General features: G+C 60.2%; 41 protein-coding genes and 1 pseudogene (2 of these 42 only partly in view). 10 read left to right on the top strand and 32 right to left on the bottom strand.

The annotated features are described in order from the left end of the window. Nucleotides 1–45 carry the 3' portion of a serine/threonine protein kinase gene (locus METAL_RS02270; protein WP_040578271.1) on the top strand. The gene continues 858 nt to the left of window position 1, outside the view, so only the last 45 of its 903 coding nucleotides appear in the window; the start codon falls outside the window, past its left edge; its stop codon occupies nt 43–45. 265 nt (nt 46–310) lie between these two features. Here METAL_RS02270 and METAL_RS02265 read toward each other — a convergent pair whose 3' ends face one another. The 3 genes from METAL_RS02265 to METAL_RS02255 all read right to left on the bottom strand — a co-directional run bounded on the left by METAL_RS02265 (nt 311) and on the right by METAL_RS02255 (nt 3,371). Next, nucleotides 311–1,783 carry a RimK family protein gene (locus tag METAL_RS02265; RefSeq protein WP_005369233.1) on the bottom strand — a complete coding sequence of 491 codons (1,473 nt, stop codon included), beginning with the start codon at nt 1,781–1,783 and terminating at the stop codon, nt 311–313. 274 nt (nt 1,784–2,057) lie between these two features. Further along, the gene (locus METAL_RS02260) at nt 2,058–2,606 is read right to left on the bottom strand and encodes a methylated-DNA--[protein]-cysteine S-methyltransferase (protein WP_051040266.1); all 549 of its coding nucleotides are present in this window, start codon (nt 2,604–2,606) and stop codon (nt 2,058–2,060) included. A gap of 201 nt (nt 2,607–2,807) precedes the next feature. After that, a complete protein-coding gene (locus tag METAL_RS02255; RefSeq protein WP_005369219.1) occupies nt 2,808–3,371 on the bottom strand; it encodes a hypothetical protein in 564 nt (187 codons plus the stop codon). Between the two features lie 216 nt (nt 3,372–3,587). Here METAL_RS02255 and purM point away from each other — a divergent pair, with 216 nt between their 5' ends. Continuing rightward, a complete protein-coding gene (purM, locus tag METAL_RS02250; RefSeq protein ID WP_005369215.1) occupies nt 3,588–4,625 on the top strand; it encodes a phosphoribosylformylglycinamidine cyclo-ligase in 1,038 nt (345 codons plus the stop codon). A gap of 66 nt (nt 4,626–4,691) precedes the next feature. On the opposite strand, the gene METAL_RS02245 is transcribed toward purM, so the two are convergent. Further along, nucleotides 4,692–5,747, bottom strand: a complete 1,056-nt coding sequence (locus METAL_RS02245; RefSeq protein WP_005369213.1) for an AI-2E family transporter — start codon at nt 5,745–5,747, stop codon at nt 4,692–4,694. Between the two features lie 411 nt (nt 5,748–6,158). Here METAL_RS02245 and METAL_RS02240 point away from each other — a divergent pair, with 411 nt between their 5' ends. Both METAL_RS02240 and METAL_RS02235 read left to right on the top strand, forming a co-directional pair. Then, entirely contained in the window at nt 6,159–7,820 is a 1,662-nt protein-coding gene (locus METAL_RS02240; RefSeq protein WP_005369212.1) for an ATP-binding protein, read from the top strand. A gap of 239 nt (nt 7,821–8,059) precedes the next feature. After that, nucleotides 8,060–8,539, top strand: coding sequence for an FKBP-type peptidyl-prolyl cis-trans isomerase (locus METAL_RS02235; protein WP_005369211.1), 480 nt, complete (start codon nt 8,060–8,062; stop codon nt 8,537–8,539). A 337-nt stretch (nt 8,540–8,876) separates the two neighbouring features. Here METAL_RS02235 and METAL_RS02225 read toward each other — a convergent pair whose 3' ends face one another. The 9 genes from METAL_RS02225 to gyrA form a co-directional block, all read right to left on the bottom strand. Further along, the gene (locus METAL_RS02225) at nt 8,877–9,182 is read right to left on the bottom strand and encodes an integration host factor subunit beta (protein ID WP_005369210.1); all 306 of its coding nucleotides are present in this window, start codon (nt 9,180–9,182) and stop codon (nt 8,877–8,879) included. Nucleotides 9,183–9,251: 69 nt separating this feature from the next. After that, nucleotides 9,252–10,910: a 30S ribosomal protein S1 gene (rpsA, locus tag METAL_RS02220; protein ID WP_005369209.1), complete on the bottom strand. Its 1,659-nt coding sequence runs from the start codon at nt 10,908–10,910 to the stop codon at nt 9,252–9,254. Between the two features lie 89 nt (nt 10,911–10,999). Continuing rightward, nucleotides 11,000–11,662 (bottom strand): (d)CMP kinase, encoded by a 663-nt coding sequence (gene cmk / locus METAL_RS02215; protein ID WP_005369208.1) that lies wholly within the window; start codon nt 11,660–11,662, stop codon nt 11,000–11,002. Further along, nucleotides 11,662–12,984 (bottom strand): 3-phosphoshikimate 1-carboxyvinyltransferase, encoded by a 1,323-nt coding sequence (gene aroA, locus METAL_RS02210; RefSeq protein WP_005369202.1) that lies wholly within the window; start codon nt 12,982–12,984, stop codon nt 11,662–11,664. Before aroA ends, cmk begins: the two co-directional genes overlap by 1 nt. A gap of 1 nt (nt 12,985) precedes the next feature. After that, complete coding sequence (locus tag METAL_RS02205) at nt 12,986–13,861, bottom strand: prephenate dehydrogenase (RefSeq protein WP_040578424.1); 876 nt, start codon at nt 13,859–13,861, stop codon at nt 12,986–12,988. After that, the gene (gene hisC / locus METAL_RS02200; RefSeq protein WP_005369199.1) at nt 13,854–14,966 is read right to left on the bottom strand and encodes a histidinol-phosphate transaminase; all 1,113 of its coding nucleotides are present in this window, start codon (nt 14,964–14,966) and stop codon (nt 13,854–13,856) included. The genes METAL_RS02205 and hisC overlap by 8 nt, the downstream gene beginning before the upstream one ends. A 104-nt stretch (nt 14,967–15,070) precedes the next feature. Beyond that, nucleotides 15,071–16,156, bottom strand: coding sequence for a prephenate dehydratase (gene pheA, locus METAL_RS02195; RefSeq protein ID WP_213069494.1), 1,086 nt, complete (start codon nt 16,154–16,156; stop codon nt 15,071–15,073). A 34-nt stretch (nt 16,157–16,190) separates the two neighbouring features. Then, the gene (gene serC / locus METAL_RS02190) at nt 16,191–17,270 is read right to left on the bottom strand and encodes a 3-phosphoserine/phosphohydroxythreonine transaminase (RefSeq protein ID WP_005369190.1); all 1,080 of its coding nucleotides are present in this window, start codon (nt 17,268–17,270) and stop codon (nt 16,191–16,193) included. A 2-nt stretch (nt 17,271–17,272) separates the two neighbouring features. Next, nucleotides 17,273–19,879: a DNA gyrase subunit A gene (gene gyrA, locus METAL_RS02185; protein ID WP_005369189.1), complete on the bottom strand. Its 2,607-nt coding sequence runs from the start codon at nt 19,877–19,879 to the stop codon at nt 17,273–17,275. Nucleotides 19,880–20,451: 572 nt separating this feature from the next. Between gyrA and METAL_RS02180 the strand changes: the two genes are divergently transcribed. The 4 genes from METAL_RS02180 (at nt 20,452) to METAL_RS02165 (ending at nt 25,624) form a co-directional block, all read left to right on the top strand. After that, entirely contained in the window at nt 20,452–21,258 is an 807-nt protein-coding gene (locus METAL_RS02180) for a YfiR family protein (RefSeq protein WP_031430591.1), read from the top strand. Nucleotides 21,259–21,263: 5 nt separating this feature from the next. Beyond that, nucleotides 21,264–23,387 carry a sensor histidine kinase, YfiR-like protein-associated gene (locus tag METAL_RS19735; protein WP_005369187.1) on the top strand — a complete coding sequence of 708 codons (2,124 nt, stop codon included), beginning with the start codon at nt 21,264–21,266 and terminating at the stop codon, nt 23,385–23,387. A 257-nt stretch (nt 23,388–23,644) separates the two neighbouring features. After that, nucleotides 23,645–24,424 (top strand): methyltransferase, encoded by a 780-nt coding sequence (locus tag METAL_RS02170; protein ID WP_005369186.1) that lies wholly within the window; start codon nt 23,645–23,647, stop codon nt 24,422–24,424. A gap of 336 nt (nt 24,425–24,760) precedes the next feature. Beyond that, nucleotides 24,761–25,624, top strand: coding sequence for a hypothetical protein (locus tag METAL_RS02165; RefSeq protein ID WP_005369185.1), 864 nt, complete (start codon nt 24,761–24,763; stop codon nt 25,622–25,624). Nucleotides 25,625–25,692: 68 nt separating this feature from the next. Here METAL_RS02165 and METAL_RS02160 read toward each other — a convergent pair. The 13 genes and pseudogenes from METAL_RS02160 to METAL_RS02100 all read right to left on the bottom strand — a co-directional run. Beyond that, nucleotides 25,693–25,851, bottom strand: a pseudogene (locus METAL_RS02160) (transposase); the annotation flags it as partial. 348 nt (nt 25,852–26,199) lie between these two features. Further along, complete coding sequence (locus METAL_RS02155) at nt 26,200–27,282, bottom strand: sigma-54 interaction domain-containing protein (RefSeq protein WP_005369183.1); 1,083 nt, start codon at nt 27,280–27,282, stop codon at nt 26,200–26,202. A gap of 237 nt (nt 27,283–27,519) precedes the next feature. Further along, nucleotides 27,520–27,831 (bottom strand): Sec-independent protein translocase protein TatB, encoded by a 312-nt coding sequence (gene tatB / locus METAL_RS02150; RefSeq protein ID WP_005369182.1) that lies wholly within the window; start codon nt 27,829–27,831, stop codon nt 27,520–27,522. A gap of 7 nt (nt 27,832–27,838) precedes the next feature. Further along, nucleotides 27,839–28,054 carry a Sec-independent protein translocase subunit TatA gene (locus METAL_RS02145; protein ID WP_005369181.1) on the bottom strand — a complete coding sequence of 72 codons (216 nt, stop codon included), beginning with the start codon at nt 28,052–28,054 and terminating at the stop codon, nt 27,839–27,841. An 87-nt stretch (nt 28,055–28,141) separates the two neighbouring features. Then, complete coding sequence (locus METAL_RS02140; RefSeq protein WP_005369180.1) at nt 28,142–29,764, bottom strand: PepSY domain-containing protein; 1,623 nt, start codon at nt 29,762–29,764, stop codon at nt 28,142–28,144. 30 nt (nt 29,765–29,794) lie between these two features. Further along, on the bottom strand, nt 29,795–30,460 hold the full coding sequence (locus METAL_RS02135; RefSeq protein WP_005369179.1) for a c-type cytochrome: 666 nt from the start codon (nt 30,458–30,460) through the stop codon (nt 29,795–29,797). A 3-nt stretch (nt 30,461–30,463) separates the two neighbouring features. Further along, a complete protein-coding gene (locus tag METAL_RS02130; protein ID WP_005369178.1) occupies nt 30,464–31,051 on the bottom strand; it encodes a peroxiredoxin in 588 nt (195 codons plus the stop codon). A 13-nt stretch (nt 31,052–31,064) separates the two neighbouring features. Next, nucleotides 31,065–31,421, bottom strand: coding sequence for a hypothetical protein (locus METAL_RS02125; protein ID WP_245549443.1), 357 nt, complete (start codon nt 31,419–31,421; stop codon nt 31,065–31,067). Between the two features lie 155 nt (nt 31,422–31,576). Then, nucleotides 31,577–33,049 carry a DUF1501 domain-containing protein gene (locus tag METAL_RS02120; protein ID WP_005369175.1) on the bottom strand — a complete coding sequence of 491 codons (1,473 nt, stop codon included), beginning with the start codon at nt 33,047–33,049 and terminating at the stop codon, nt 31,577–31,579. A gap of 26 nt (nt 33,050–33,075) precedes the next feature. Beyond that, nucleotides 33,076–35,415, bottom strand: coding sequence for a DUF1549 and DUF1553 domain-containing protein (locus METAL_RS02115; RefSeq protein ID WP_005369174.1), 2,340 nt, complete (start codon nt 35,413–35,415; stop codon nt 33,076–33,078). A 111-nt stretch (nt 35,416–35,526) separates the two neighbouring features. Further along, entirely contained in the window at nt 35,527–35,985 is a 459-nt protein-coding gene (locus tag METAL_RS02110) for a rhodanese-like domain-containing protein (protein ID WP_005369173.1), read from the bottom strand. Between the two features lie 981 nt (nt 35,986–36,966). Next, a complete protein-coding gene (locus METAL_RS02105; RefSeq protein WP_005369171.1) occupies nt 36,967–37,920 on the bottom strand; it encodes an SMP-30/gluconolactonase/LRE family protein in 954 nt (317 codons plus the stop codon). 262 nt (nt 37,921–38,182) lie between these two features. Beyond that, nucleotides 38,183–40,921 (bottom strand): TonB-dependent receptor, encoded by a 2,739-nt coding sequence (locus METAL_RS02100; RefSeq protein WP_005369170.1) that lies wholly within the window; start codon nt 40,919–40,921, stop codon nt 38,183–38,185. A 625-nt stretch (nt 40,922–41,546) separates the two neighbouring features. Between METAL_RS02100 and METAL_RS02095 the strand changes: the two genes are divergently transcribed. Then, on the top strand, nt 41,547–42,980 hold the full coding sequence (locus tag METAL_RS02095; RefSeq protein ID WP_005369169.1) for an arylsulfotransferase family protein: 1,434 nt from the start codon (nt 41,547–41,549) through the stop codon (nt 42,978–42,980). 30 nt (nt 42,981–43,010) lie between these two features. Next, complete coding sequence (locus tag METAL_RS02090) at nt 43,011–43,478, top strand: cupin domain-containing protein (RefSeq protein ID WP_005369168.1); 468 nt, start codon at nt 43,011–43,013, stop codon at nt 43,476–43,478. 539 nt (nt 43,479–44,017) lie between these two features. Here METAL_RS02090 and METAL_RS02085 read toward each other — a convergent pair. From METAL_RS02085 to METAL_RS02060, 6 genes are all read right to left on the bottom strand, one after another. Further along, nucleotides 44,018–44,758, bottom strand: coding sequence for a hypothetical protein (locus tag METAL_RS02085; RefSeq protein ID WP_005369167.1), 741 nt, complete (start codon nt 44,756–44,758; stop codon nt 44,018–44,020). Nucleotides 44,759–44,772: 14 nt separating this feature from the next. Then, the gene (locus METAL_RS02080; protein ID WP_005369165.1) at nt 44,773–46,602 is read right to left on the bottom strand and encodes a putative porin; all 1,830 of its coding nucleotides are present in this window, start codon (nt 46,600–46,602) and stop codon (nt 44,773–44,775) included. Nucleotides 46,603–46,747: 145 nt separating this feature from the next. Next, on the bottom strand, nt 46,748–47,419 hold the full coding sequence (locus tag METAL_RS02075) for an energy transducer TonB family protein (RefSeq protein ID WP_005369163.1): 672 nt from the start codon (nt 47,417–47,419) through the stop codon (nt 46,748–46,750). Between the two features lie 5 nt (nt 47,420–47,424). Then, nucleotides 47,425–47,829 carry an ExbD/TolR family protein gene (locus METAL_RS02070; protein WP_005369162.1) on the bottom strand — a complete coding sequence of 135 codons (405 nt, stop codon included), beginning with the start codon at nt 47,827–47,829 and terminating at the stop codon, nt 47,425–47,427. 2 nt (nt 47,830–47,831) lie between these two features. Continuing rightward, the gene (locus METAL_RS02065; RefSeq protein WP_005369161.1) at nt 47,832–49,652 is read right to left on the bottom strand and encodes a DUF2341 domain-containing protein; all 1,821 of its coding nucleotides are present in this window, start codon (nt 49,650–49,652) and stop codon (nt 47,832–47,834) included. A 251-nt stretch (nt 49,653–49,903) separates the two neighbouring features. Continuing rightward, a protein-coding gene (locus tag METAL_RS02060; protein WP_005369160.1) for a filamentous haemagglutinin family protein crosses the window boundary here: on the bottom strand, nt 49,904–57,671 show its 3' portion. It continues 2,600 nt past the right edge of the window; only the last 7,768 of its 10,368 coding nucleotides appear in the window; its start codon lies off the right edge, out of view; the stop codon is at nt 49,904–49,906.

Genomic DNA, 57,671 nt, shown 5'->3' with positions numbered 1-57,671 from the left:
CAATCGGCCGCCGAACTCCGCGCGGCGCTCAACGCCGAAGCGTAGCCGTTAGCTATTCACGATGGGTTTCGGCTGACGCCTCTCGGCAACTGCTCCATGCATTGCCCTACCTCCTGCATCCGTACCCATCCTACGGACTTTGACGCAATTGGTAGGGTACGCTGTGCGTACCGTTTCACCCCGCCAATGGTACGCACAGCGTACCCTACAGCGGTTTGTATTCTTTGAGGTGTAGTCCAAGCCGGCAAAAGGGTATCACGATAAACGCCCGGCGGGGAACGACAGGGGAAAGTGATAATCGACCCAATCCTTAGATTCCCTTGCTGCGATTTTCCATTCGCCGCAGCAATTCCTTCATGATCAGCCGGTAGAGTTCGTCGCCCAGAAATCTGTCTTCGATGCCGCTGTCGATATTCGGGTTGTCGTTCACTTCGATCACGTAGCCCCTGCCGTTTTTTTCCTTCACGTCAACGCCGTAAAAACCGTTCCCGATCGGCTGCGTGGCTTTCAGAGCCGCGTCGATCACGACTCGGGGCACTTCGAAAGTCGGCAGGGTTTCGAAATGGCCGGAATCTGTGCGGCTGCCGCCGTGCCGGTAGATTTGCCAATGATTCTTCACCATATAATAGCGGCAGGCGTAAAGCGGCTGGTTGTTGAATACGCCGATGCGCCAGTCGAAGTCGGTATAAAGAAATTCCTGGGCCAGCAGCAGCGCGGATTTTTGAAACAGCTCCGGCAGCTTTTGCTCAAGTTCCTGACGGTTGTTCACCTTCACGATACCGCGCGAAAACGAGCCGTCCGGGATCTTGATGACGACCGGATAGCCGGCTTCGGCCTCCAGCCGGTCCAGGTGCATCGAATTACCCTTGTGCAGCAGCCAGGCGTTCGGCGAAGGCACCTTATGGGTACGAAACAGGTCGGCCAGGTAAACCTTGTTCGTACAGCGCAGCATCGAAGTCGGATCGTCGATCACGACCAGCCCTTCCGCCTCGGCCTTTTTGGCGAAGCGGTAAGTATGATGATCGATCGCGGTCGTTTCGCGAATGAACAAAGCGTCGAACTCCGGCAAGCGGACATAATGCTGCTGGGTAATCAGCTCGACGTCGATTCCGAACTGCCGGCCGGCCGCAATGAATTTTTTCAGCGCGCCGGCGTTGCTCGGCGGCAGCTTTTCTTCCGGGTTGACCAGAATCGCGAGATCGTAGCGCATCGCCTTGCGGGCACGTCCCTTGCGCCAGACCTTCTTGCTGAACCGGTCGAGCGCCTCGGCAAACAGCGTCTGCTGCGCATCGTCGAGACTCCGGTGGGAAACTGCGCGCAACGCGGTAATTTCCCACCGGTCCCGGTAGCTCAGGGTAACTTCCAGCACGGGGCACGAAAAGCGTTCGAAGAGCAGCCGCGCCAGATCCTGAAAATCCGGGTCCAGCGTGGTGCCGAAATAGCTGAGCAGCTTGATTTCTTCGTGTTTGTTTTTGGTCTTGAAGGCCTTGTCCAGCGCCTGCGACAAATCCTCGATCTGCAGCCGGTACAGGGCTTTCCTGCCCAGATCGTTCAACGCCTTGACCGAGGGGATCACATGATGGCCGCGCGCTTCGGCCAGCAGCGAACAGTAATAGCCGTCTGACAGGTACTTGTAACTGCCGCACAGATTGATTACCCGTACGCGTTCGTCCGCGCCGCTCTGCTCGGTGGCCAGATAGGTTTCAAAGGTGATCACATGCTCGCTGGGATAATACGGATTCCAGTCGGCCAGATCGTCAACAACCAGTACGGTACGCGCCATAGAAAATTGATTCCCTCAAATGCGGATTAATGTATGGATTTTGAAGAACAGGATCATTTTAGCCGCGATCGGCGGGATTACCGTACTCTGCCGGATATTAACGGGGCATGAATGCCGGAGCCTGCGGGTGCCTGAAAGTAAGGCGGCAATCCCTTAATAAAAAACGAGGACTCGATGCGCTTCGGCAGGAAAACAGCGCGTTTGCGTCGACAAGCGCATATCCATTTCTTTGCTTTTGCGGCAAATTCGGGGCCTGGGCTGCAGGCCGGGCGGCTTATCGGTTGGACCCGCCGACCCCGCTTTCCCGGCGGAGCAGCTCGGCCTTGCGTTCGACGCCCCAGCGGTAGCCCGACAAGCTGCCGTCGGCCCTGATCACGCGATGACAGGGAACCGCCACTGCCAGCGTATTGGCGGCGATGGCGGCGGCGACTGCGCGCACCGACTTCTTCGGAGCCCCGATCCGTTCCGCGATGTCCGTATAGCTGACTTTCGTACCGGCCGGAATTTGTCTTAACGCTTGCCAGACTTTTTGCTGAAACGCGGTGCCCCGGATATCCAGCGGCAGATCCAAACCCGATGCCGGCATTTCGACAAAACGGATCACTTTGACAAGCCAAGCTTCGGCTTCCTTGCCGCTCGCTGGCTCGGCCTCCGGAAAACGCCGTTGAAAGTCGCGCGCCAGTTCATCGGGATCGTCTCCCAGGGCGATTTCGCAAAGGCCGCGCTCGCTCATCGCGGCCAGCACCGCGCCCAAGGCAGATTGGCCGAGCGCATAGCGGATACGGCCGCGTACAGGGCCTTGGCGATTGTCGGACGCGCTCATGGAAGCTTGGGGGTTAGAGGAATGAAACACATGCCGGGAAGCTATCGAAAATATTTTTCCGGATTAGAACGCCCGGCATCGAAAGAGTTCTTGCCGATTTTGCGTAAAAACAGTTTTTGTTACGGAGCGCCGATCTTCCGTTTGCGGAAGATCGGCAGTTGCGCCGGGCAAATTCGAAGAATCCGGCGCAGCGAAAAAGCATTACTGCGGTGCGGATGCCCCGGGTTGGGTGGATTCGGCCGCTCCCGCAGGCGCCGGATTCGCCGGTGCGGAAGGCGTGGCAGGGGCTTCGGTTTGTGGCGCCGGCTCGGCATTTTCAGGCTTGGCCTCCTCCGCAGGCGTTGCCGGCGCCGGGGCGGCTGGGGCGCTTTCGGCCACTTTGACCAGCCAACCCTCCTTCTCTTCGCAGCCCAACACCGCTTTGACCGCGGCATTGATCCGGACGAATTTGCCGTTCAGGCTGGCAGGCAGCTTGGCTTTGACCCGGTGAAAGCTGCTGTTGCTTTCGACCGTAAAAGGAATTTTTTCGCCTTTGCCGGTCAGGCGGATCGTGCTCGGGTTCGACCAGGCCGAAACTTTGAATTCGAACGCGGTTTCCGGGGAAACTTCAGCCCTTTCCGGTTCGATGTATTCTTTCAACGTGAAGTCGGTGAATTTGGGTTTCTTGCAGGTTTCTTCCACCTTTTCGTCTTTGTAGGCGAACGCGGATTGCGCCGTCAGAAGGATCGCGATGACGGATATAACTTTTATTATTCTTGTTTTCATAGACATACCTACCAGTGACTTTTGAAAAAATCCATCCCTGCCGAGGAACCAATCCGACGCACTTTAATGAGTTTTAGATGTAAATTCAACCGTAAAGTTTTTACTGATTAGAAACCTATCGGCCGTTTCGCCCTAAAAAGCCCTTCGACAGGTTCGCCCAAAATGCGGGTTGTCTTGTACAATAAGCCGATTGCATTTTATTGAGAGAGCACTGCCTTGAGCGAGCAACAGAGCCTGAATTACAAAAGCGCCGGCGTCGATATCGAAGCCGGCAACAGCCTGGTCGAACGGATCAAGCCGATTGCGGCAAGAACGCGGATTCCCGGCGTGATGGCGGGATTGGGCGGTTTCGGTTCGATGTTCGAGCTGCCTTTGGACCGCTTCCGCGAGCCGGTTCTGGTTTCCGGCACCGACGGCGTCGGCACCAAGCTGAAGCTGGCGAATGAGATGAATGTGCACGATACGATCGGCATCGATCTGGTTGCGATGTGCGTGAACGACATTATCGTGCAAGGGGCCGAGCCGCTGTTTTTTCTCGACTATTTCGCGACCGGAAAGCTCGACGTCGACACCGCCTCGGCGGTGATCGAAGGCATCGGCAAGGGCTGCGAGCAAGCCGGCGCGGCGCTGGTCGGCGGAGAAACGGCGGAAATGCCGGGCATGTATCCGGACGGCGAATACGACCTGGCAGGCTTTTGCGTCGGCATCGTCGAGAAAAGCAGGGCGCTGGACGGCAGCAAGGTCAAGGTCGGCGACAAGCTGCTCGGGATTGCCTCTTCGGGTCCGCATTCGAACGGTTATTCGCTGATCCGCAAGATTCTTGCGGTCAGCGGCGCCGCCCTGGACGCCCCGTTCGAAGGCAAAACGCTCGGCAAAACCCTGCTTACGCCGACGCGGATCTATGTGAAGCCGCTGCTGGCGCTGCTCGAAAAAATCGACGTGCATGCGCTGGCGCACATTACCGGCGGCGGCATCACCGAGAACCTGCCCCGCGTCCTGCTGGACGGCACCCATGCGGAGATCGATCTTTCGGCCTGGCAAATGCCGCCGGTTTTCGAGTGGCTGCAGGCGCAGGGCCGTATCGCCGAGGCCGATATGCTGACGACTTTCAATTGCGGAATCGGCATGATCGTCTGCGTGGCGCCGGAAGACGAACAGGCGGCATCGGACATTCTGGCCGCTTTGGGCGAAACGGTGTATCCGGTCGGCAAGCTGATCGGCGGCGAAGGCAACCCGAAGGTCGTTTACGTCTAACGTTCCGAACCCGACTCCCATCCGAAGACCTGCCAGGTTTTTAAAACCTGGCAGGTCTATGCGTTTTCAAGTCAGGCTGTAAAAATCGCTGTCCTTATACCAGTCGTGCGCATGCCTGAGCACGACCATGATCATCGAAGCGATAGGCAATGCCAGCAGGATCCCGATAAACCCGAACAGTTGCCCGCCGGCCAGCACCGCGAAAATCACCGCGACCGGATGCAGCCCGATCTTGTCGCCGACCAGCAAAGGGGTCAGCACCGAACCTTCCAACACCTGGCCGACGCCGAATACGGCCAGAACCCAGAGCAGGTGCACCGTATCCTGGAACTGCAGCAATGCCGCCAACGATGCGCTGAAGATCCCGATCGCCGTGCCGAGATACGGCACGAAGCTGAGCAGGCCGGACGTCATGCCGATCAGCAAGGCCAGATCGATTCCGACCAGCGCGAGCCCGACGCTGTAAATCGTGCCCAAAGCCAGCATCACGTAGAATTGCCCGCGCAGGAACGCCGACAGGACCGTATCGAATTCGCCGGTCAGCTCGGCGACGTTCGGCGCGATACGCCGGGGCAAAAGATTGTACAGTTTGGCCATCAGGCTGTCCCAGTCGCGCAGCAGATAAAACGTCACGACCGGGACCAGCAGCAGGTTCATCAGCCAACCCAGGAGCATTCCGCCGGAATGCGACAGCGAACGCAGCAGTGACTGCGCAACGCCGCCCGCGCTCTGCCAATGGCTTTTGATCAGCTCGACCAGGGCCTGAGTGTCGAACGGCCGGACATCGAAATTGAAACGCCGGTTCAGCCACGGAATCGCGCTTTCGTTCAGGAATTGCGCATAGGCCGGCAGGCTGTCGATAAAGTGTCCGATCTGCCGTTCAAGCTGGGGAACCAGCCAGAGCAGAATCAGGACGAAGATCAGGGTCATCGCAAGAAAGACCAAGGTAACCGCCAGCGTTCGGGACAGCCGATACCGCTCCAGCCGGTCGGTCAGCGGATCGCCCAGATAAGCCAGCGTCATCGATACCACAAAGGGCGTCAGTATCGGCGCGAGCAGATAAGTCAGCCAGGCCGCGAGACCGGTGATCGAAAACAGCAGCCATTTTTGCGAGTCGGTCATGCAGCGCGTTCCTGGAAAAGATTATCTTGGAAATGAGTATGCCTAGAATTGCAGAACGCGGCAACCGCCGTCTATTCATAATGGCGGCAACATCGCTTGTATGCTTCCGCAGTAGGGTACGCTGTGCGTACCTTTTCAAGCCCAAGGGTACGCGCAGCGTACCCTACAATATTCATTTCGGCCGGGTACCGGTAACTTTCTCAAGCCGCCGGCACAGCTATCCTTGCCGCCGTCTTCGCAACGGGTAAAGTCCTGCGTGCCCTTGTCCAAACCAATCCGCACCTTGTCCCCCGCCTTACCGCTCCGCTTCGGCCCGCTCTCCGTACAGGAGAGATCGAAGCCCGTTTCCTTCAACTCTGGCCGAACTGATCTAATCTTAATGGCAATGCTTCATTTTAGATAGGTTCAAGAATGTCCGAACAACAAGCCCCCATTCATATCGGCTATTTATCCGAAGTCCGCGGCGACGGGATGGAAGCCCGGATCGCCGACGAACACGCCAGCGAACTGCCGATCATCAAGGTCGGCAATGAAGAGATTCTGGCCGGCCATATCGGCTCTTATGTAGTGATCCGCCAGGCGAACATCGGGGTTCTGGCGCTGGTGTTCAAGATCTGGGAAAGGGATCGCTATGACGGTAACGGCGCCCGCAAATCGGATCGCTTCATCTCGCTGATCCCGGTCGGCGAGATTCAGGAGGACGGCCTGTTCGTGCGCGGCGTGCGCCATTATCCGACGCCGGGCGCCAAGGTTTATGCGGTCGGGCTCGACGAGATCAACGCGATTTTTTCGAAATACCGGAGCTACCAGTTTTTCATCGGCCAGTTGTCGGCGCACAAGGATTACCATTTGAGCCTCGACCCGCGCGCGTTGTTCGGCCGGCATTTCGCGATTCTCGGCCAGTCCGGCTCCGGCAAATCCTGGACCGTAACCAGCCTGATCCAGAATACGATCCGGGCGATGCCCAGAACCCATCTGATCATGCTCGACCTGCACGGCGAGTATTGCTGGAAGGACGAAAACGGCGTCGTGCAGTCCGCCTTCGCGGAAAATCAGGTCAATTACATCGACGCGATGGAAATGGAAATGCCGTACTGGATGATGACCTATGCCGAACTGGTCGACCTGTTCATCGACCGCGACGACAAGGGCGCGACGATCCAGATGTCGTACATGCGCGAGATTCTGCAACAGCTCAAACGCAAGGAAGCCAAGCGGATCGGACTGCCGACCGTGTCGATCGATACGCCGATCTATTTCTCGCTCGCCGAGATGTATATGCAGTTCAAGGCCGCGAACGAGGAACGGAAGGATTTCGGCAAATCGCAAGGCGCACTGTTCGGCATGTTCGACGAGTTTCTGATCCGGATGCAAAGCCGCTTCAACGACGTACGCTACGACTTTTTGTTAAAGCCGAAACGCCGGAACAATTCCGAGAGCATGGCCGAACTGCTCGGCGAATTCGTGGGCCTGGGCCACAAAAAAGCCAATATCACGGTGGTCGATTTGAGCTCGGTGCCGACCGACGTCAGGCCGGCCGTCTCGGCGCAGGTCGGCCGGCTGGCCTACGAATTCAATTACTGGAATCCGCACCGGCGCGAATTTCCGATCACGCTGATCTGCGAGGAAGCGCATGCGTATATTCCGCGCGAGAAAGGCGGCCAGTTCGACGGCACCAAGCGGATGATGGAACGAATCGCGAAGGAAGGCCGGAAATACGGCGTCTCGATCGGCGTGGTCAGCCAGCGGCCGACCGAACTGTCCGAAACGATGCTGGCTCAATGCAGTTCGTTCATTTGCCTGCGCACCACCAATCCGGACGACCAGGCTTATATCAGAGGTCTCGTCCCCGAGGCGGAAGGCGACTTGACCGACATCCTGACCTCGCTCGGCCGTGGCGAGGCCCTGGTTGTCGGAGAAGCCGCGCCGCTGCCAACGCGCGTACAGATCTACCGGCCGAATCCGGAACCGAAAAGCAACGACGTCGATTATTTCACCGGCTGGCGCGAAGGCAGGGCCGATCTCGACGTAGCCGATATCGTCAATTTGTGGCGGACGCAGACGCGGAAATAAGGCTATCCCGGTTAAAAAAGGCGCATCGCTTCGAAATTCCCGTAGGGTACGCTGTGCGTACCTTTTCGAAATGTTACATTGCAGAAGCGTTGTTCAAGGTACGCATAGCGTACCCTACGGATTTCGTGCCGGAATATGGGCGCGATCTCCGGCTTTCTTGCTGATATTTCGCAATATTTTTCTGACAAAGCCGGATTAAACCGATATGATAGAGATTTATATCACTATGGGTTTACATCATGCAAGTAGCTAACAATATGGCGGTTTCGATTCACTATACGCTGACCAATGACGAAGGCGAAGTGATCGACAGCTCCATCGGTAGCGATGCGCTCGTTTATCTGCACGGCAAAGGCAACATCATTTCCGGCCTGGAGCAGGAATTGACAGGTAAAGAAATCGGCGATCAATTCACGGTACGCATTCCGGCCGAGGATGCCTACGGCGAATTCATGCCGGAGCGGGTACAGGTCATTCCGCGTTCGATGTTCGAAGGCATCGACCCTCTCGAAGTCGGTATGCAGTTTCATGCCGAAGTCAGCTCGGGACCCGGTATCGTCTCGATCGTCGACATCGACGGCGACAACATCACCATCGACGGCAATCATCCGCTGGCCGGGGTGCCGCTGACCTTCGACGTCGAAATCGTGAACGTCAGGCCGGCCACGCAGGAAGAACTCGATCACGGACATATTCACAGCTCAGGCTGCCATCATTAAGCGGCAATAAGCTAACCTTCAGGGTGCGCCGACCTCTTGCTGGAACAGGCGCCCCTGATTTTCTTTTAAAATACCCCCCGTTCTCACACGGATTTATTCCGATGCCACTTTGACTTCCGATGAAGGAAGGGATAGGGCTTGACGGAAATTACAAACCCGCGCAATACGCTTCCGCGCACCGTTTCGAAGCCTTCTGGACTGCTCCAATGAGGTACGCAAAGCGTACCCTACGAAAGTGTGTCCGCTCTGGTTTTTGTCAAGCCGTGTTCATTGCCCCGATGCTTTTACAAGGCAATTCAATGGAGATAAAGGAAGGGAGGTCGGCAAACCGTTTCGGTTAGCCGGTGATTTCATATTTATCGGCAGAGCTGTCCACGCGGTCCCGCAATTCCTTGCCGGGTTTGAAGTGCGGAACAAACTTTTTGGCCAGAGCGACCGATTCGCCGGTTTTCGGGTTCCGCCCTATGCGCGGCGGACGCATGTGTAAAGAAAAGCTGCCAAAGCCTCTGATTTCGATCCGATCGCCGGTAGACAAGGCGTGGTTCATTTTTTCGATGATGCATTTGACCGCCAGTTCGACATCCTTGATGGCGAGATGAGGCTGCTGCCGGGCCAATGCTTCGATCAGTTCGGATTTTGTCACATTCAATCCTGCGAAAAATTAAAAGCATGAATGGGATGCGCCGAACGGCGCATCCCGGATCGATGGTGTTTATTTTTCAATTTGCTTGAACAGATCGCCCAGCGTCGGCGTAGCCGATTGTTGCGTGTAGTCCTTGATTGCGCTGGTTTCTTCGTCCTGATCCTTCGCCTTGATCGACAATGAAATCGACTTGCTCTTCTTGTCGACGCCGATGAATTTGGCTTCGACGGTTTCGCCTTCCTTCAGCAGCGTGCGCGCATCTTCGACGCGGTCGCGCTGGATTTCGGAAGCGCGGATATAGCCTTCGACATAATCGGCCAAGGTGACGGTGGCGCCTTTCGCATCGACTTCCTTGATCACGCCCTTGACCAGGCTGCCTTTTTCATGGGTTGCCAGGAAGTTTTGGAACGGATCCTGTTCCAGCTGCTTGATGCCCAGCGAGATGCGTTCGCGCTCCGGATCGACCGCCAGGATGACCGTTTCGATCTCGTCGCCTTTCTTATAATCGCGTACCGCGGTTTCGCCGTCGTCCGCCCAGGAAATGTCGGACATGTGCACCAGACCGTCGATGCCGCCTTCCAGGCCGATGAAGATGCCGAAATCGGTAATCGATTTGATCTTGCCCGAAATCTTGTCGCCCTTGTTGTGGGTCGCCGCAAATTCATCCCACGGATTGATCTTGCACTGCTTCATGCCCAGCGAAATACGGCGGCGGTCTTCGTCGATTTCCAGGATCATCACTTCGACTTCGTCGCCCAACTGGACGATCTTGGACGGATTGACGTTCTTGTTGGTCCAGTCCATTTCGGAGACGTGCACCAAACCTTCGACGCCCTCTTCGATCTCGACGAAGCAGCCGTAATCGGTCAGGTTGTTGACCTTGCCGAATACGCGGTGGCCCGCAGGATAACGGCGGGCGATGTTTTGCCACGGGTCTTCGCCCATTTGCTTCATGCCCAGCGAGACGCGGTTCTTGTCTTTGTCGTATTTCAGTACCCTGACCTTCACTTCCTGGCCGATTTCGACGCACTCGGAAGGATGGCGAACGCGGCGCCATGCCATGTCGGTGATGTGCAGCAGGCCGTCGATGCCGCCGAGATCGATGAATGCGCCGTAGTCGGTCAGGTTCTTCACGATACCGGTCACGACCGCGCCCTCTTCGAGCGTCTTCAGCAGTTCTTCGCGCTCCTCGCTGTATTCCTTCTCGACGACGGCGCGGCGGGACAGAACCACGTTGTTGCGTTTCTGGTCGATCTTGATGACCTTGAATTCCAGATCGCGGTTTTCCAGGAACGCGGTGTCGCGAATCGGGCGCACGTCGACCAAGGAACCCGGCAGGAACGCGCGCAACGCGCCGACCGCCACGGTAAAGCCGCCGCGGACCTTGCCGTTGATCCGGCCGACCACGGTGGCGCTTTTTTCGAAGGCGTTTTCGAGTTCGGCCCAGGCCTTGTTCTTCTTCGCTTTGTCGCGCGACAGAAGAGTAGCTCCCAAGCCGTCTTCGAAGAGATCCAATGCGACTTCGACTTCGTCGCCGATCTTGACTTCCAATTCGCCATCGTTGTTCAGGAACTGCCACTTCGGAATCACGCCTTCCGACTTGGCATGGGTGCTGACAATGATCATGTCGTTTTCAATGTCGACAACGGTGCCGATCAGCATGTCGCCTGGCGACATTTTCGTCTTGTTTAAACTTTCTTCAAGTAACGCAGCAAAGCTTTCGCTCATTTTGTTCGTATCCCGCCCGCCGCAGAACGGCCGGCATAATTAATGTTAAAGTGGATGAAAACCGCATATCCGGAGATTGCGGCCGTTTATTAACCCTTGCGGACTAAGTTCAGGATTTCCTCGACGACTGAGTCTATCGTCATATCGGAAGAATCGAGAAAAAGCGCGTCGCTCGCCATCGCTAAAGGGGCCGTTGCCCGCTCCCTGTCGCGGCGATCGCGCTCTTCTATCTCATTCGTTATTTGCACTAGATTAGCATCAATTCCTTTTTCTTTCAACTGTTTATATCGCCTCACGGCCCTTTCCGAAGCGCTTGCGGTCAAAAACACCTTGAAAGGCGCTTCGGGAAACACCACCGTACCCATATCGCGGCCGTCCGCGACGAGCCCTGGCAACTGCTTGAAATCTCTTTGTTTTTTCAACAGGACGCGCCTGACTTCCGGGATGGCCGCGACGGTCGAAGCCCTATTTCCGGTACTTTCCAAAGGAATCTCTGCAGTAATGTCTTGACCGTTCAATCTAACGGTTAGTTCCTCGCCGCATTCGAATTCGAGCCGCATCGCCTCTGCCGCCTTGACAATCCCCGCCTCGTCGGCCAAATCGATCCCCTGCTTCGACACGGCCAGCGCCAGCGAACGGTAAATCGAACCGCTGTCCAGGTAGTGCCAGCCCAGCATCTTGGCGACCAAACGGCTGACCGTGCCTTTGCCGGCCCCGCTCGGCCCGTCGATCGTCAGCACCGGAACCGCCATCATGCCTCCGCAACACTGATGTCGAGGCCGAGCCGTTTGACCAGATCCTTGAACTCGGGAAAGGAAGTGTTCACGTTCAGGCAATCCAGAATCGTGATCGGCGCATGCGCCTTGAGGCCCGCGATCGAAAACGCCATCGCGATCCGGTGATCGCCGTGCGACTCGACCGTACCGCCGCCGATCGGCTTGCCGCCCTGGATCAGCATCCCGTCCGGCGTCGGCTCGGCATCGACGCCTAAAATCTTCAGGCCGTCGGCCATCACCTGAATCCGGTCGGATTCCTTCACGCGCAGTTCTTCCGCGCCGCTCAGGCGGGTTTGGCCTTCCGCGCAGGCGGCGGCGACGAACAGCACCGGAAACTCGTCGATCGCCAGAGGCACCAGTTCTTCCGGAATGTCGATGCCATTCAACCGGCTGTGAGTCACATGCAAATCGGCGACCGGCTCGCCGCCGACGATGCGCTCGTTCAGCACCTCGATACGGGCACCCATCAGCTTCAGAATGTCGATCACGCCGGTGCGGGTCGGGTTGATCCCGACATGCTTCAAGAGCAGGTCGGAACCGGGCGCTATCGAGGCGCCGACCAGGAAAAACGCGGCCGAAGAAATGTCGCTCGGCACGTCGATTTCACAGGCGGTCAGTTTGCCGTCCGCATTGATCGTGACCTTGTTGCCTTCCTTCTTGACCGGGTAATTAAAGCCGGCCAGCATCCGTTCGGTATGGTCGCGGGTCGGCGCGGGCTCGGTCACCGAAGTGTCTCCTTGCGCGTACATCCCGGCCAGAAGCAGGCAGGATTTGACCTGCGCGCTCGCCATCGGCATCGTGTAATCGATTCCGTTCAGTTGGCCGTCCTTGCCGGTGATACGCAAAGGCGCGGTGCCTTTTTCGGTGGTTTTGATTTCGGCGCCCATCGTTTTCAACGGCTCGGTAACCCGTTTCATCGGCCGGCCCGACAGCGATTTGTCGCCGGTCAACACGGCATCGAACGCCTGCCCCGCCAGAAGGCCGCTCAAAAGCCGCATCGAGGTGCCGGAATTGCCGAGATACAATTCCTTTTCCGGCGCCTTCAAGCCATGCTTGCCGACGCCGTGAATGGTCAGTTCGCCGTTGACCGGGCCTTCGATCTCGACGCCCATGTCGCGGAACGCCTGCAGGGTCGCCAGCGCATCCTCGGCTTCGAGAAAGCCTTTGACGCGGGTGACACCTTCCGCCAGCGAGCCCAGCATGATCGAACGGTGCGAAACCGATTTGTCGCCAGGCACCCGCGCCTCGCCTTTCAAACTGCCGCCCGGATTGACTTTGAAGGTAATGGATTTGCTCATATTAATTTTCTAACTGATCTAAAAAGCGTTGCCTCGCATTCCTGGCATACGAGAAGGTTTCAAAAAGGCGCCGGCCATCGTTATCCGCCAGCAATTGTTCGATCTTGTCCAGTTCGGTTTTGAGTTGATGCAGCAGCGGAATCAGCTGCTCTTTGTTCGCGGCGCAGATGTCCCTCCACATGGTCGGGTCGCTCGACGCGATCCGGGTAAAGTCGCGGAAACCGCCGGCCGCATACTTGAAGATCTCGCACTGCTCGTCCTGCCGTCCAAGCATATCGACCAGCGCGAACGCAAGCAAATGCGGCAGATGGCTGGTCGCCGCCAGCACCGCATCGTGATGGTCAGCACTCATCACCGAAACCTGTGCGCCCATGCGTTCCCAGAAAACTTGGATTTTATTCAGCGCGGAAGGCTCGGTTTGAGGCAGCGGCGTGACAATCAGGCGCCGGCGCTGGAAAAGGTCGGGCAGAGCCGCTTCGACGCCGCTGTTTTCGGCGCCCGCAATCGGATGCGCCGGCACCAGATTGGCCGGCACCGTGCCGAATACGCGCCCGGCGGCGACGATCACATTGCTCTTGGTGCTGCCAACGTCGCTGTAGATGCAGTTGTCGGACCAGTAAGGCTTCAACTGCTCAAAAACCGATTCGATCGCCCCGACAGGGACCGCGATCACGACCCCGTCGGCCTCCCGCAGCGCCGGCCCGATATCGAGAAAATACTCATCGATCACGCCCAGCCGCTTTGCGGTTTCGAGGTTCGGTTTTTCCTGCTCGCGGCCATAGCCGACGATGCATCTGGCCAGGCCCTGACTGCGTGCGGCGCGCGCGACCGACCCGCCGATCAGGCCGACGCCAATGATGCAGAGCCGGTCAAACATCATTCAGACATTCGGTCAGCGCCTGCAGGAACAGATTGTTTTCTTCCGGCGTGCCGATGCTGATGCGAAGATGGTTCGGCATTTCGTAATTCGCCACCGGCCGGACGATCACCCCTTTCCGCAGCAGGGCTTCGTAGACCGGATAGGCCGGCTCGCTGAGGTCGACCGAAACGAAATTGCCGGCCGACGTAATCCAGCCAAGCCCCAGATTTTTGAAGCCCTCGACCAATTGCTTCATACCGAGCGTATTGTTCTTGACCGTATGCTGCAAGTGCTCGACGTCGTCCAGCGCCGCCTCGGCGGCGGCCAGCGCCATCGAATTGTTATTGAACGGCTGTCTGACCCGGTTCAGGATATCGGCCATTTCCGGGCTCGAAAAACAATAGCCCACGCGCAGGCCGGCCAGCCCGTAGGCTTTTGAAAAGGTGCGCATAACCACCAGATTGGGGCATTGCCCAAGCCATTCGACCGCATCCTGTTCGCCCTTGCTGTGCACGAATTCGTAATAGGCCTCATCGAGCACGCAGACGCAGCTCGGCGGCAGCGATTTGACGAAATCTTCCAGATGCGGCTGCGACAGCAGCGTACCGGTCGGATTGTTCGGATTCGCGATGAACACCACGCGCGTCTGCGCGTTGACGCGCTCCCGGATCGCCTGCAGATCGTGCGAATAATGCACGGCCGGCGCGACGATCGACGCGGCCCCGGCGGCTTGGGTCACGATCGGATAGACCGCGAAGGCATGCTGGGAAAACACCGCATTCAGGCCGGGCGCCAGAAATGCCCGCGCGACCAGTTCCAGAATCTCGTTCGAACCGTTGCCGAGCGTGATTTGCGCGGGATCGACGAGGAATTTTTTCGCCAATGCCTTTTTCAGGTTGAAACCGCTGCCGTCGGGATACAGCGCCAACTCGGCCATCGCCTTTTGCATCGCCGCCAAGGCTTTCTTGCTGGGCCCCAGCGGATTTTCGTTCGACGCGAGCTTGACCACACGCTCGAGCCCCAACTCGCGCTGCAATTCCTCGATCGGTTTGCCGGGCACATAGGGCACCAGTTGCTGAACGCCGGCAACGGCATATTGGTAAAGCGATGATGGAGTGTTCATAGATATCTCGTCTTCTGGTCGCAGCAAGGAAATTCAAAAACTCAAGCGGCACGCAGGGCCGGCAGGCGGAGCGGACGCGCTTTGCTCATACCCTCGTCAAATCATCAAAGTACGGCCTTCGGATAGGAGCCGAGCAGTTTGAGCATGTTCACATTCGCTCTCAGCAGACCCAACGCTTCGGCGACTTTCGGGTCCGCGCCATGCCCGTCGATATCGATGAAAAACACATATTCCCACAGCCCCTGCCGCGACGGGCGGGATTCGATATTCACCATTCCGATACCGAATTTCGCGAACGATTCCAGGGCTTTATACAGCGCGCCCGGCTGGTTGCCGGTCGAAAACACCAGCGAGGTCTTGTCCTTGCCGGTCGGGGCGGAATCCTGTTTGCCGATCACGATGAAGCGGGTCGTATTGTTCGCCTGGTCTTCGATACTGGTTTCAAGTACCGGCAATTGGTAAACCTCGGCAGCCGCCACGCCCGCGATCGCAGCGGCATGCTTGTCCAGCGACGCCAGCCGCGCGGCTTCGGCATTGCTGCTGACCGCTGTCACCTTCACCTGCGGCAGGTGCCGGTCGAGCCAAAGCCGGCACTGCGCCAGCGATTGCTGATGAGAAAAAATCTCGCGAATCTCGGACAGGGAGGCGGCATGGCCCATCAAGTTTTGATGAACCCGGACCTCGACCTCACCGCAGATTCTGAGCGGCGACATCAAGAAGCGGTCCAGCGTGTGGTTGATCACGCCTTCGGTCGAGTTTTCGACCGGCACCACGCCGAAATGGCATTTGTCCAGTTCGACCGCATTGAATACGTCACTGATCGCCGCAACCGGCTGGGTATTTACGGAGGAGCCGAAATGCTTGAACACCGCCTGCTGGGAAAAAGTGCCCTCAGGTCCCAAAAAAGCGACTTCAAGCGGCTTTTCGAGCGCGAGACAGGCGGACATCAGCTCGCGAAAGAAGCGCATCGCGGTCGGGTCCGGGAGCGGCCCCCGATTCAAGTCCTTGATCCTTCTCAGCACCATCGCCTCGCGGTCCGGCCGGTAAAAGGTGCCCTGTTCGCCGTCGGCGATCTTGGCTTTCGCGACCTCTTCGGCGCACTGCGCGCGCCGGTTGATCAGGCGCAGGATCTCGGCATCGATCGCGTCGATTTCGGTTCTGATTTCCGCAAGCGGCCTGACGGACGGGATGGACGACATAAACACTTCGCCTCGCAGTGGCGGCTTAATGCGTTCTTTCGAATTCGGCCATGAATTCGCACAGCGCCTTCACGCCGGCTTCCGGCATCGCATTATAAATGCTCGCACGCATGCCGCCGACCGAACGGTGGCCTTTCAGTTCGAACAGGCCGTTCGCTTCCGCCGCGGCCAGGAACGGCTTGTCGAGCGCGTCGTCGACCAGAATGAACGGCACGTTCATCCGCGAACGGTAAGGCACTTCGACCGGATTCCGGTACAGCGACGATTTGTCGACCAGATCGTAAAGCAGCCGGCTCTTCGCGATATTGCGCTGTTCGATCGCGGCGACGCCGCCCTGCGCCTTCAGCCATTTCAAGACCAGGCCGACCAGATACCAGTTGTAGGTCGCCGGCGTATTCAGCATCGAGCCGTTCTTGGCCTGATCCGCATAATTGAAGACCTGCGGCACGGATTTCGGCGCATGTCCGATCAGATCGTCGCGCACGATCACCACGGTGACGCCGGCCGGTCCCATGTTTTTCTGGGTGCCCGCATAGATCAGACCGAATTTGCCGATGTCGACAGGCCGCGACAGGATGTTCGACGACATGTCGGACACCAGAGTCAACCCCTTGCTATCCGGGATCGACTGGAATTCGACGCCGTGGATCGTTTCGTTCGAGGTATAGTGCAGATAAGCCGCATCCGGGTCGACGCGCCAGCCGGCGACATCGGGGATCGTGGTGAATCGGGTATCTTCGGAACTCGCGCTGAGCACCGCCTCGCAGTAGTTGCCCGCGTCCTTGATGGCCTTTTCGGACCAGGCGCCGGTGTTCACGTAACAGGCCTTGGTCTTGCCGCGCAGCAGATTTTGCGGGATCATCGAAAACTGCGCGGTCGCGCCGCCCTGCAGGAAGAGTACCTTGTAGTTTTCCGGGACCGCCATCAGCTCGCGAAGATCCTGTTCCAGTTCATCGGCGATGATTGAGAAAAACTTGCCGCGATGGCTCATTTCCATCACCGACATGCCGCTGTCGCGCCATTCGAGCATTTCTTCCCGCGCCTGGTTCAGCACTTCTTCCGGCAGCGCCGAAGGGCCGGCGCTAAAATTGTAAACTCGTGACATAATCACTCTTCTCCTGATTCCGCTTCGTTGTCCGCACCGTTCTCCGGTGCGCCTTCTTGTTCGATGTCGTCTTCCTCTTCGCCGCCCAACCCCTCGATCCGGTCGACGCCGATCACTTTTTCCTTTTTGTCCAGACGGATGATCGTGACGCCCTGGGTATTCCGGCTGAGCACCGAAATGCCGTCCACCGGCGTGCGCACCAGCGTGCCGCCGTCGGTGATCAGCATGATTTCGTCGTGCGCGTTGACCAGCACCGCGCCTACGACCGCGCCGTTGCGCGCCGAAGTCTGGATCGCGATCACGCCTTGGCCGCCGCGGTTGTGGCAAGGGAACTCTTCGAGCCGGGTCCGCTTGCCATAGCCGTTTTCGGTGATGTTCAGGACCGTGCCCTCGGTGCCGATGATCAGCGAAATGACCTGTTGGCCTTCCGCCAGGCGCATTCCGCGCACACCGGCCGCATTCCTACCCATCGGCCTGACGTCGGTTTCGTTGAAGCAGACGGCTTTGCCGTCGCTGCTGAACAGCAGGACGTTCTGGCTACCGTCGGTGATCGCGCAGCCGACCAGCCTGTCGCCTTCCTGCAGATCGATCGCAATCTTGCCGCCGGTACGCTGGCGCTCGAACTCGATCAGCGGCGTCTTCTTGACCGTGCCCGCCGTGGTCGCCATGAAAATGTATTTGTTCTCGCTGAACTCCCGGACCGGCAGCATCGCGTTGATCTTTTCGCCCTGCTCCAGAGGCAACAGGTTCACGAACGGCTTGCCGCGCGAGGTGCGGCTGGCGATCGGCAGTTGATAGACTTTCAGCCAATAGGCCTTGCCGAGCGAGGAAAAACACAGGATCGTATCGTGGCTGTTGGCGACGATCAGCTTGTCGACAAAATCTTCCTCCTTGGTCGCGGTCGCCAGCTTGCCGCGGCCGCCGCGCCGCTGCGCCTTGTAATCGCTGAGCGGCTGGGCCTTCACGTAGCCTGCGTGCGACATCGTGACGACCATGTCTTCTTCGGTGATCAGATCCTCTTCGGACAGATCCAGGCGGTCGTGAATGATTTCGGTGCGGCGCTCGTCGCGGTAATTGTCCCGGATCTCGACCAGCTCCTCCCTAACGACCTCCATCAGGCGGATATCGCTACCCAGAATTTCCAGGTATTCGTCGATCCGCCGCAGGAGTTCCTTGTATTCATCGATGATCTTGTCCTGTTCGAGCCCGGTCAGGCGGTGCAGCCGCAAGTCGAGAATCGCCTGCGCCTGCGCCTCGGAAAGACGGTACCTGCCGCCCGCGATCCCGAAGCCGGGCGGCAGGTCTTCCGGACGCGACCGGTCGGCATCGGCGCGTTCGAGCAGCGAAGTCACCAAACCGCTGTTCCAGGTTCTGGCCAGCAAGCCTTCCCTCGCCACCGCAGGGCTCGCCGAGTTCTTGATCAGCTCGATCATCTCGTCGATGTTCGCCAGCGCGACCGCGAGACCTTCCAGGATATGCGCCCGCTCCCGCGCCTTGCGCAGGTTGTAGATCGTCCGGCGGGTGACGATTTCGCGGCGGTGGTCGATGAACGCGTTCAGAATCTCTTTCAGATTCAACAGGTGCGGACGGCCGTCGAGCAGCGCGACCATGTTGATTCCGAACACGCTCTGGAACTGGGTCTGTTTGTACAGATTGTTCAGCACGACCTCGGGCATTTCGCCGCGGCGCAGTTCGATGACCAGACGCATGCCGTCCTTGTCGGACTCGTCGCGGATCGCTGAAATGCCTTCGATCCTGCCTTCCTTGACCAGTTCGGCGATCTTCATCTGCAGGGTCGCCTTGTTGACCTGATAAGGCAGCTCGGTGGCGATAATCGCCTGCCGGTTGCTGTCGCCGATGTCCTCGAAATGGCAGCGCGCGCGCAGGTAGATCTTGCCGCGGCCGGTCGTGTAGGCGCTGTAGATGCCGGAGGCGCCGTTGATGATGCCGGCGGTCGGGAAATCGGGGCCCGGCAGGTGCTCCATCAGTTCGAGGATCGTGGCTTCGGGATGGTCGATCAGCGCCAGGCAGGCGCCGACCGTTTCGTTCAGATTGTGCGGCGGAATATTGGTCGCCATCCCGACCGCGATGCCGGACGACCCGTTGATCAGGAGCGCCGGAATCCGGGTCGGCAGCACTTTCGGCTCGGACTCGGATTCGTCGTAGTTCGGAATGAAATCGACCGTTTCCTTGTCGAGGTCGGCGAGCAGTTCGTGCGAGATTTTCGCCATCCGGACTTCGGTGTAACGCATCGCCGCCGGGGAATCGCCGTCAACCGAACCGAAGTTGCCCTGGCCGTCGATCAGCATGTAGCGCATCGAAAACGGCTGCGCCATCCGCACGATCGTGTCGTAAACCGCGGTGTCGCCGTGCGGGTGGTATTTACCGATCACGTCGCCGACCACACGCGCGGACTTTTTATAGGGCTTGTTCCAGTCGTTGCCGAGCTCGCTCATCGCATACAGCACGCGCCGATGCACCGGCTTCAGGCCGTCCCTGACATCCGGCAAGGCGCGCCCGACGATCACGCTCATCGCGTAATCGAGATAGGACTGGCGCATCTCGTCTTCGAGATTGACAGGAATGATTTCTTTCGCGTAGTTCGACATGGCTGTTTTATTCTAAGCAAAGCCGCTACGCTATCAGCGCTGACCGGCCATTGCTGGTTCCTACACTCCTTCCCAGGCACGCCGGCGATGTGCTGCGGAAAGATCAGGTTGAATCGGTGGTTAACTCAGGCATTGTAGCAAATTTCGCTTTCCGAGTCGAAGTTTATGAACGGTTCAGAGGAAGGCAAGCGGCAGGATACGGGAGGGAAAAACGTAATCCGGCAGGCCCCATTTTTCAGATAATTCCCCGCATCACCCGAACTAGACGAAACCGCCAACTTGTTGGAACGGGCGGATGTTTATTACAGAGGTAACCCGTGAATACGAAATAGAGCTGGGCGGATTCGCCGCCAGGCAATCCGCCTCGCTTTGAAGGCCATTGGCGTTTTGCTGTTGCGAAAACGCCCTACAGTTCTACAGCTCTGAGCCAATACCGTGAATACGAAATAGAAAACCAAAGGCGGGCTCTGGGATATAATGAACGCAACGGGATGCGCGGTCCTGGCAGGCGGCACGGTTACCGGCTTCAATCGCCTGATGCGGCGCGCGCATGCGCATTGGAACTCAACTGAATGCATACCGAGGCCATCGATATGGATTTCGAACGTCGCTTTCATTTCAGCAAATGCTTCCTGAATCCTCCCGAAACCGGGCCGCTGTTGGCCGTCCCCAACGTCAGTGGCAAGGATTACGCGGTTTTTAACCATTCGGCTCGGAACGCCGCGGCCGGAAAGTGGGGGTTGCATCACATGGAGTTGCGGCCCTGGATCGGAAGACGGGCAAAAACCGCTAGAGACAGCCTGCAGCCCCTACCCAAACCGGGGTGGATCCGGCGTTACGCAATGACCGGAGCCTTGCTCGCCGCCTTATGGCCTCCGCTCGCAGAAGCGGAAACGGAAACCGACCGCGCCGGGCGAATAAAAGCGTCATTCGTTCTGAACATCGCGCGTTTCGTTTCCTGGCCGAAGGAAGCCCCCGAACAGCAGGTAACCCCGCTGCTGCTGTGCCTGTATCGAAGCAATCCCTTCGGCGAAGCGATCCGGACCATCGAAGGAAAAATCGTAAACGGGCGTCCCTTACAGATCGGCCTGATCCGGTCGCTGGCACAAAGCGATTCCTGCCGCATCCTGCTGGTCGGGCCGGATGAAATGCGGCACTTCAGCGAAGAGTCCCGGCAAGCCCCGAACCGCCCCCTGCTGACGATCGCCGATCTGACGGACACCGATCTCCCTTCCCCGCATCGGCCCGCCCTGATAACGCTGGTGCGCAACGCGGCGAGGATCGGCTTCGAAATCAATCTGGCCAAGGCGCGCAGGACCGGCCTCCGGATGAGCTCCAATCTGCTCAAACTAGCCAAAATCGTCGGCGACGGAACCTGAAGCTTATGATTATCACAGGCAAAACCTCGCTGAGAAAAAAACTGATGCGCCTGCTGCTGCTGACCAGCAGCTGCGCCCTGCTGTTATCGGTCTTCGGCTTCGCCGTAAACGATCTCCTGTCGTTGCGCCATGCAATGTTCGACAGACTCCGCACCCAGGCCGATATCATCGGCTTCAATACCGTGGCGGCCTTGGCATTCGGCGATCCGGACGCGGCGCTCGATACGCTGTCGAGCCTGAAGAAAGAACCGGATATCGTCGGCGCGGCCCTGTTCTCGGCTCAAGGCCGGCTATTTGCGCATTACACGCGAGAAACCGGAAGCGTTCCGGCCATCGTGCCGGAACAGGATTCGGGAATCGTCAACGGCAATCTGTTCGCCGTTTCGCCGATCGTTTTCGACGGCGATCGCATCGGCAGCGTCATGCTGATCTCGGACCTCAGCGGATGGAAACACCGGCAGTTGCGGGAGCTGGCCATCGGCGCCGGCGTGTTTTCGCTGTCGCTCCTGATTGCCGTACTGTTTTCCAGCCGGCTCCAGCGGCTCGTATCCGAGCCGATCCTGAAACTCGCCCGGACGGCCCGGCGCGTGTCCGAGTCACAGGATTACAGCCTGCGTGCCGAAAAACTGTCCGCCGACGAGATCGGCGCGCTGGTCGACGACTTCAACGGCATGCTGAGCCAGATTCAACTGCGCGACATCGAACTGCAGAAGGCGCGCAACGAGCTGGAAGAAAAGGTGCGCGCGCGCACCCGGGAGCTGACCGAATTGACGCGGCAACTGGAGCACCAAGCCTACCATGATACGCTGACCGGCCTGTCCAACCGCGTCACCTTCGACGACCATCTTCGCCTGGCGGCCAGCCAGGCCAAGCGCGAAGGCCGGCGCATCGCGGTGATGTTCCTCGACCTGGACCGCTTCAAGATTATCAACGATACCTTGGGCCACGCCGTCGGAGACAAGCTTCTAATCCAGGTGGCGCAACGGCTGAAAGCCTGCTTGCGAAGCAGCGACACGCTGGCCCGCCTCGGCGGCGACGAATTTGCGGTGCTGTTGCCGCAGCCCCGCCAGGAAACCGATGCGTCCGAGGTGGCGATGAAAATCACCGCCGCGATCGCCGAGCCGATCCAGGTGGACGGCTACAGCCTGCATGTAACGGCCAGCATCGGAGTCAGCCTGTTCCCGGAGGACGGCAGCCGCGCCGAGACGATCGTCAAGAACGCCGACACCGCCATGTACCGTTCCAAGGACCGCGGCGGCAACCAGTACACTTTCTTTTCGGCCGACATGAACGCCCGCGCCGAACGCCGCCTGGCGCTGGAAACCAAATTAAAACAAGCCATCCGCGAAGGCGGATTGAGCATCCTCTATCAATCCCGGCGCGAGACGGTCAGTCTGGAGATTGTCGGCTTCGAAGCCCTGGTGCGCTGGGACGACCCCGAAGAAGGGCCCATTGCGCCCGCGGAATTCATCCCGCTGGCCGAGGAATGCGGCCTGATTGCCTCGATCGACGAGTGGGTTCTCGAAACCGCCTGCCGCGAAATGCGGCCCTGGTGCACTCAGGCCGACAAGGATATCCGCCTGGCCGTGAACCTGTCTCCCGCGCAGTTTATCCGGGAAGACCTGCACTTGGTGATTTCCGGCATCCTCCGGCGCACGGGCTTTCCGGGCGTCAAACTCGAACTGGAGATTACCGAAAGCCTGTTCGGGCCCGGCAACGCCAACGCCCGGAAAGTCCTGGAATGGGTCAGGGAGCTCGGCATCGAGGTCAGCATCGACGATTTCGGCACCGCCTACTCTTCGCTGAGCCGGCTGAAACAGTTGCCGCTGCACACCCTGAAAATCGACCAATCGTTCGTACGCGACCTGGGCCAGGACCCCGACGACGAAACGCTCGTGCGGACCATCATCGCCATGGCTCACAACCTGAATCTGAAAGTCGTGGCCGAAGGCGTCGAGACCCGGCTCCAGTACGATTACGTCAAGCGCTACGGCTGCGACGCCGTGCAGGGGTTCTTGTTCGGACAGCCGGTCCCCTGCGGGCGGATCGCGCAAATGCTGAACAATCGGGATATCGCGCAGCGGCTGCAATCGCCTCCTTTCGGTAAAGAAAGCTCCGAACCGGAGTGACAACGCGCGCTTTGTCGCTCTGCCGGCTTGCTCCCCTGCCCGAGGAACCTCTGTAGGGTACGCTGTGCGTACCTTGCCCCTCAGGTACGCACGGCGTACCTACAAATGAGGAGCGATCAGCGGCATGCCGGGAGATTATTTTTAGCCACATCCTCGATCAAAGCCGCCTGACAGGCGGGTGTGCACCGCGTGCGGATTTGATAAGCTAAAGGCCGCGCTTCGGCAGCCCCGCCGAAGACGGCAAACGGCGAGCGGCCATGAAACTCAAACAGGACAAAAATTTCGATAAACTGATCGAGCGATTCGAGAAGAAAATCTATGCGACCGCAAAGGGCGACTGGCGCCTCAAGCTGCTGAAAGAGGATCTCGATCCCTTCTACCGCTACCCCGAGCCGCTCACCGTTTGGGACGCCGGCTGCGGCTTCGCGCAAATCAGCGCGGAACTGGCCGAAAAAGGGCACCGGCTGACGCTGTGCGATCTGTCCGAAAAAATGCTGGCCCGCGCCGAACAACTTTTCCTGAGCCAGAGGCTGGAAGCCCAGTTCCACCACCGGGCGGCGCAGGCGCTGGCACCCGAACTGCCCCGCTTCGACTTGGTTCTGTGCCATGCGCTGCTGGAATGGCTGGCGGAGCCGATCCCGACGCTGCAGATCATCGCCGACCGGGTCGCAACGGGAGGCTACCTGTCGTTGCTGTTCTACAACCGGAACGCGATGGTTTACACCAATGCGCTGAAAGGCGGCTGGCGCCTTAGGCACCTGTTGGACGACAGCTATCTCGGCAAGGGCGACAAGCTGACCCCGCCCAATCCGCAATATCCGCACAAAATTCTCGAACAGCTCGAAACGTGGGGATTCAAGATCATGGCGCATACCGGCATTCGGGTATTCCACGACTATCTCGACAAAGAGGCCCTGAAAAACAGCGATCCGGCCGAACTGTTCGAGCTGGAATACCGTTATTGCCGGATGCCCACCTACCGGGACATGGGGCGCTACGTTCACCTGGTGGCGCAGCGCACGCACAATCCGGGATGACCTCTTGGATTACGGGCCGGCCCCCTCTTTGCCGACCTTTTTACCGTGAAAGCTCTTGTAGGGCGGATGCCGACAGGCGATCCGCCGTTACACTCAGCGATCCGTCATCCTGCGGCGGAACCCGGCAGAGCCGGTTCCGCCTTACGGATTACGGATTGGCGTTTTGCTATCGCGAAAACGCCCTACCGCTCTCTCTACGCAGTGATCAGGTTATTATCGATTTAGATATGGATTTCTAAAACTATCGTTTCCTTTCGCCCGCCGAATGCCCTAACCTATCGGTTATCGTTAATCATGGGTCATTTTCCCGCGCGTTTTATTTAGGGCTTGCATACCATGCCATTACAGCAGTTAGTCGAACACTTCAACGACCGATTGGGATTTCACGGCAATTCGCGGCCGTTCGTCTTCAATAACGGCGTCGTTCACGGTTTATTCGGCCCGATTCAGATCGGCAGCCGGCTGTCGCCGGTCCGGGCGACCGAAAATCCGTCGCGGATCGCCGGATACTGCGCTGGACAGGTGCTGACCAACAGTCCGGCGGAACCTTTATACGGAGACGACATCGAGCATTTGCTGAAGCACCCGTTGTCTCCCTCGATCGATACGCTGTCGATCCTGAATTTCGACAGGCTGTCGCGGACCGTCCACATGCTGAATTATCTCTTGCTGCCGGCGCAGTCGGAGACCGACGCCTTGTTTCTGGATGTCGATCCGCGGCATATTCTCGGCGTGAGGGAAAATCACGGCGTCTATTTCGAGGAAATCATCGTCCGCTGCGGACTGGAAACCCGCAACGTGGCGATTACGGTGCCGGTCAGTCCCGCCTATGCGCGTTTTCAGCAGCAGTTGAACCAAGGCCTGGAAAATTACCGGAGCCGCGGCTATCGAATCGCGCTGAAATTCGACTATGCCGCGCTCGGCCGGCAAGCCAACCAGCTCATTCAGGCATTGGAACCGAATTTCGTCAGCCTGTCGGCCAATTCGCTGGACCGGATACGCGAAGCCGGAATGATCGAGAAACTGAGCCAATGGAATGCGCTGGTCCGCTCGATCGGCGGGCAAAGCCTGCTGGCGAACGTGACCCAGATCAAAGGCAGTGCGCTGGCGCAGAACACGGGTTTCGAGCTGGTCGAAGGAGACTTTTACGGCACCCCGTATTTAGGCTGGGAAAAAACCGAGGCGCCGTTATACGCATGATGAAGCGTCCGGGATCGTTGTCGTCGGAAACTGAGCGGGACGGGATTTAGAAGCTGTCTTGCAAAACATCACAAGCATTTTGCAAGGATTAATGTGATCATGGCAATCCGTACCCCGCTTTCAGCGGTGGCGGCGAGGACTTCAAAATCCTTGGCGAAAAGCCGAAACTGTCCAAGCCAGGCAAAAGTCCGCTCCACCCCCCAACGTTCAGGCAACACGGCAAAGCCATCTTTGATGTTCACGGAAATATGCCGCGTCATCTGGAGGGTCATAGGATGTGGTGACGATAGGAACCGCATCAATCGCGAACGATGCCAATCGCAAACGATGCGGTTCGTTCCTCACCACATCCTACGGCCCTGTCTTCAAACGTTACGGACGGAATAAATATCCCGTCCGGCATGCGTTGTAGTTGTAGGGTACGCTGTGCGTACCTTTTCATCCCCAATGGTACGCACAGCGTACCCTACACTTGTGTTTAAAAAACGCCTCCGCCCCGTTGCCGCCCTACGAGAACGCGCGCCGCGGTGAAAACGATCGGGGCAGCATGCCGGAAAATGATTTTTAGCCACATCCTAAGCCAGCGCCACCGCGGCTATCCCGCCGTCGGCGGTTTTTTTCTGGCCGTTCGGCAACATGCCGTATACCGCCAGTTTATGCCGCAACACGTTACGGCTGATGTTCAACAGCTTGGCGGTCTGCACCTGGTTTTCCTCGCAGAACTCGAACGCGGTGCGGATCACCGTTTCCTCGATCAGATCGTATAACTGGGGCGGCGCTTGTTCGCAGAGGCGCAGCAGCGCATTCTCCAAAGAAGTGATCGATATCGCGGGTGTAGCATCGACGGCGCGGACGCCGGACAGCTTGAAATCTTCGGGCCGGAGGCGATTGCCGGGGCAGACCAACAGCGAGCGGTGAATCGCGTTTTCCAGCTCGCGGATGTTGCCCGGCCAGTCGTAGTTCAACAATAACTGCTCGGCGGCAGGCAACAGATTGATCTCGCCGTAGCTCAGACGGTCGCCGTAAATTTTCAGAAAGTGCCGGGCCAGCGGCAGAATATCGCCGGGCCGATCGCGCAGCGGCGACAGATGAATCGTGGCGACATTGAACCGGTAATACAAGTCGGCGCGGAAATGCGAGGCCGCCACCGCTTCCTCCAGATTCACGTTGGTGGCGGCGATGATCCTGACATCCACCGGCACGGCCTGGCGGGAACCGACCCTGACCACCTCGCGCTCCTGCAGAACCCTGAGCAGCTTGGCCTGCAGGCCCAGCGGCAAGTCGCCGACCTCGTCGAGGAACAGGGTACCTTTGTCGGCAATCTTGAACCAGCCGTCCTTGCCCGCCAACGCGCCGGTGAAAGCGCCTTTTTCGTGGCCGAACAATTCGCTTTCGATCAGGTTTTCGCTCAATGCCGCGCAGTTCAAGGCGCCGAAAGTGTTCCGGCTGCGCCGGCTGAGGGAGTGAATGTGGCGGGCGACCAGTTCCTTGCCGGTGCCGGTTTCGCCGATGATCAATACGGTGGCGTCGCTGGGCGCAATCCGTTCGATCTGTTCGAGCAGGCGGCGGGAAACGGGGTCTTCGAAAACCATTGCCGTCGCCCGGAGCGAAAGCGACTGCGAGCGCGACTGCAGTTCGTCAAAAGCCAGTAATGTCATCAGAGTCCCTCTTTAGCTGGAATCGGGGCATGCTCCCGAAAAATGCTTTCATCGATAAAATTTTCATAAAGGGCGAAACGAAACCTCCGGTCGTCCAGTCGTCGTTCAAACCCGTTTTGATTGTATGATAGGGTTTCTGTCGTCTGCTTAAAAACGATATTATTCGAATTACAAATGCATTTCCGGCATAAGGCCGTGCCCATGCTTCGCATTGAGCATGCCGCTATTCAAGAGCGCTCAGGATGACGGTGTAGGCGCATCACGTCCGGCCGCCGACTCCGCCAGAGCGTCCATCGCGGCATCGATTTCCATCGCCGCCGCCCTGCCGTCGTCCAGCGCACTTTGCAGCTCTCCGGCGGCCCACTGCCGCCGCAATTCCTCGGCCTGTAATTCGCGCTGCATTTCCGCCTTGACCGCCGCGATCGTCCGCCGGGACTTGCCCAGCCAGAAGCCCGCATGCCGCGCCACCGCGGGCAGTTTTTCCGGGCCGATCACGACCAGCGCGACCAGGCCGACCATCATTAATTCCGATAAGCCGATTTCGAACACGTTCGGATCAAACCTTGGATTTTTGCGGTTCGGCGATCTCGGCCTCCAAGGCTCCACCGCCTCGATGAATCAGGGTCTGAGAGTTCTCGCTTTCTCTGACCGCGTTCCGAAACCCTTTGATCGCCTCGCCCAGGTCGGAACCGGCATGCTTCAGGCGCCGGGTGCCGAAAACCAGAATCGCAATCGCCAATACCATCAACAGATGGGGAATGCTAAAGCCCATGTTTACTCTCCAAATCATTTATATAGTTTCAGTTTTAGACCTGCCGGGTTTTCAAAACCTGGCAGGTTTCACGATAAAGATATGCCGTCAAACCGCGTTCTCCGCCTTCAGCTTCGCGGCTTGCACCGCCCGCGGGACGGCCTGTTTTTTCGGCGCGAAAGACTTTTTCAGCCGCCGCCAGCCGATCACCAGCGAGCTGGCCCCGAGCACCAGACCGAACGAAATCCAGACCAGCATCCAGACGTCCCAGATCGGCCGGTAATACAGCCAGCCGAAATCCCAGTGGTGCAATGCCGAATACAGCCAGCGGAAAACGCGGCGGCTGCGGTCGAATTTGCCGATCAGGCGGCCGTCCTGCGGATCGAGATAGATCAACGTGCCGCTGTCGTCGGCGAGTTTCGCCAAATACACCGGCAAAGGCCTGTCCTTCAGGTCTTGATGATGCCGGGGGTAATAATAACTGTCGTAATCGAGCAACGTTTCGATACTCGTGACTTTCGTTTCGCCGGCCAGGCGCTGTACGGCCGCCTTGACAGCGGCCTCGCCGAAGCCGCCGCCGCTCCCTGTCAGCGGCAGGCGCCCGCCCTCGCGGGTTTCCGCCAGCAATATCGCTTCGCCGCCCAGGCGCCGCCAGTTCAGGCCGACGATTTCGGCGCCGCCCTCTGCCGACGCGAGCGAAGGTCCCGACCGCCAGTCGCGCATTGCCGCCGGCAATTCGCCGCCGCCCAGGAAACGGCTCAATTCCGCCTGACTGTAATTCGCCTCGGTAAACCATTTTCCCGGATTGGTATCGAGAAAACCGCTGAAAGCCCAGCACAGCGCGGCGGTGCCGCCGAGCAGCCCGCTCCAGAAATGCCATTTGGCCCAGAATTCGCGGTAAGGCTGCGTGCGGCCCTGCGAATAGGTCGGCTTGCCGCCGAACCCCGGCCGCCAGCGCAGCCAGCCGATGATCAGCCCGGTCAAGGAGGCGACCGTCGCGAACAGGCCCAGCCCCAACTGGATGGCGTGGCGGTATTCGCCGAGGCCGACCGCTTCCAGGGGCTTGAGAAGATGCAGCCAGTTGCCGCTCCAATAAAACGCCCGCTCCAGACGGGTCGAGGCGTGCAACACCTCGCCGGTGCGCGCGGAAATCAGCAGTTCCCTGCCGTCCTCGGCGGCGATATGATGAAACGGGCGTAAAGTATCCTGATTGCGCAGGATGATCGTTTTCTCGACCGACGCCAGGTAACGCAGCGCGGGCGGCGCCGCGTCCCCGGCTTTAAACCAGTCCCCGGCGATCTGCAAAGCCTGCTCGGCCGAAGTCTCGCGCAGCGAGCCGTCGTTGGCCGACAACGCAAAACGCATCCCTTGCGTATCCTCGACCAGCCAGACCGGCGCGCCGGCTATTCTGAGCAGGCGGGCATCGGCGATCGCCGGAGGCACGGCCGGTTGTTTGTCTGCCGCATCGGCGTCGCCGGGCGCTTCGACCCGACGTTCGGCCGCCGCCGCTCGACGCTGCGCGGCGCTGCGTTCCCAGGTCTCGCCCAGGCTCAGCCAGCCTGGCTGCGGCGCCAAGGCTTCGGCGTGGGCCAATTGCTGGATTCGGCTTTGCGTGGCCGGCGTCGAATACATGATCGCGATGCCGGTCAAAAACCACGCGAACATGAACACGGCCAACGCAATTCCAAGCCAACGGTGAACTTCGTAGAGCAGCCAGTTCAAAAATTTCATTGCTGTGATCCTAAACTTCATTCGTTAAAACTAGGGAGGCCGGAGCCCCGACAGATAATCGACCAACGCCTCGAATTCATCGTCGCTCAAAGACGCGGCGATCCGGTTCATCACGCCGTCGGGGCTGTTTTTGCGTTCGCCCAGCTTCCAGGCAGTCAACTGGGCGCGCAAATACACCTTGCGCTGGCCGCCGATCAGCGGATAAAGCGTGCCGTCCTCGCCCGCCCGGCCCTCCCCGTGCCGGCCGTGGCAGTCGGCGCAGGCCGGAATGCCGCGGCCGGCATCGCCGTGCAGAAACAGGCCGGGCGCGGCGCGCTTGCCGCTGCCGTCGCGGCCCTGCATCGGCTGTTGAGCGGCGAAATAGGCCGCAATGTCGGCCATGTCGGCCGCGTCCAGATCTTCCGCCATCACCGACATCACCGCATGCTGCCGCGCGCCGGTTTGAAAATCATGGAGTTGCTTGACCAGATAGCCGGCATATTGGCCGGCATGATTCGGAATCCTGGAGTCGCCGCTGTTGCCGTCATCGCCGTGGCATTCCAGGCAGCGGCCGGAGTCGGCCTTTTCCCTGCCCGCCACGGGATCGCCGTTACCGGCGCGCGAAGGCAAGCCTTCACCGCCAAGCCCGGCCGCGCTTGCGCCGATTGATGAAAACGCCAAGAGCAACCCCGCGGCCATCCATTGCGAAAACGCCATCCTTCAGATCGCCTTCCGCCCTGCTTTCAGTTGCTGCACGATTTCCAGGGCCTTGGCGACATTTTCTTTCGGTTTCAGGCCGCCGACCGTGGCGGCGATTTTGCCGTCGGGAGTAATGATGAAGGTCGCCCGCTCGGCGAAGCCGTGCGTAATTTCGTCCCCGCGCGTATCGGTCTTGCCGGGCGACGGATCCCGGACCGCCACGTCGAAGGCTTTCGCGATGCTGCCGTCGACATCCGCGACCACCGGAAACTTGCCGGCGCAATATTGAGGATCGGCGGAAAACGAATTCAGCCGTTCGATGCTGTCCAGCGAGACGCCGACGATAGCGGCTCCGGCGGCGGCGAATTTATCGTGATCCACCGCGAAACTGTGCGCCTGAATGTTGCATCCGCCGGTATAGGCCGAAGGGAAGAAATACACCACCACGGGGCCCTTCTGCAGCGCCTCCTGCAGTGAATAATCGAAGGCTTTGCCGGCCAGCGAGGCTTGTGCCTGCACAGCGGGGGCCGGATGGCCTTCGGGCAGGACCGCAAATGCCGGCAAGGCAAGCAGATGGGAAAGCAGGATTGTTAGAAATAAATGTTTCATCATCATTCCGTTTTTACAAAGGTTTATACTTGTCGTGGCAGGCGCCGCGGCATTGTTTGGAAAAATCGGCGGCGGTATCGGCCGCCTTGGCGGCATCGCCGGCGCTCAGCGCATCCTGAATCGCTTGCGCCTTTTTCTGGTAATCCTGCGCATTGGCGACCGCATCGGCCGCGTCGCCGCGGTCGGCGAAATAGCCTTCGACCAGCTTGAACGCCTGTTTCAGTTCCTCCGCTTCCTTGCCGGCAGTGGCGAAATCCTTCGCCGCTATGTTGTTCTGCACTTCCTGCGTCTTGGTTTCGACATCGTTCATCAATTCCTCGAAGTCGAAATCGCTTTCGGCCGACGCGTTGCCGGTCGCTGACGCGAACAAGATCGCGCCTAAAATCATTGCATTCCGCATCTTAAAAAACAGTCCTCATCCCGGTATCCCTGTAATCCTTGCCGCGCTTGCCGGCCGCAGGCTCAACCCGAAGGCCGAACCGGCCTTGATCGACCGGCAGCGCAAGCGCTTTCATGGCAGCATCCTCAGGCGATCAGTTCTTTGACCACCTTGCCGTAAACCACGGTCGGCCGTTCGGAACGGCCCTGGTACTTGTAGATCAGCTTCAGGTGATCGAGCCCCAACTGGTTCAAGACCGTTGCATGCAGGTCGTAGGTATCGACCTCGGTCCCCTTCAGCGCCTGCACGCCGAGTTCGTCGGTGCCGCCATGGGTGTAGCCCGCCTTGATGCCGCCGCCCGCGATCCATTGGGTGTAACCCCAGGGATTGTGGTCGCGGCCGTCGCCCGATTCGCTCCATGGCGTGCGGCCGAACTCGGAGGTCCATACGACCAGCGTCGAGTCCAGCAGGCCCTTCTCCTTCAAATCCTTCAGCAAGCCCGCGATCGGCTTGTCGACGATCTTGGTATGCTTGCCGTGATTGTCTTCGATGTTCTGGTGCGCGTCCCAGTCACGGCTGTCGCCCTTGATGTCGGTCGGGCCGGAAACCACCTGGATGAAGCGCACGCCGCGCTCGGCCAGACGCCGGGCGCGCAGCAGCAGTTCGCCGTACGGCTTGGTCAGCTCGTCGTTGAGTCCGTACAATTCTTTGGTTGCATCGGATTCCTTGCTGTAGTCGACCGCTTCCGGCGCGGTTTCCTGCATCCGGTAAGCCAGCTCGTAGGATTCGGTGCGGGCCTTCAGTTCGGTGTCCTCGGGATAGCGCGAACCGTGCTTTTCGTTCAACCGTTTCAGCAAGTCCAGCGCATGGCGTTTTTCGGCCGTGGCCAGATATTCCGGGTTGTTCAGGTGCAGAATCGGCGAGTTGCCTGGACGGAACGGGGTGCCCTGATAAACCGCCGGCAGAAAGCCCGACTCCCAGTTGGTGACGCCGCCTCTCGGCTCGCGCTTGTCGTTGTAGAGCACCACATAGGCCGGCAGGTTCGGGTTCGCCGAACCCAGCGCATACTGCACCCAAGCGCCCAGCGTCGGCCGGCCGGGGTTCAGGCCGCCGGAGTTCAGCTTCATGATCGAAATGTCATGGGTCGCGCCGATCGTGACGCTGGACTTGATGAAGGCCAGATCGTCCGCATGCTCGGCCAGATTCGGCAGCCAATCCGAGAACCAGGCGCCGCTCTGCCCGTACTGCTTCCAGGTGCGCTTGGTCGCGATCAGTTTGGTGATGCCGCCCTGGGTGCTAGTTTTAATTCCTTGCAGGAACGACGCCGGTATGCCGGTTCCGGCCCGTTTGACCAGCTCCGGTTTGTAGTCGTACAGGTCCAGCGTGCTCGGCGCGCCGGCCATGTGCAGCCAGATTACGGTCTTGGCCTTGGCCGGGAAATGCGGCGCTTTCGATGCCAGCGGATTGGCGCCGGCCAGCGCCTGCAGGCCGGCATCGTCGGCCAGCGCACTGGCGATCACCCCGCCCCCCGGAATCAGGCCGGTCACGGCCAGTCCACCCAAGCCCCCCAATCCGTAGCCGGTTTTAATCAAAAAATCTCGACGCGATTTGTTTTTCATAATGTAAGCCTCTGAATAATAATTTTTTAAAACCGGTAAATGAACTCGTTCGAATTGGCCACCGCGTGTACCAAATCCACGAACGCCGCCGCCCGGATCGGATCGTCCAGCTTCTTGTCCTTCAGGCCGGTCGGGATATTGATCTCGAACTTGCCGTCCGCGGCTTTTTCGCGGATCACGCCTTCCTGTTCCTTCAGGAATGTCAGCAGCGCTTGTTTTTCGGCATCGTCCGCATGGCGGGCGAACAGGATCTGATACAAGCGGTCGATACGCGCGGCTTCGTCCTTGCCGCCTTCGTTGATGACCCGGCCGGCCAGCGCCTTCGACCAGTCGAAAATCAGTTCGCTGTTGAACAAGGTCAACGCCTGCAACGGGGTGGTGGTCACCTCGCGCTTGCTGTGCGCTTCCTGCGGCGAGGCCATGTTGAACGAATCCAGGATCGGGTACGGGATGCTGCGGCGCGTAAACACGTACAGGCTGCGGCGGTTGTGGTCGTGAGCGTCCTTCGAAGTACGCCAGGCCGGATCGTTCGCGAAATTGCCGCCGTTGGTGTTGATCACTTTCGGCAACGGCGGGTACACGCTGGGGCCGCCGACCTTATCCTCCAGCTTGGCGGCCGCCACCAGCAAGGAATCCCGCACCTGCTCGGCTTCCAGGCGTTTGCGCGGGAACACCGCCAAGAATTTATTTTCGGCATCGGCTTTCTGGACATCCTCGCGGTAGTCGGAAGACTGCCGGTAGACGCTCGACAGCAGGATTTCGCGGTGCAGTTTCTTGACGCTCCAGCCGTCCTTCACGAACTTGCCGGCCAGATAGTCGAGCAGTTCCGGATGGGTCGGCTTTTCGCCGGCCTTGCCGAAATCGCTGACCGTTGCCACGATGCCTCTGCCGAAATATTGATCCCAGACCCGATTGACATAAACGCGCGCGGTCAGCGGGTTGGTCGGACTGGTCAGCCACTTGACCAGCGCGGCGCGGCGCCCGGACGAGAACGGCAGCGGCTTGATGTCCGGCTTCTCGTCGGTGATCGCGGCCGGAAACGCAGGCTGTACCTCTTCTTGCGGCTTTTCGTGGTCGCCGACCGCATAGACATAGCTCGGCGGCGCATCGGGATGGCCCAGCTCGGTCATCGCCGAAATCGTGTCGGAGCTGGTGGCCGGCTTCAAATCGTTGAATTTTCTGAGCTCTTTTTGTAATTTATCCAACTCCGCCCATTGTGCCGCGATCTTTTTGTCGTAGGTTTTCGGATCGGTACTCTCGCCTTTCTCCTGGAAGAAGGACTGCATGCTGCGCTCGTCGGTCACATTGGCCAGGCGATGGTTGATCCAGCGGTCCTGCGCGTTCCGTTTTTCTTTCGGCTTGAAGATCGCTTCCCGCGAGTCGGTCAGATAACGTTCCTTGTGATACTTCAGCGCCTCTTCGCGATGCGTGTCGATGATCGCTTTCTGCTTGGCGCGAATCTCTTTGGTGGCTTCTTCCCACTTGGCGTACTGTTTTTCGTAATCGCGCTCGACGTCGCCCTTCCTGGCCGGAATGTTGTCGACCGGCGCCACGTTCGCGAAAAACGCCTGCAGCGAGAAATAATCCTTCTGGCTAATCTTGTCGAATTTGTGGTTATGGCAGCGCGCGCACTCGACCGTCTGGCCCAGCACCACCTTGCCGACCGTATCGGTAATATCGGTGGTGATCTGGTATTTGCGCTGCACCAGGTCGCGCGAGTTCGCATTGTCCGGGAACTGCGCCATGAAGCCGGTCGCAATTAAAGCCTGCTCGTCTCCCGGCCATAACTCGTCGCCCGCCAACTGCTCCTGGATGAAACGGTCGTAAGATTTGTCCTGATTGAACGCATTGATCACGTAATCGCGGTAGCGCCACATGTTCAGCCGGTCGTTGTCGTTCTGGAAGCCGGTGCTGTCCGCGTAGCGGGCCAGATCCAGCCATTTACGCCCCTGGCGCTCGCCGTATTTCGGGGAAGCCAGCAGGCGGTCGACCAGCTTCTCGTACGCGTTGTCGGACTTGTCGTTCACGAACGCGTCGACTTCTTCCGGAGTCGGAATCACGCCCCAGACATCCAGCGTCGCGCGGCGGATAAACGCGGCGCGGTCGATGTCCTTGGACGGCTGCAGCCCCTTGGCTTCCAGTTGCGCCAGAATATAGTTGTCGATCGGCGTCCTGACCCAGCCCTGCTGCTTGACCGGCGGAAACACCGGCGCTTGCACCGGCTGATACGACCACAGTTTCGACTTGGACTTTACTGCCGGCGCATTTTCCTTGCCGGCCGCCGGGGTATCGTCCGCCGTTGGGGCATCGATGCTCAACGCCACCGAAATCCCCCAAAAAAGCACATAAGATAATTTTCTTTTCATTGACCTACTCCAAAACAAGCGGAGATGAAATTCTCTCGATTTCACCGTCCCGAACGGCGGCGCTGGCAGCAACCGTACTCAGTTATTCGTCACGCTGCGTTTATCGCGCGGCTACTTGGCTTTTTTCTGCACCGGCTCGATTCGCGTAACTTTTCCACCTTCCTCTTCATAATTCTGCGACCCTACCGCCCCGACCACCTTGAAGCCTTTATCGGCCAGGAAATCGCCTGCGGCACCCGCGCGGCCGGCGTGATTCGAAACGGTCACGATGGATCTTTCCTTGGGAATGAAAGGCAGCGCCGCGTCCAGCTGTTTGGCCTGAACGCTCAGATAAACCGGAAAGCCGCCGATCTTGCTGACTTCATCGGGACGGCGCACGTCGATAATCAGCAATTCTTCCGGCTTGGCCAACAGCACATCGAATTGAGCGCGATTAAGTTTCGGGGTTTTGTAAAGGTAAGGCTTGGCGGCCGGCGCGGGCTTGCCGCCATGTTCCGCCGCGTCGGCCAAACCGAGCGGAGCGACCAGCATCATCGCCAGCAGAAGGGTATTTGCGGTATTTTTGATCATGGTTTCTTCTCTTTATTTTCGTAAAACGCATCCGTCGATACGCGGGGCTCATATTGCACTCAGAGCACGAAGCAACATGTATGCCAGAACCGGTCGATTTTCCGACGCATCGGAAAAAACCGTCTTTACGAATGATTCATAAGGATTTTTTGCTTGATTTCCGGAACGTGAGCAATGCGGAAGAGAATCCGGAACTCTCTCCCATTTTCTCGCTGATGAAATACCAACAGCCGTACAACACCGGCTGCTGCTCGGCTAGCAAGACCTTAGCGCAGACCGGCTCACCGAAAATTGCAGAACCGTAGGGTGTTTTCGCGATAGCAAAACACCATTTGCCATCCTGATGGCGGATTGCCTTCGGCGAATCCGCTCACAAGGGTCGTGGGATGGGTACGACTTGCAAGAATGCAGAATGGGTAGGGCGGAACGCGCCAGCGGTTCCGCCATAAGGGGTCTAGCGGTTCCGCCATAAGGTTTTCAATATCAACGGCCATCGAGCATCGCGACGAAAGCGTCGCTCCCACAACGCTATACCCACTTGATCGCCTCCAGAGCTGTAGGGCGTTTTCGCGATAACAAAACGCCAGCAGGCTTCAAAGCAATGGCGGAGCCTGACGGCGAATCCGCCCTACAAGCGCTACAAGAGCCGTAGGATGGGTACGACTGTAAGAATGTAGGGTCGTAGGATGGGTGTAGGGTGGATAAGCGAAGCGCATCCGCCACGCAATCGCCGGATACCCCAAAGAGCACAAGTGCGCTTGACTTACCCGGTCTACGCAACATCCATGACTTCATGGTATTGCACGGCTCCCCCGCTTCAGATAGAGATACCGGCAAACGGTGTAACTTATCGCCATGCATCCTTCAGGCATTCGCAAGATCATCCCGAAACCTGCAGTCAACAAAAAAAACGGGCCAAGGAATCAATCCTTGACCCGTCAGGAGCACACTACGGGACTAAAACGAAGGGATACCGGCGGCTTACTTCGCCCGGCTGCCGATGCCTTGCACCAGCAGCGGGATTTTGTAGGCGGCGCCGCGCCCGACCACATACAGGATTTTCTTGTCCTTACCCGCGAAGGCCAGATTCTGCGGCTTATTCGGAATCGGAATCACGCCCAGCGCCGCGCCCTTGGCGTCGAACACCTCGACGCCGGCATTCGATGCCACATACAGCCGGTCCTCATCATCCAGAGCCAAACCATCGGCGCCGCTGGACCAGGTTTTATCTTCGCCTTGCTTCCAGCCTTCCAGCTTGGCGAAGTTGCGCCGATTCCCGATCGATCCGTCGGCGGCGATATCGTAGGCGAGGATATGTTCGCCGGGCGTATTGGCGACATACAGCACTTTTTCGTCCTTGCTCAATTGAATGCCGTTGGGCCGTTCGATATCGTTGGCCAGCCGCTTCAATTCGCCGGACGGGCTAATGTAAAACACGCCCGGATGCGACGGCGGCGGATTGGGCTGTTCCTTCGTCGGCCGCGTGCCGCTGTCGGTAAAATAAATGCCGCCGTTGCTGGCGCGCACCAGATCGTTCGGGCGCTGGAATGCCGCGCCTTCGAATTTTTCGGCCAGGGTCTTTTTCTTGTTGACGGGGTAGACAACGCCGACCTGGGTTTTCGCCACCTGCACCGCAACGAGTTCGCCTTCCGGCGTCCAGGCCAGTCCGTTGGACCCGTTGGAGTTTTTCAAAAACACCGACACCTTGTCGTCGGGAGCGATGCGCACGATGTTGTTGGCCTGCGTTTCGGTAAACAACAGGCTGCCGTCGGGATGCGCGATCGGCCCTTCGGTGCCCTTGAAGCCGTCCTTGATCAGTTCGATCACCACCCCGCCGGCCGCGACGCCCGGTATCGCCGGCGTGACCGGATCGTCGGCCTGCACGGCAGTTGCAGCGAATAAAATCCCTAACGCGGAAATTGATTTGAATAACATGAAATTCTCCTGAAATTGCATTACGTTTAGTCTCAAGCTCAAGGAAACGCTGAATAAAGTCCCCTTCTTCCGCAAGACCGTTAAATCTAAGGATTCCCGTAGGCCGGATAAGCGAAGCGTATTCGGCGATTGTGTGGTGGATGCGCTTCGCTTATCCACCCTACGGCCCATTGACATAACGGCATTGCCCGAAGGAGGTTTCCCGGACTTAATCAGAGCCTCCTTAACAGAACCGGGCATAACGCCGCCCGGTCCGCCAGCGTTAAAATTTGGCCCGGAAATGCACCCCGTAATAACGCGCATCGCCGTAAGTCCCGGTGGAAGCGCCGGTACTGGACCAGTTGCTGGAGTTGGTCAAATAGATCGTGTCGAAGACGTTCCTGCCGACCAGATCCAGGTTGTATTTGCCGTCCTTGGTGCCCAGGCCGATACCGCCGTCGGTCACGTGATAGGCCGGCTGCTTGCCGGATGCGGAGAGGCTGGCGTTATAGTTGGCCGCGGACTTGAAGCTGTCCACCATATAGGCGTGCCACTGCAATCCATAATCGTCGACGACGCCGAAACCGAACGGCACCCGGTAATCGAAACCGAAGTTGGCGGTGAAAGCCGGCGCATTCGGCAGCGTCAGGCCGGTCTGGTCGCAAACCGCCTTGTTCGCCTCGGGCGGGCAAGGCGCGTTCTTGAAGTCGGTATAAATCGCGTGATTGTACGAACCGTTCATAAACAGATTCAGGCCGGGCGTGACGTCCCAGCTCGACTCCAGCTCGATGCCGCGCAGCTGGATGCCATCGACGTTACCCAAACGGGTCCTGAACTGGCCGGGCCGCACTTCGTCCGGTATGACCAGTTGCGATTGGAAGCCTTCGATATCGGTCTGGTACAAGTTCAGGTTGAACACCAGCGTTTTATTCAGCCAGCTGCTCTTGATCCCCAATTCGTAATCCATCACGTTTTCCGGATCGACGTTTTCGACCTCGCCGGTATTCGCGTTGAATTGCGCGGCGCCGGATTTCTGGCCGCCTGCGACCGAGAAATAAGCCATGATGTCATCGGTGATTTTATAGCTCGGATTGACCAGCCAGTTTTGCGAGTTCTGGTCGAAACCCTGCCGCGCGGCCACCCAATTCGGTTTGATCTGTCCGCTCCGAATCGCCAGCGCATCGGTCAGGTTCTGCGCGGTTGCGCCGATCGAGGAAGCCAAGGCGGTCAAATCGGCGCCCCCGATGGCGTAATGGTTGCCCGAGTTGGAACGCTGCTCGAACGTATCGCGCAAGCCCAGCGTCAGCGTCGCCGCGTCGGTGATATGCCAGTTGATCTGCCCGTAGGCGGCGTAACTGTCGGTGGCGGGATTCAGATAGGCCGTATCCATCAACTCGCGCATCGACGCCGACATCATTTGCCGTCCCACGGCCGTCGAATTCAGCCGGCCGTATTGCGCGTTGCTGGCATAAAAAGCGCCCGCGTCGTCGCCATAATGGTTCTGGCTGAGGGTTTCCGCCACGCTGCGCATCGTGAAGACGCCGGCCTGGTAATCGATCGGCCCCGGCTCCTTGGAGGCGATGCGAAACTCCTGCGACCACTGTTCATTATCGACGGTCACCCCCCCGATCCGCATGATGTCGGCCACCGACCGGTCGCCGTCATGGTGCGGTTCGAACAGCGAATTCCGGTAGGCCGAAACCGAGGTGAAGCGGTGGCCCAGCACGTCCCAATTAATTTCGGCGGACACGCCCTCGCTATCGGCGCGGGATTTCAGTTTATTGTCCTGCGCGACTTTCCGGGGATCGCCGATCACCGTGATCGGCTGTCCGGACCGTTCGAAGACATCGAACCAGTCCCGCGCCAGACGGGAGCTGTAGGTGGTCGGGCGAACCGTGCCGTCCGCAAAGGTCGCCGGATCCAGCATGTTGGGATTCACGCTCATGCTTTGCGTGGAAGAGGTTCGATCCAGGATGAAGCGCGCCGACAGCGTGTCGCTCGGCGTCAGCAAAAACTGGAGACGTCCGCCCATCGAATCGGTTTCCTGCAATTTGCCGTCGGTCACGGCGACGTCGAGATTTTGGACCCAGCCGTCGCGCTTGTCGATATAGCCGGACGCGCGGTAGGCCAGTAAGCCGGGCAAAATCGTGCCGGTCGCGCCGAACTTGCCCTGCAGGGAATTACGGTTGCCGGCAAAGCCGTCCGCGTAATAACCCGACTTGAAGCTGGGCGTCTGACTGACCACGTTGATCAGGCCCAGGTTGCTGTTCTTGCCCTGCAACGTTCCCTGCGGACCGCGCAAGACCTCGACATGATCGATATCGGCGAAGTTGACCCAGGTCGAGCCGACCCACGATTGCCAGACGTTGTCGATCATCACGCCGACGCTGGACTCCATCGATTCGTTGCCGCTGTTCTTGCCCAACCCACGCAACGCGATACTGGTCTGCCGGGCATTGGTATTGGTCACACCGAGGTTGGGCACCCGGCGCGCAAAATCCTGCACGCTGACAATGTTGTCCCGCTTCATCTGCTCGCCGCCGATCACCGCGATCGGAATCGGCACGTCCTGCAGTTTTTCTTCCTTGCGCCGCGAGGTTACGGTCACTTCGGCCAGATTCTTGGGCTCTTCCGGTTTCTCCTCTTCGGCTTGCGGCTCGGCCGCCGCCACCGCCTCGCCCTGACCGTTTCCTCCCGCCACCGCGCCGGCAGCCACCGGCGTATCCAACGGCGCTTCGGCAGCGCCCTGGTCAATCAAATCCTGCTCGCGCTGCTTGGAAGCTTCCAGCTCCCGCGTCAGGCGTTCGACCTGGGCCTTCAGCTCGGCAACGGACGGCTCGCCTCCCGCCGCCTTCTTGGCTTCGTCCGCCGGCGCAGCGGACACATCGTAAGCCCCCAGCAGTGCAGCGCCCGCAACCGCCAGCGCCACCGAAGACGCCAGTTTGCGCCGACGGCTGATCGAAGGCGGCACATCCTGTCGTTCGGCGCTTACTGAAAATACGCCCGTTTCATGTTCTTTCACTCATTCACCTATGCGTTAAACGTTGATAAATCCGTTCTCAGGCAAGGCAAACCGTTCCGTTCCCGGGGAATACGATGCCTTGGCCATTACCAAGCCTTAACGCAAGCCGTATGCCAAGGACTGCGGCAGGATCGCCTCCTGCCGGTAAAAAATGAATAACCCGATGATATTCAAATGCTTTTCAATTCTATAAAAACGCGAAGCACGCTTCGGAAAGCGCCTGAATCACAATCTGAAGCTGTTGATTCGTCCACATGCCCTGCTGACGATCTGTACTTCAGCCAGCAGCCTTTTCCTTGCGGTGCTTCCACGGACGGGATAAATATCCCATCCGGCATGCAGAGCCCCGTAGGGTACGCTGTGCGTACCTTTTCACCCTTCATAGTACGCACAGCGTACCCTACAACTGAAGTCCCGTAGGTTGGGTTAGCGAAGCGTAACCCAACAGGATTCGGCTTCGAGTGTTGGGTTACGCTTCGCTAACCCAACCTACGGGGCTTTTCACCCTTCATGGTACGCACAGCGTACCCTACAACTGAAGGTTGTGTTTAAAGATGCTGGAATAAAACTTGCTGGAATCCGGAAGCTCATCGATCAACAACCCGGCCATTCGCCCTAACCCGACATGACTCCATTTTCCGAATCAAATCCCGCTCCGACGCGGACGCGCTTTCATGCGTCCGGCCTTGCAAAAAACGTGCGGCGTCATGCCGCTTGCCTGTTGGCTAGCGGCCTCGTTGCCGCCGCGGTCTCCGCTGCGCCCAGCATCTATCCGACCGGCACGACCTTCTACGACCCGGCCCGCGCTTACAACAGCTTCGTGTTGTTTACCGGCGGCGACAATGTCGCCCGCCTGATCGACATGAACGGCAATCCGGTGCACGAATGGAAAGACGCCGCCAGCCACAGCACGCTGATCGATCCGGCCGTGAACGGCGGGAAACTGGGGCATGTGTTCGTGACGCTGGAAACAGCCGAGGGCCAGGGAACGAGCCTGGTGCCGGGCCAGATCAACCGGCGCATCGCCAAGACCATCGGCGAACTGGATTGGGACAGCAATACGGTATGGCGTTTCGGCGAAAAGGCGCCCGGCGGCGCCGCGCAACAACATCACGACTGGGCCCGGCTGCCGAACGGCAATACCGTGGTGCTGGCCAATCGGGTCCATCCCATCAAAGGCTTCAAACAGCCACAGGTGCTGGACGATGTAATCTACGAAGTCAATCCGGCCGGCGAGGTGGTATGGAGATGGGTCGCTTCCGAACACTTGCAAGCATTCGGCTTTACGCCTGCCGAACTGAAGCTGGTCAGGAATGCGCCGATCGCGGACTATCTGCATGTGAACAACCTGAAGGTGGTCGGACCGAACCGCTGGTTCGCGGCCGGCGACAAGCGCTTCGCGCCCGGCAATCTGCTGTTCGACTCCCGCAACGCCAACTTCATCGCGATCATCGACCGGAAGTCCGGCAAAATCGTCTGGCGACTGGGGCCGCATTATGCCGACGCGACGCTCGAAGGCCAATTGCCCCGCCAGGTGCCGAGGCCGGTCGATCAGATCAGCGCCCAGCATGACGCCCACATCATTCCGGAAGATCTGCCCGGCGCCGGCAACTTGCTGGTATTCGACAATCAGGGCGTCGCCGGCTACCCGCCGGCCGCGGTGCCCAGAACCGGCGGCTCGCGGGTACTGGAAATCGACCCGGTCAAAAACGAGATCGTCTGGCAGTACAGCGGCGAAAGCTCCGGCGAGCCGGCCTGGTCGTTCCGCAGCACGCATATCAGCGCGGCCCGCCGCCTGCCGAACGGCAATACCTTCATCGACGAAGGCCAGAGCGGCCGATTGTTTCAGGTGACGCCCGGCGGCGACATCGTCTGGGAATACGTCAATCCCTACGCCAAAGTCGGGAAAGACCCGGTGACCGGCAAGGCAACCATCAACCGCCAGCTCTACCGGGGGCAGCCGGTACCTTACGCTTGGGTGCCGGCCGGCACGCCGCATAGCGAAAAGGCCGTGACGCCGCCGGATCCGGCTCAATTCCGCATTTCCGCCGCACCTTGATCCCCACACATCCCTTGTCAGGAGAATCCGATGTTTCATATCATCCGCCCCTCCATTCCCGACCGGCGCCTGCTGGCAATCGGCCTGTCCCTGTGCGTTGGCGCCGCGGCCGCCGCCGACCTCGATCCCAAGGCCATATCGATCAAACTGCCTGACCAGATCAAATGGGTCGCCAATCCCAGCGGCTCGGAAACCGCGGTGCTGGTCGGCGATCCTTCAAAACCCGGCCTGTACGTGGTGCTGAATAAATGGAAAGCCCATCACAACAGCAAGCCGCACGCGCATCCGCACGACCGGTTCATTACGGTCCTTTCCGGCACCTGGTGGGTCGGCACCGGCAGCGACTATAATCCGGACGATTTAAAGCCAGTGCCGGCGGGCAGCTTCGTCACTCACTACGGCAATGAAGTCCATTACGACGGGGCCAAGGACGAAGATACGATTCTTCAAATCGTCGGGATGGGACCGGCCACCTCCACGCCCGCGCCGAAAAAATAACGGACAAAAAAACGGGCTGGGGATTTGCCTCGGCCCACGGAAGGAACTCACTAAGGATTCGGTCGATAATAACTTCCCTCTCATAGTTTCCACGCGCGCGCTCGCCGTTAGATACCCGTCCTGTAAAACGCAAGCCTCGGAGTTCAAGGCTGGATTTGAAACAGAAAAGCTGTAGGGCGTTTTCGCGACAGCAAAACGCCAATCCGTAAGGCGGGACCGGCGCTGCCGGGTTCCGCCGCAGGATGACGGATCGCTGAATGTGATGGCGGATTGCCTGGCGGCGAATCCGCCCTACAAGAGCTTTTCACCTCTCATGGTACGCACAGCGTACCCTACCGCCTGGCCGGCTTATAACCCCGTCCTCAATGTTTGAAAATTCTCCGCAAACACAAAATCATCATCCCTGTCCGTCCCTCTTTAAAACGTTACGGACGAGATAAATATCCCGTCCGGCGCGCCGCCTCCGGACTGCTGGCGGGCGGGCACTCCCGCAACACCGGTGCTGTAAAACAACCAGCTCGCCCACCGCCGCAGCGGACTCATTCGCTCCGGCCGGCCTGAGCGGAAACCGGCGGCTGGCCGGCTCCGTCTGCGTTCGCGTCCGCCTGCGCTTCAGTTTCAAACGGCGTCACCTTCAGGTCTTGCAGTTTGAATTGGTAAGCCTCGGCCAGATTTTCGGTTTCGACCTTGCCGATCCCGGTAACCGGCTCGATCTCGGCAAGCTTGTCCCAAAACCCCTTGTTCCGGTATTGTTCGAGCATTTCGCCGTTGGCCGCGATCAGCGCCTTATTGTTTTCGGCGCATTGGCCGATCCATTTCTCCCGCTCCCGAACCGCCGCGACCAGCAGTTGGTTATCGTTCTGGATCGCTCTGGCCTGGGCGACGATTTCCTTCAGCTTGTCCTGCAGATTGCGCTCGCGCGTGCCCGCGCGCTGCAATTGTTCCTGCAGCGCGCCGTTGGCGCCTCGCGAGCTCTCCAGGCCGGCCCGGTATTGTTCGACCTGGCCTTTGAGCGGTTCGAGCCGGGCGACCTCGCCACGCAGCTTTTCCGCTTCGTCCGCCAGCGCTTTTTTCTCGGTTTCGAGCGCGGCTTTTTCCTCGCTCAACTGCCGCAGCATGCCCTGGGCTTTGCGCAGGGCCTGCGCCGCCGCGTCGTTCTGCTTGGGCGCGGCGCGGATTTCCAGGCTCCAGGACGGCGCAACCAGCAAGAACGCCAACAACAACCAGCCTTTGCTCGACACCGGAAGCCTTATTCCGGCAAAAATCGGAAACTTATTCATAAATCCTCACCCGGTTAGAAGCGTACGTTCAGGTCGACCGCGGCCGTATCGATGCTCAGCTTCGGCCCATCGATCGAATCGGTGCTGCTCCAGCGCAGGTTGACCCAGGTATTTCTGGCCAGTCCGTAGCTGCCGCCGATCCACCAGCCTTTCGCGTCGGTGCCGCCGGCGTGGAACAGCGATTCGGTGAACGCATCCAGCACCGCGTCGCGCTCTACGTAGCGGTAGGCCAGAAACACGTTCCAGGCCATGAAGCGCCGGATGTCCGGATCGCCGACGTCGAGCCTGACCTGGAACGCGCTGGTTTTGGCCGTATTGTCGGCCAGGAGCCCCGGAAACTCTCGTTCGATCCGGGCCGCGTCATAGCCGAAGTTTTTCGCGTAATCGCCGGTCAGCACGACATGGGTGCCCGCAAAGTCGACATCGTAAATGGCTGTCAAGTTGAATATCCTGAAATCCGAAGCCAGGCCGTACAGACAGCCCTGGCCGATCGCGCTCTGCGCGCTGGTGCAGCGCGGATTGAAACCGTCGTTCAGGTTAATCGGCACCAGCGAATTGCCCTTCTGGATAAACTCGGGCGCGGTCCAATCGTTCTCGAAACTGCCGCGCGCGTTCGGCCGGGCGCGAATATTCTTATAATCGTAATAGGAGGCCGCGACTTTGAGCCGCGAATCGTTCCGCACCAGCCAGTCCGCGCCGAGCTGTCCGCCGAACAGCCATTTGTCGGCGGTCGACAGGTTGATTTCCTGGATCGGGAAGACGCCCAGCGTGGCGAACACACTATCCGGCGTTTGCGGACCGAAGTTGATCCCGGCGCGGCCGCCGAGATCGTTGGTCAGCGCCGCCTTATACGATTTGACTTTGGCGGAATCCTGGTTGAATCGATACCGGAAGGTGCCGGCCAGCCCTTGGAAGCTCAAGTCCGGATCGAACACCACGTCGGTCGACACCCAGGGATTCGCGAAACGGCCGCCGTAGACCGTAAACCAGTCGTTGCCTTTGTTGTCGACGAAGTCGTATTGCAGGAATCCCCGGTCGATCGCGAATTCGAAAGATTGGCCGGTATTCCCCAATGCCTGATCGTTGGACACCGGGTTGCGGATATTGCTGGTCGCCAGCCGGAGGCCCGCTTTCAGATGCTCGTCGATCTTCATGTCCAGGCCGAGACGGAAGCGTTCGGAAAACCGAAACCTGTCCTTCGTGGTATTCAAATATTCCCGGCCCTTATTGCGCGCAGCCAGATGCCCCCCTTCCTCGTTGATCGACAGATAATCGAGCAGCGGCTCGTTATCCGGCTGAAAAAAATCGTCGGCGCCGCGGATGCGCATGTCGAAGCTGAGCTTGGTATTCGCGACCCATTCCGGCAAGGCGCCCGGAATTCCCCATTGTTCCTGCTTGGCGTCCGCCTTGACTTCCTTGACGACTTCGTTTTTCAAATCGGCGCGCACCTGCTGGCGGATTTCTTCCTTCACGAATTCGGGCACATAACCGACAAACACCGATTTGCCGTTGCCGGTCCCGACGCCCGGCCCTGCGGCCGCGGCATTGTGCGCCAACGGCTCCTCCGCCTGCTCCTGCTCCTGGACCAGCTGCTGTTTCGCTTCGGTTTGCGCTTTCGCCTTTGCCTTATTGATCAGCCGTTCCGCTTTCTGCTTGTCCAGCAGGCCCTGTTCGACGAACAGTTCGACCAGGTTTTCCGCGGTGTTTTTCAGTTCCAGCAGCTCTTCGCGCTCGCCGTCCATCTGTTTCTTGAGTTTGAGAAGTTCCTCTTTCTCGCCGGCCAACGCAGGCGACAGAAAGGCGCCCGTCAAGACGGCGGCCAGGGTGTTTCTGATAACGATCATTGTTACTCTCGGTAATGCTTGAATATTGATTCGATGAGATTGAGCCGTAGCCAATTGCTTCGATGTAGGGTGGATAAGCGAAGCACATCCGCCAAATTTGCTTCCGACGGTGGATGCGCTTCGCTTATCCACCCTACCTACTGTTTTAAATTCTCGAAGTGACCTTGATTTTCAGCGGCTGAGGCATGTTTTCCGGCGGCGCTTTCGATAACGCGAAACGCAGTTTCGGCAAAGCCGAGCGGATGCTCTGATCGATGTCGGACTTGCCGCTGCCCGAGGCCAGCTCGGCGCGAGAGACCCTGCCGTCCGCACCGACCCAGACATTCAGCAGCACGCTGTAAGCCGCCTTGCCGGCCGGGCTTCCGGCCAGCAAGGTTTGTATCTCGCCTTCCAGGCGGCGCTTGACCTGGCCGCCGTACCAGAGAATCGCGCTGCCGCCGCTGCCGCCCAGCAGTCCCCGGCCGCCTTTTTTTCCGACCAGCCCGAAACCGTCCGAGCCGGCTCCGCCTTCGGCATCGACGCCCAGTTCCTCGCCGGGCGGCTGTTCCGCCTCGTCGGGTTCGGGCGGCGGCTCTTCCTCGGGCTCAGGCTCCGGGACCTTCTCCGGCTCGGGTTCGGGCTCCGGCGGTTTCTGTTCCGGCGGCGGAGGCGGCGGCGGGGGCGGCTGGATCACGGTGATCTGCTGGATCTGCTTTTTCGGCTGCAGCGGTTTTTCGAACAGGCCCTGAATCCAGTACACGCCGACCGCGATCAGCAGGGCCAGGACGCCGCCGATGATCATGGGCAGCCGTTTCAGCCATTGCTTGCGTGAATCCATCGCCCTTACTTCACCAGTTTCTGCGTTACCAGCCCGAGCTGGCCGATTTCGAGCCGGGTCACCACATCCAGCACCTCGATCACTTTTTCATACGGGATCGTCGCGTCGGCCTTCAGCACGACCGGCAGGTCCGGCGTCGCGGCCTTGTATTGCGCGAGCCGGGTTTCCAGTTCCTGAATCGAAACCGGATAGGTGTCGAGATAGATCGTGCCGTCCTGCGCGATCGAAATCGCCTTGGTCTTCGGCTTCGACAGCGACGGGGTGCTGCTGGCCTTCGGCAGGTTGACCGTGATGCCCTGTACCGTCGCGGTCGTCATGATGATGAAGATCAACAACAGCACGTAGGCCACGTCGAGCATCGGCGTGATGTTGATGTCGTCGTAAACTTTGCCTTCTTCTCCGACTTTCATGGCTAGGCTCCCCGCTGCCGGTCGGCGCTGCGCAGCGACACGATCGCCAGGAATTCATCGGTGAAGACCTGCATGTCGGCGGTCACCTCCTTGATCCGGGTCAACAGGTAGTTGTAGGCGAACAGCGCCGGAATCGCGACCGCCAGCCCCGCGACGGTCGCTAGCAGCGCGCCGGAGATGCCCGGCGCGATCGAGTTGATGTTCACGTCGCCGGTCGCCGCGATCACCGCGAAGGTGATCATCACCCCGAGCACGGTGCCGAGCAGGCCGAGGAACGGGCCGCCGGAAATCGCGATCGTCAGCAGCACCATGTTCTTGTTCAGCTTCTGGCTCTCCCGCACCACCGCCGCGTCCAGCCGGGCGCGCACCACGTTCAGCGCTTCCGCGCTCAGCGCGGTGTCGGCTCCGCCGAAATGCAGCTTCAGCTCCTGCACGCCGGCATGATAGATGTGGTAAATCGGCGAACCCTGGAAATGGTCGTGCTTGCCGGCCACCGCCGACAGAAACTCCGATTGTTCGTTCTCGCGCTCTTCCTCGGTTTCTTCGGCATCCAGCTGGCCGAAATCGGTGACGGCAAGATTGCGGTATTGCACCAGGAAGTCCGCATTTTCCTTGCGGGCCCGGTTCAGGGTCAGGGCCTTGCCGATCATCACCAGGAGGCTGATCACCAGCATCACGCCGCACAGCGCGATTACGACCCAGCCGTCGACGGTCAGGCTTTGCAGGATGATCGCGAAATAATTCAGGTCGTCGCCCGAACCCGAAGATTCGTCCTGGCCGAAATTGAGCACGGTGAAATCGGGGCTCTGGCTGCGGAATTGCAGCTTGATCCAATCCGCGCTGCGCGCCTGTTTGGCCACCTGCACTTCGTCGAGCAGGCCGGTCAGGTTCCGGCCCTGCCCGTCACCGCCGATCGCCAGCGCCGGCGTGAACGCGGCCAGCTCGATCGGCGCGGTGCCGACGCTTTGGCCGTTCAGGTACAGTTCCAGCGCGTCCCTTTTGGCGACCAGCGCCAGATGCTGCCATTTCGCCGGCTCGACAGCGGCCGCGGCCGTTTGCGCCGCATTGCCGCCCGCGCCCTGGTAGCGGGCGATCGCGGAGGTGCCTTCCAGCGCCAGTTCGATGCGTCCGGCCGCGTCCTTCGCTTCGAACAGCACGGCATTCCCTTGGGGCTGATCGATTTTGATCCAGGCGCTGAAGGTCAGGCCGCTGTCGGGCGCAACCGCCAGGGCCGGGTTCGCGTTGACGCCAATCCCGCCCTGGCCGTCGAATTTCGCCGCGGCTCCGATAAAGCCGGCCGGATCGATCGCCGCCTTGGAGGACGCCGCATGCAGCGCATAAGCGGTGGCGTCCTGCGGCAGCGCCTCGCCTTCGCGGAAATGGAAGACCAGCGCCTGGTTCGCGTCATAGATGCCCTGCGCATCGGAACCGTCCGCCGCGTTCGCGTTGCCGTAATACATCGAAAAGCCGTCGGTGCTCTCGCCGCCGCGGACGACCGGCATCTTGACCCAGACCAGCCCGAGCTCGGTCAGCGTATCCAGCTTTTCGACGTGGTGTTTCAGTTGGGTCTTGTCGTCCAGCATGAAGCGCAGGTCCTTGCCGTTTTCCGCCAGGTCGAGAAAAAACCCGAAGTTGCCCGCGTGCAGGCGCACCAGCAGCGGAACGTCGTGCAGGGTTTCCCGAATGTCGGCGCCGGTCGCGCCGGCATCCACGGTCAACTGTTTGCGCGATGACCAGTCGTCGTTCCACCACGCCTGGGCGCACAACGGGATCAGGAGAAGCGCCATTCCCAACCGGAAACGGCCGATAAGCGATTTGTTCATCGAAAATAAAGTCCTAAAAATTGAAAGCTCGTTAAATTTCGTCACTGCCTTTGCCTTGAAGCCGGCCTTCGTAGGATGGGCTGACGCAAGGAAGCCCATCGTTCGCGAGCAATCTCCTGAAATACGCGGAGCGATGCGATGCGATGCGATGCGCTTCACTTCGTTCAGCACATCCTACAGGTCTCTACAGGCCCCGATCGGGCCTAGAGACCTGCCAGGTTTTAAAAACCTGGCAGGTCTCCAACCGGAAATTAAATCCCGCAGCCCGGCTTGCCTTCGCGGATATCGTTAACCGAGCAGTTGCCGTAGCCGACCACGTCGGTGCTGATCATGCTGACGACCGACTTCCGGCCGTTCTTTTGCTCGTCGTCATCCTGCCCGCCGCTGTTCTCGGCGCTGTCGGTGGCCGATTTCGCCGCGCTGGCCGCGGCGCTGTCCGCGCCCGAAGGCACTACCGGCGCCGGCGGCGCGGTCGGCACGCCGACCGTGCCGCCGGAAGCCTGGATGTTGGAAGCGCCGACCACCGCGGTCGCCGCGATCACGATCCGCCCGCCGCTGATGCCCGCCTCGCCCGCGTCGACGATCCCCTGCGGCGCCGCCAGCGTGACCTGGCCGTCGCCGATCGCCTGGATGCCGCTGCCGGACACGATCGGCGGAAAGATCGTGACGATGTTGCCCTTCTCATCGACCATCGTGACCGGCGGCGGCGCCGCGATCGCCGACTTGGCGCCTTTGCCGGCGTCGATGCTGCCTTTCGACGACCAGACCGTGATATCGCCGCCGCTCAGCGTGAATACGCGCGACTGGTTCACGTTGAAGTCCTTTTCGATCAGCGCGTTCAGGTCGCCTTCCTGCTGCACCACGATGCCGAGCTCGTTCGCGGCCTTGCGGATGCCCGCGAGCTGGCCCGCCAGCCCGACATCGATCTTGCCGCCGGGCGCGGCCAGGTTGATGCCGCCGCCGTCCAGCGTCTTGATCTGGCTGAATACGAGGCTGAGGTCGCCGGCGTATTGATCGCCCGGAAACAACGTTTTAATGGCATCGAAACCGCGCTGATAAAGCTTCGCGCGTTCGCCGGTCGGGGCGGCGGCCGCCGCGGCCGCCGACTGCTTGATTTCCTCGAACAGCACCTTCAGAAACACGTCCAGATGCTCGCGCTGCTCGCCTTCGCCGAGCCCCGCCAGCGCCTGCAATGCCGCGCGGTATTCGGGCTGCGCCTGATAGCGTTCGATGAAGCCGTCGAAATCGATCGCGTCGGAGAGCCCGGCCAGCACGTTGATCGAGGCCCCATTCTGGCTCAAGGCCGGATTCACGATGTTGCCGATCGTCTGAATGCCGGCGGAACTGCCCAGGTTGATGTTGCGGCCCGCCAGCACCTGCAATTGGCCAGGTCCGCCCACCTCGATCTTGTTCGGATTGGCCAGCACGACCCCGTCCGGACTGATCTGGGTATTGAAGGCGATGTCGCGGCCCGCCTGAATCCGCGTAACGTCCCCGCTCGTCAGATTCTGCGCCGACAAGCTCAAATTCTTGATGTCCCGGCCCGCGACGAATTCGGAAGCCTTCGGCAGGAAGAAAATCACCTGCGCGCCCGGCGCGAAGGCGATGTCGCCAAGATTGGCCACGACCGCCGGTTTGCTGCCGTTGTTCAGATGCACCGGGGTCGCGGCATGAATGATGTTCGCCACCGGGCTGAACGGATCGAGCCGCTCCTGCGCCCTGATCAGGCCGTCCTTCAGGCTGCCTTCCAGCGACCGGGCCGGCGACAGGCTGTCCGGCAGCAGCGACACGTCCGCATCGGACATGTTCACCGCCACCGTCTCGCCGGCGACCGCCGAAGAACGGACGTTCCTGCCGGCCAAAAGCTCCAGTTGACCCTGGACGGACGGAAACAGAGTCATCGATTTGTTGATCGAAATATCGCCGGACAGCGCGGCCGCTTTGACGGTGCCGGGATAAACCGAATACTCGAAGCCGGTGCCGGCGTTGTTCTGGAACAGGATGTTCCCCGCGGTCGACAAGAACTCGACCGCGCTGCCGGCGCCATAGGTGAAAAACCGCGACTCGCCGCCGACCAACTGCGTCTGTTTCGTTACGGTCGGGTTGTAGACGCCGCCCAGGTTGATGTCCTGGCGCGCCTGAATGGCGAAGCGGGCGTCGCCCAGTTCGAATACCGCGCCTTTTCCGGCGGCGTTGGCCGCCACGCTGCCGCCGGCCTTCAGCGCGGCGGTGCCGAGTCCGGTATAAAATTCGCCGCCGACGATGTCGTTGCCGGCCGTCACCGCCAGATCGCCGCCGCCGTTGACCGCCATGCCGTTCTTGAGCCATTGGTTCGGCGCGGAGCCGACCGTGCCGAGCGGCTTGCCGGTGGTCGGGATCATCACCGACAGATTGCGGATATTGCCGCCGGCTTCGACGGTGACGTTGCCGCCGCCCAGCGCGCCGACGTTCTGGTTGAAGTTGCGGATGCCTTTGGCGGCAGGGGTGCTGCCGGTCTGATTGCTGCGGTCGCCGCTGACGTTGATGCCCCACAGCGTCGGCGTGTTGTTGTCCGCCAGCGTGCCGCTCCGGACCAGCCAGTCGGTCATTTTCTGCCCGGTATTCACGCCGTCGATGTCGCCGCCCGCGCGCAGTTGGATGTCGCCGCCCTGGGTCGGGAATTCGGCTTTTTGAAACAGCGTGCCGATCCGGGTCTCGTCCAGATAGCCGAAGCGAAGCAGCTCGTCCATCAACGCAGGGTCCAGGCGGTTCAGGTAATCCGCGTCGCTCTCGCCGGCCAGGCGCGCAGGCACGCCGGGCACTTCGCCGTTCAGCAATTGATCCCGGGTGTATTTGGCGGTCGTGCCGATCGTGTAAACCGCCGCGGCCGCCGTCGCGTCGGACGGATCGCTGACGAAGCGGATGTCGTGGCTTGCGTCGATCGCGATCGAACCGGTGCCGGTCCGCACCTTGACCTGGGTTTTGACCGGCGTGCTCGAATTCGGCGTCAAAGGATTCCGCGCCAGATAGGACGAGGCCAGATTCACGTCGTTGCCCGCGATCAGGTTATAGCTCCAGGACTTGCCCGCTTGCAGCATGTCCTGGTAGACCCGGTTGGTCTGGCCCGGAATCGAATCGGTCGCGAAAGCGTCGGTCAGCGAGGCGTTGACGTTCAGGTCGTTGCCGGCTCTGAGGGTCAAAAAGCCGGGCAAGGCATTGCCGCCGCCGTAGCGCCAGTCGATCAGATCCCAGGTATCCGCCAGCGTCAGGTTTTCGCCGCGGATTTCCAGGCCCGGCAGCAGGGCGATGCCGGCGCCGGAGAAATCCTGCAAGCTGGGCGCATGCGCCATGAAATCGGCGGTATCCGCCTTCCAGGACGCGATGTTCGCGGCGGTGATCGTCGTTTGGCCGTCGTAAACGCGCGCGGCCTCCAGCACGGCCCGGTCGGGGTCCGCGCCGGTGATCGCGGTATGGAGCGCGGCCACGTTGACCGTATTGTCCGCATCCCGGCCGGTGCGCAGATGCAGCGAGCCGCCCGGCCCGCCTTCGCCGCCGGCCAGCTCGATCGCGCCGCCGGCCAGATCCAGGAGACCGCTGCCGGCGTCGTCCCGGTGCACGGTATCCAGCGTGACGCGGCCGCCTTCCGCGCCCGAAGCGGAGGAACTCGCGTCGATGCGGGCGGAAGGGCCGAGCGCGATGCCGTTTCTACCGTAAATCGTGACGTCGCCGCCCTGGCTGCCGCTCACGTCGAGCGTTCCGTTCAGACTCACCTTGCCCTGGTCGGCCGAAAGATTGAATTGGCGCGCCGCCACGGTATCGCCGGCGGCGATGTTCACGTCGCCGCTGCGCTGGCGCAGAGACACTTCCTCGGCAAATCCGGCCGCCGCAAGTTTGGCGTTCAGGTCCGAAAAGCCGCCGTCGCCGAAAGTTTTCACGTCGAGGCGCAGACTGCCCGCACGCTGTTCGGCATTCGCCAGTTCGCCGCCCAACGCGCTGACCAGACCGTTCCAGAAAAATTGCCCTCGGGCCGCCCGGACATCGAGCAGGCCCGCGTCGCCGGCCTGCTCGCCGGCCTGCTCGCCGTCGCTCGCCGCGCCGGCCAACCGGATTTCGGCTCCGCCGGCCAAAGCGACGTTGCCGAGCGCCGAAGCCAGCATCACGGTGCCCGCGGGCGAAAAGCGAGTAAGTGTGTCGAACGGGACGGTCCGGCCGGACACGTCGATCGAAGTGCCCGCGTTCAAATCCAGATTGCCGGTCAGCGCATTCAGCTCCAGAATCCCGGAAGGCAGATCGAAACGGCCGCTGCTGTCAATCGCATCGGCCGTGATCGACCAGCGGACGCCCAGCCCGCCCGAAGCCAGTCCTTCCGCGCCGGCCGGCGAAGCCAATGAAACCCGATGGCCCGTGGCGTCGATAGCGGTCGTGGCGCCTGCGTCGCCGATGAAATGTCCGGCGTTCAGGGCCAGGTCGCCGTCGACGCGCCAGGTGCCGGGCGCCGACAGGCTGCTGTTGCCGGTCGCGGGGTCCAGCACCTGACCCGCGCCCTTCACCGCCTCGGCGGCATTCACGGTCACCTGACCGAATCCGTCGACCGCATAAGCACCGCTGCCCAGCTCGAACTCGCGCGCATTGAACACCAGGCTGCCGGCGCCGGTCCCGTTGTGTTGTGAAGCGGAACCGTCATTGAACAGGCGGATGCTGTCGGCGGAAAACTCGGCCGTGGAACCGGCGTTATTGAAGCCGTTGATCGCCGCCGCGCCGATCTGGAGCCGTTTCGCGTCGATCCCGACCGCGCCGTAAATATCCAGGTCGGTCGCGCTGATCAACTGCAACTCGTCCAGATCGAACGCGGTTTTCGACAACACCAGGCCCGGCGTATCGGCGGGCGCTTCGCCCAGGCTGATGCGGCTCGACTTCAAGGCCAGGGAGCCGCCCTGCATGTCGATGTCGCCGTCGAACACGGTATTCCGGGTCGAATCGAGCAGCATCGAACCGCCGGCCGCGAGCCGCGCGCCGTCTTCGACCGTCAGCGTGCCGGTGTTGCCGGTCACCGCCTTATCGCGGACGACGTTCACCTGCGGCGAGGAAGACACCCGCAGCAAGGCGCCGTCGCTGTTGGCCGCGCCCTTATTGTCCACCAGCAGATCGGGTCCGGCCTTGCCCGTATTGCCGGCGCTCTCGACCACGGCGCCGCTCTCCAGTTTGAGCTGGTCGCGCGCGGCCAGCACGATTTCCTGGCCGCTCAACCGCGCGTCGCCGGCCACGTTCAAGGTCTGTGTTGACACTCTCACGCGCTGCCCGCCCTTTTCCTTGCTGCGCACGCCGCCCAGCAGCAGGCTCGGCGCATTCAGCGCGTTCAGATCGTCGTCGAACAGGCTGACCGTGCCGGCCGGGCTCGACGCCACGTCGTCGCGGCTGCCGACCACGCGGAGGCGGTCGGCGCTGATGTCGACCTGCCCGCCCAGGCCGTTCAGCGCGGGGGCCGCGGCGAGTTCGGCGCCCAGCGCCAGGCTGTTGCGGACATCGATCGACAAACTGCCGGCATCCTTCGGAAGCTGCGGCGCAGCGGCGCCTTCGGCGGCCGCTTTATCGGCAAAGAAGGTATTGGCCGAATAGTCCTTGAATTCGGACCGGGTCCGGGCGATGTCGCCTTGCTCGACCGCGAACCCTTGCCAGCGGGCATCCTGGATGCCGGCGCCCGGCACACCGTAACGCCCGGCGACGATGGTCGCGCCGGCGAAATCCTGCTGCACTTGGCCGGGCTGCAAATCCTTGAAGCCGGCTTTGGGCGTGACCAAGTACGCGCCCGGCAGCAAGGCGTAATGGGCCGGCAGCAGCGTATACCAGCCGGCGCTCAAGCCCGAGCCTCCGCTCAGGTAAACGCTGTCGCCGACGTTCAGGCCGGCTCCCGGAGATTCCAACGGATCGTAAGGCGTCAGCGCATTGCCGAGCCCCGGAATCACCGCGAACTGCTGCGTAAAGCCGGCGCTGTTCGGATTCAGCACGTCGGTGCTGCCGCCGGGGCCCGGAATGAATTCGTAGGCGTAGAGGTCGCCGCCGCCGGACAAATCGACCTTGGCGCCGTCCCGCATCGCGATGTCCTGTCCCGTCAGCGTCAGCCGTTTCTCGGGCGGCGTATCGATCAGCCTGTTGATCGCGCCGGTCGTATCCAGCGGATACAGCCAGTTCATCCCGCCCGACACCTGGCCGAACGGCACGGTCAACCCGTCGCCCGACACCGAGGTCAGGCTGCCCGGCGCCAGTTCCAGCGTCTGTTCGGCGTTCAGCGCCAGCGTTCCGAACGGCGCTTTCAGCGCGCCGGCCTGGACGATGTTCGGCGCATTGACGGTCAGACTGCCGCCGGCCGACAGCACCGGCGCCGAAGCGCCGCCGCTGCTTTCGATGCGCACGGTCCGGTCGCCGCCGCTCACATTGATCGTATAGTCGGTCAGCGTGGCGGGATAGAGCTGGCTCGCCGCGATGGTCAAATCGCCGGCCAGCTTCAGTTCGCCGAGAAAATCCTTGGTGTCGCGCCGGATGCGGATGCCCACCGCGCGCACGTCGCCCTCGCTGGCCAGCTTGACGTTTCCGAAACCGTTGAAGCTCAAGCCGCCGACCAGATCGATGCCCTTCGCGTTGACGGTAAATTGCCCGCTGCCGCCGACCGCCTCCGGCGCCAGCCTGCTAACGAACGAACCGTCGCCCAACGGCGTATCCAGCCGGCTTTGCGTCGAGCCCAGCGCGGCGTAAGCGGTGTTCAGGGTCACCTGCCCGTCCTGGGTTTTCAGGGTAGGCGAGTCCAACACGATGCTTCTGGCCGCATCGAGCCTGACGTCGCCCTTGAACAGAATGCTGCCGGTATACTGGTTGCCGGCGGCCGCATCGGTCTTGAACGACAGCGACGCGGCACCGGAGGCGTTTAGTCGATCAGCGCTCAGCAAGGCACGGCCATTGTAGGCGGCGCCGACCGCATCGCCCGGACGCAATTCGGCCGGAATCGAGGCGGCCGAGTCCGCCGCGATTTCGAGCGTACGCGGCTTGGAGACCGCCTGGTCGTCCGGAAAGCCGCCTCCGGGAATCGGGAATTCGGGTTTCTGCCGGAGGCCGCCGTCCAATTCGAAAGCCAGCGTACCGCCGCCGGCGCCCTTGCCGCCCTGCGCCTTGAACGCGCCGTCGGCCAGGATGCCTTCGCCGGCTTTCAGGCTGATCGTGCCGCCGGCGGAGCCAATCGCCTTCGAAACCACCTTGATGTCGGTTCCCCTGGCCTGCACTTCCCGGAAATCGAGCGTACTGGTCGTGCCGGAAACGTCGATCTCGGAACCGGCGTAGGCCACGATATAGCCGCGGTTCGCGGTCAGCTTGACATGGCCTCCGGGCAGCACGTCGCCCATGCGCAAGTTGTAGGGGTTCAATTCGGCCCGGTAAACGCCGCGCGCCGCCAGCCGGCTTTCGGCGCCGAGCCAGATGCCCTGGGAGGCGAAAAATCCGCTGTCGCCCGCGGTCGGCACGTCCAGGGTCAGGAATATTTGGCCGCCCGGCGCTTCGATCGTGCCGTCGAGAAAGATCGAAGTGTCCGAATTCAAGGTGACGGTGCTTCCGATGTCCGCCCGGATCGCCGCGCCCTTGGCGACATTCAGCACGGCGTTACGGTCCTGGCTCGCCGACTGGCGCACGGACAGCGTCAGACCGGTCGGAGTGCGCAGGTACTCCGGCAGCGTAACCGCGGACGCGACGTTTTTCAGCGAAGCGCCGCTGGGCTTCAGGTAAGCGTCGCTCTTGAGCTGCAGATTGCTCTGCAAAGGCCGTACCTGCACGTTGTCCGCCACCGTCAAGCCGTCATAATTCGAGGTGACGGAATAATCGCCGAAGCCGCCCTGCTGAAAAAAGCCGGGCTGCAGCACGAGCGGCGTCACCCCGGAATTCGATTGCTGGGACGCGGCCCCGGCAGGTCCGATCACCACCGCGCCGGTGCTGATGTTCAAACGCCCGCCGTCATGCAGCGCCCATCCCGACAGGCTGCCGTCGAGCAGCAGATTGGAA

Source organism: Methylomicrobium album BG8 (genome assembly GCF_000214275.2).
Taxonomy (GTDB): domain Bacteria; phylum Pseudomonadota; class Gammaproteobacteria; order Methylococcales; family Methylomonadaceae; genus Methylomicrobium; species Methylomicrobium agile.
Note: the sequence above shows the minus strand (reverse complement) of the source record. Positions and strands in the feature narration are given on the sequence as shown.

Bases quoted from the DNA above. Each gene is read 5' to 3' on its own strand.
- METAL_RS02070 (WP_005369162.1), bottom strand. From the start codon at position 47,829: ATGAAAGTCGGAGAAGAAGGCAAAGTTTACGACGACATCAACATCACG.
- METAL_RS02240 (WP_005369212.1), top strand. From the start codon at position 6,159: ATGTCCGAACAACAAGCCCCCATTCATATCGGCTATTTATCCGAAGTC.
- METAL_RS02170 (WP_005369186.1), top strand. From the start codon at position 23,645: ATGAAACTCAAACAGGACAAAAATTTCGATAAACTGATCGAGCGATTC.
- METAL_RS02235 (WP_005369211.1), top strand. From the start codon at position 8,060: ATGCAAGTAGCTAACAATATGGCGGTTTCGATTCACTATACGCTGACC.
- METAL_RS02080 (WP_005369165.1), bottom strand. From the start codon at position 46,602: ATGATCGTTATCAGAAACACCCTGGCCGCCGTCTTGACGGGCGCCTTT.
- METAL_RS02260 (WP_051040266.1), bottom strand. From the start codon at position 2,606: ATGAGCGCGTCCGACAATCGCCAAGGCCCTGTACGCGGCCGTATCCGC.
- hisC (WP_005369199.1), bottom strand. From the start codon at position 14,966: ATGAACACTCCATCATCGCTTTACCAATATGCCGTTGCCGGCGTTCAG.
- rpsA (WP_005369209.1), bottom strand. From the start codon at position 10,910: ATGAGCGAAAGCTTTGCTGCGTTACTTGAAGAAAGTTTAAACAAGACG.
- METAL_RS02265 (WP_005369233.1), bottom strand. From the start codon at position 1,783: ATGGCGCGTACCGTACTGGTTGTTGACGATCTGGCCGACTGGAATCCG.
- serC (WP_005369190.1), bottom strand. From the start codon at position 17,270: ATGTCACGAGTTTACAATTTTAGCGCCGGCCCTTCGGCGCTGCCGGAA.
- METAL_RS02115 (WP_005369174.1), bottom strand. From the start codon at position 35,415: ATGAAAAGAAAATTATCTTATGTGCTTTTTTGGGGGATTTCGGTGGCG.
- aroA (WP_005369202.1), bottom strand. From the start codon at position 12,984: ATGAGCAAATCCATTACCTTCAAAGTCAATCCGGGCGGCAGTTTGAAA.
- METAL_RS02165 (WP_005369185.1), top strand. From the start codon at position 24,761: ATGCCATTACAGCAGTTAGTCGAACACTTCAACGACCGATTGGGATTT.
- METAL_RS02140 (WP_005369180.1), bottom strand. From the start codon at position 29,764: ATGAAATTTTTGAACTGGCTGCTCTACGAAGTTCACCGTTGGCTTGGA.
- METAL_RS02155 (WP_005369183.1), bottom strand. From the start codon at position 27,282: ATGACATTACTGGCTTTTGACGAACTGCAGTCGCGCTCGCAGTCGCTT.
- gyrA (WP_005369189.1), bottom strand. From the start codon at position 19,879: ATGTCGAACTACGCGAAAGAAATCATTCCTGTCAATCTCGAAGACGAG.
- METAL_RS02145 (WP_005369181.1), bottom strand. From the start codon at position 28,054: ATGGGCTTTAGCATTCCCCATCTGTTGATGGTATTGGCGATTGCGATT.
- METAL_RS02180 (WP_031430591.1), top strand. From the start codon at position 20,452: ATGCATACCGAGGCCATCGATATGGATTTCGAACGTCGCTTTCATTTC.
- METAL_RS02105 (WP_005369171.1), bottom strand. From the start codon at position 37,920: ATGTTATTCAAATCAATTTCCGCGTTAGGGATTTTATTCGCTGCAACT.
- METAL_RS02135 (WP_005369179.1), bottom strand. From the start codon at position 30,460: ATGGCGTTTTCGCAATGGATGGCCGCGGGGTTGCTCTTGGCGTTTTCA.
- METAL_RS02205 (WP_040578424.1), bottom strand. From the start codon at position 13,861: ATGTTTGACCGGCTCTGCATCATTGGCGTCGGCCTGATCGGCGGGTCG.
- METAL_RS02120 (WP_005369175.1), bottom strand. From the start codon at position 33,049: ATGAAAAACAAATCGCGTCGAGATTTTTTGATTAAAACCGGCTACGGA.
- METAL_RS02095 (WP_005369169.1), top strand. From the start codon at position 41,547: ATGACTCCATTTTCCGAATCAAATCCCGCTCCGACGCGGACGCGCTTT.
- METAL_RS02245 (WP_005369213.1), bottom strand. From the start codon at position 5,747: ATGACCGACTCGCAAAAATGGCTGCTGTTTTCGATCACCGGTCTCGCG.
- METAL_RS02130 (WP_005369178.1), bottom strand. From the start codon at position 31,051: ATGAAACATTTATTTCTAACAATCCTGCTTTCCCATCTGCTTGCCTTG.
- METAL_RS02090 (WP_005369168.1), top strand. From the start codon at position 43,011: ATGTTTCATATCATCCGCCCCTCCATTCCCGACCGGCGCCTGCTGGCA.
- METAL_RS02065 (WP_005369161.1), bottom strand. From the start codon at position 49,652: ATGAACAAATCGCTTATCGGCCGTTTCCGGTTGGGAATGGCGCTTCTC.
- METAL_RS02110 (WP_005369173.1), bottom strand. From the start codon at position 35,985: ATGATCAAAAATACCGCAAATACCCTTCTGCTGGCGATGATGCTGGTC.
- METAL_RS02085 (WP_005369167.1), bottom strand. From the start codon at position 44,758: ATGAATAAGTTTCCGATTTTTGCCGGAATAAGGCTTCCGGTGTCGAGC.
- METAL_RS19735 (WP_005369187.1), top strand. From the start codon at position 21,264: ATGATTATCACAGGCAAAACCTCGCTGAGAAAAAAACTGATGCGCCTG.
- cmk (WP_005369208.1), bottom strand. From the start codon at position 11,662: ATGGCGGTTCCGGTGCTGACGATCGACGGGCCGAGCGGGGCCGGCAAA.
- METAL_RS02255 (WP_005369219.1), bottom strand. From the start codon at position 3,371: ATGAAAACAAGAATAATAAAAGTTATATCCGTCATCGCGATCCTTCTG.
- METAL_RS02075 (WP_005369163.1), bottom strand. From the start codon at position 47,419: ATGGATTCACGCAAGCAATGGCTGAAACGGCTGCCCATGATCATCGGC.